The 56,660-nt window shown below is 57.4% G+C and carries 53 protein-coding genes (2 of these 53 cut by a window edge); 35 read left to right on the forward strand and 18 right to left on the reverse strand.

The features are described from left to right. The 4 genes from SIAM614_RS07195 to tenA form a co-directional block, all read left to right on the forward strand. A protein-coding gene (locus SIAM614_RS07195; protein WP_006933231.1) for a cysteine desulfurase crosses the window boundary here: on the forward strand, positions 1-639 show its 3' portion. Its footprint begins 618 nt before the window's first position; the window shows 639 of its 1,257 coding nt (coding positions 619-1,257); its start codon lies off the left edge, out of view; it ends in the stop codon at positions 637-639. 11 nt (positions 640-650) lie between these two features. Beyond that, positions 651-1,046, forward strand: coding sequence for an SUF system Fe-S cluster assembly protein (locus tag SIAM614_RS07200; RefSeq protein WP_006933232.1), 396 nt, complete (start codon positions 651-653; stop codon positions 1,044-1,046). A gap of 73 nt (positions 1,047-1,119) precedes the next feature. After that, positions 1,120-1,497 (forward strand): Fe-S cluster assembly scaffold SufA, encoded by a 378-nt coding sequence (sufA, locus tag SIAM614_RS07205; RefSeq protein ID WP_006933233.1) that lies wholly within the window; start codon positions 1,120-1,122, stop codon positions 1,495-1,497. A gap of 36 nt (positions 1,498-1,533) precedes the next feature. Then, complete coding sequence (tenA, locus tag SIAM614_RS07210) at positions 1,534-2,196, forward strand: thiaminase II (RefSeq protein ID WP_006933234.1); 663 nt, start codon at positions 1,534-1,536, stop codon at positions 2,194-2,196. A gap of 75 nt (positions 2,197-2,271) precedes the next feature. Here the strand turns inward: tenA and SIAM614_RS07215 are convergent, their stop codons facing one another. The 4 genes from SIAM614_RS07215 to parE form a co-directional block, all read right to left on the reverse strand. After that, a complete protein-coding gene (locus tag SIAM614_RS07215) occupies positions 2,272-3,351 on the reverse strand; it encodes a GGDEF domain-containing protein (protein ID WP_208983909.1) in 1,080 nt (359 codons plus the stop codon). Between the two features lie 105 nt (positions 3,352-3,456). Then, the gene (locus SIAM614_RS07220) at positions 3,457-4,902 is read right to left on the reverse strand and encodes a DEAD/DEAH box helicase (RefSeq protein ID WP_040439501.1); all 1,446 of its coding nucleotides are present in this window, start codon (positions 4,900-4,902) and stop codon (positions 3,457-3,459) included. Positions 4,903-5,201: 299 nt separating this feature from the next. Continuing rightward, on the reverse strand, positions 5,202-5,930 hold the full coding sequence (locus SIAM614_RS07225) for a sulfotransferase family 2 domain-containing protein (protein WP_157139723.1): 729 nt from the start codon (positions 5,928-5,930) through the stop codon (positions 5,202-5,204). A gap of 100 nt (positions 5,931-6,030) precedes the next feature. Continuing rightward, complete coding sequence (parE, locus tag SIAM614_RS07230) at positions 6,031-8,076, reverse strand: DNA topoisomerase IV subunit B (protein WP_006933238.1); 2,046 nt, start codon at positions 8,074-8,076, stop codon at positions 6,031-6,033. Positions 8,077-8,662: 586 nt separating this feature from the next. Here parE and SIAM614_RS07235 point away from each other — a divergent pair. Next, positions 8,663-9,520 carry a tetratricopeptide repeat protein gene (locus tag SIAM614_RS07235; protein ID WP_006933239.1) on the forward strand — a complete coding sequence of 286 codons (858 nt, stop codon included), beginning with the start codon at positions 8,663-8,665 and terminating at the stop codon, positions 9,518-9,520. 654 nt (positions 9,521-10,174) lie between these two features. Here SIAM614_RS07235 and xth read toward each other — a convergent pair. Both xth and erpA read right to left on the reverse strand, forming a co-directional pair. Then, positions 10,175-10,957 (reverse strand): exodeoxyribonuclease III, encoded by a 783-nt coding sequence (xth, locus tag SIAM614_RS07240; protein ID WP_006933241.1) that lies wholly within the window; start codon positions 10,955-10,957, stop codon positions 10,175-10,177. A 68-nt stretch (positions 10,958-11,025) separates the two neighbouring features. After that, entirely contained in the window at positions 11,026-11,367 is a 342-nt protein-coding gene (erpA, locus tag SIAM614_RS07245; RefSeq protein ID WP_006933243.1) for an iron-sulfur cluster insertion protein ErpA, read from the reverse strand. A gap of 154 nt (positions 11,368-11,521) precedes the next feature. Here erpA and SIAM614_RS07250 point away from each other — a divergent pair, with 154 nt between their 5' ends. The 3 genes from SIAM614_RS07250 to SIAM614_RS07260 all read left to right on the forward strand — a co-directional run bounded on the left by SIAM614_RS07250 (position 11,522) and on the right by SIAM614_RS07260 (position 17,151). Beyond that, positions 11,522-12,739, forward strand: a complete 1,218-nt coding sequence (locus SIAM614_RS07250) for a deoxyguanosinetriphosphate triphosphohydrolase (RefSeq protein WP_040439592.1) — start codon at positions 11,522-11,524, stop codon at positions 12,737-12,739. Positions 12,740-12,836: 97 nt separating this feature from the next. Next, positions 12,837-14,606: an arginine--tRNA ligase gene (argS, locus tag SIAM614_RS07255; protein ID WP_006933247.1), complete on the forward strand. Its 1,770-nt coding sequence runs from the start codon at positions 12,837-12,839 to the stop codon at positions 14,604-14,606. Between the two features lie 271 nt (positions 14,607-14,877). Next, the gene (locus SIAM614_RS07260; RefSeq protein WP_157139724.1) at positions 14,878-17,151 is read left to right on the forward strand and encodes an SPOR domain-containing protein; all 2,274 of its coding nucleotides are present in this window, start codon (positions 14,878-14,880) and stop codon (positions 17,149-17,151) included. Positions 17,152-17,208: 57 nt separating this feature from the next. Here the strand turns inward: SIAM614_RS07260 and SIAM614_RS07265 are convergent, their stop codons facing one another. Continuing rightward, the gene (locus SIAM614_RS07265; protein ID WP_006933251.1) at positions 17,209-18,126 is read right to left on the reverse strand and encodes a LysR family transcriptional regulator; all 918 of its coding nucleotides are present in this window, start codon (positions 18,124-18,126) and stop codon (positions 17,209-17,211) included. A gap of 132 nt (positions 18,127-18,258) precedes the next feature. On the opposite strand from SIAM614_RS07265, the gene SIAM614_RS07270 reads away from it, so the two are divergent. Next, on the forward strand, positions 18,259-19,182 hold the full coding sequence (locus SIAM614_RS07270; protein ID WP_006933253.1) for a DMT family transporter: 924 nt from the start codon (positions 18,259-18,261) through the stop codon (positions 19,180-19,182). A 23-nt stretch (positions 19,183-19,205) separates the two neighbouring features. On the opposite strand, the gene SIAM614_RS07275 is transcribed toward SIAM614_RS07270, so the two are convergent. Next, positions 19,206-20,219, reverse strand: a complete 1,014-nt coding sequence (locus tag SIAM614_RS07275) for an alpha/beta hydrolase (RefSeq protein WP_006933261.1) — start codon at positions 20,217-20,219, stop codon at positions 19,206-19,208. Between the two features lie 118 nt (positions 20,220-20,337). On the opposite strand from SIAM614_RS07275, the gene nagZ reads away from it, so the two are divergent. The 11 genes from nagZ (at position 20,338) to SIAM614_RS07330 (ending at position 30,275) form a co-directional block, all read left to right on the forward strand. After that, positions 20,338-21,357 carry a beta-N-acetylhexosaminidase gene (nagZ, locus tag SIAM614_RS07280; protein WP_006933263.1) on the forward strand — a complete coding sequence of 340 codons (1,020 nt, stop codon included), beginning with the start codon at positions 20,338-20,340 and terminating at the stop codon, positions 21,355-21,357. Between the two features lie 11 nt (positions 21,358-21,368). Further along, complete coding sequence (locus SIAM614_RS07285) at positions 21,369-22,208, forward strand: segregation and condensation protein A (protein WP_006933265.1); 840 nt, start codon at positions 21,369-21,371, stop codon at positions 22,206-22,208. After that, the gene (gene scpB / locus SIAM614_RS07290; RefSeq protein WP_006933267.1) at positions 22,198-22,905 is read left to right on the forward strand and encodes an SMC-Scp complex subunit ScpB; all 708 of its coding nucleotides are present in this window, start codon (positions 22,198-22,200) and stop codon (positions 22,903-22,905) included. Before SIAM614_RS07285 ends, scpB begins: the two co-directional genes overlap by 11 nt. Then, positions 22,905-24,044 carry an ABC transporter ATP-binding protein gene (locus SIAM614_RS07295; protein ID WP_006933269.1) on the forward strand — a complete coding sequence of 380 codons (1,140 nt, stop codon included), beginning with the start codon at positions 22,905-22,907 and terminating at the stop codon, positions 24,042-24,044. Before scpB ends, SIAM614_RS07295 begins: the two co-directional genes overlap by 1 nt. A 126-nt stretch (positions 24,045-24,170) precedes the next feature. Next, positions 24,171-24,395, forward strand: coding sequence for a twin-arginine translocase TatA/TatE family subunit (locus SIAM614_RS07300; RefSeq protein ID WP_006933271.1), 225 nt, complete (start codon positions 24,171-24,173; stop codon positions 24,393-24,395). A gap of 41 nt (positions 24,396-24,436) precedes the next feature. Beyond that, on the forward strand, positions 24,437-24,865 hold the full coding sequence (tatB, locus tag SIAM614_RS07305; RefSeq protein ID WP_006933273.1) for a Sec-independent protein translocase protein TatB: 429 nt from the start codon (positions 24,437-24,439) through the stop codon (positions 24,863-24,865). After that, positions 24,862-25,662, forward strand: a complete 801-nt coding sequence (gene tatC / locus SIAM614_RS07310) for a twin-arginine translocase subunit TatC (protein WP_006933275.1) — start codon at positions 24,862-24,864, stop codon at positions 25,660-25,662. The genes tatB and tatC overlap by 4 nt, the downstream gene beginning before the upstream one ends. Before the next feature lie 71 nt (positions 25,663-25,733). After that, on the forward strand, positions 25,734-27,014 hold the full coding sequence (gene serS, locus SIAM614_RS07315; protein WP_006933277.1) for a serine--tRNA ligase: 1,281 nt from the start codon (positions 25,734-25,736) through the stop codon (positions 27,012-27,014). A gap of 135 nt (positions 27,015-27,149) precedes the next feature. Further along, positions 27,150-27,908 carry a 5'/3'-nucleotidase SurE gene (gene surE / locus SIAM614_RS07320; protein ID WP_006933278.1) on the forward strand — a complete coding sequence of 253 codons (759 nt, stop codon included), beginning with the start codon at positions 27,150-27,152 and terminating at the stop codon, positions 27,906-27,908. Between the two features lie 19 nt (positions 27,909-27,927). Next, positions 27,928-28,620 (forward strand): protein-L-isoaspartate(D-aspartate) O-methyltransferase, encoded by a 693-nt coding sequence (locus SIAM614_RS07325; RefSeq protein WP_157139725.1) that lies wholly within the window; start codon positions 27,928-27,930, stop codon positions 28,618-28,620. Between the two features lie 239 nt (positions 28,621-28,859). Beyond that, positions 28,860-30,275, forward strand: coding sequence for a peptidoglycan DD-metalloendopeptidase family protein (locus SIAM614_RS07330; protein ID WP_208983911.1), 1,416 nt, complete (start codon positions 28,860-28,862; stop codon positions 30,273-30,275). Between the two features lie 121 nt (positions 30,276-30,396). On the opposite strand, the gene SIAM614_RS07335 is transcribed toward SIAM614_RS07330, so the two are convergent. Continuing rightward, a complete protein-coding gene (locus SIAM614_RS07335; RefSeq protein ID WP_006933284.1) occupies positions 30,397-31,269 on the reverse strand; it encodes an ATP-binding protein in 873 nt (290 codons plus the stop codon). Between the two features lie 243 nt (positions 31,270-31,512). On the opposite strand from SIAM614_RS07335, the gene yajC reads away from it, so the two are divergent. The 5 genes from yajC to SIAM614_RS07360 all read left to right on the forward strand — a co-directional run bounded on the left by yajC (position 31,513) and on the right by SIAM614_RS07360 (position 35,770). Further along, a complete protein-coding gene (gene yajC / locus SIAM614_RS07340; protein ID WP_006933286.1) occupies positions 31,513-31,848 on the forward strand; it encodes a preprotein translocase subunit YajC in 336 nt (111 codons plus the stop codon). 72 nt (positions 31,849-31,920) lie between these two features. Next, entirely contained in the window at positions 31,921-33,531 is a 1,611-nt protein-coding gene (secD, locus tag SIAM614_RS32890) for a protein translocase subunit SecD (RefSeq protein WP_006933287.1), read from the forward strand. A 16-nt stretch (positions 33,532-33,547) separates the two neighbouring features. Beyond that, on the forward strand, positions 33,548-34,498 hold the full coding sequence (gene secF / locus SIAM614_RS32895) for a protein translocase subunit SecF (RefSeq protein WP_006933288.1): 951 nt from the start codon (positions 33,548-33,550) through the stop codon (positions 34,496-34,498). A 10-nt stretch (positions 34,499-34,508) separates the two neighbouring features. Then, on the forward strand, positions 34,509-34,886 hold the full coding sequence (locus SIAM614_RS07355; RefSeq protein WP_006933289.1) for an Mth938-like domain-containing protein: 378 nt from the start codon (positions 34,509-34,511) through the stop codon (positions 34,884-34,886). A gap of 32 nt (positions 34,887-34,918) precedes the next feature. After that, on the forward strand, positions 34,919-35,770 hold the full coding sequence (locus tag SIAM614_RS07360) for a phytoene/squalene synthase family protein (protein WP_006933290.1): 852 nt from the start codon (positions 34,919-34,921) through the stop codon (positions 35,768-35,770). Positions 35,771-35,894: 124 nt separating this feature from the next. Here the strand turns inward: SIAM614_RS07360 and trmFO are convergent, their stop codons facing one another. From trmFO to uvrA, 4 genes are all read right to left on the reverse strand, one after another. Beyond that, positions 35,895-37,313 (reverse strand): methylenetetrahydrofolate--tRNA-(uracil(54)-C(5))-methyltransferase (FADH(2)-oxidizing) TrmFO, encoded by a 1,419-nt coding sequence (gene trmFO / locus SIAM614_RS07365; protein ID WP_006933291.1) that lies wholly within the window; start codon positions 37,311-37,313, stop codon positions 35,895-35,897. Between the two features lie 289 nt (positions 37,314-37,602). After that, positions 37,603-37,752 carry a DUF1127 domain-containing protein gene (locus tag SIAM614_RS31155; RefSeq protein WP_006933293.1) on the reverse strand — a complete coding sequence of 50 codons (150 nt, stop codon included), beginning with the start codon at positions 37,750-37,752 and terminating at the stop codon, positions 37,603-37,605. Between the two features lie 840 nt (positions 37,753-38,592). Further along, the gene (locus SIAM614_RS31160) at positions 38,593-38,742 is read right to left on the reverse strand and encodes a DUF1127 domain-containing protein (RefSeq protein WP_006933294.1); all 150 of its coding nucleotides are present in this window, start codon (positions 38,740-38,742) and stop codon (positions 38,593-38,595) included. A 244-nt stretch (positions 38,743-38,986) separates the two neighbouring features. Further along, the gene (gene uvrA / locus SIAM614_RS07370; protein ID WP_006933295.1) at positions 38,987-41,917 is read right to left on the reverse strand and encodes an excinuclease ABC subunit UvrA; all 2,931 of its coding nucleotides are present in this window, start codon (positions 41,915-41,917) and stop codon (positions 38,987-38,989) included. A gap of 581 nt (positions 41,918-42,498) precedes the next feature. Here uvrA and SIAM614_RS07375 point away from each other — a divergent pair. Further along, positions 42,499-43,047: a single-stranded DNA-binding protein gene (locus tag SIAM614_RS07375; RefSeq protein WP_006933296.1), complete on the forward strand. Its 549-nt coding sequence runs from the start codon at positions 42,499-42,501 to the stop codon at positions 43,045-43,047. 61 nt (positions 43,048-43,108) lie between these two features. Here SIAM614_RS07375 and SIAM614_RS07380 read toward each other — a convergent pair whose 3' ends face one another. After that, positions 43,109-43,585: a hypothetical protein gene (locus SIAM614_RS07380; RefSeq protein ID WP_040439506.1), complete on the reverse strand. Its 477-nt coding sequence runs from the start codon at positions 43,583-43,585 to the stop codon at positions 43,109-43,111. Positions 43,586-44,039: 454 nt separating this feature from the next. Here SIAM614_RS07380 and SIAM614_RS07385 point away from each other — a divergent pair, with 454 nt between their 5' ends. Continuing rightward, positions 44,040-46,010 carry a L,D-transpeptidase family protein gene (locus SIAM614_RS07385; RefSeq protein WP_006933298.1) on the forward strand — a complete coding sequence of 657 codons (1,971 nt, stop codon included), beginning with the start codon at positions 44,040-44,042 and terminating at the stop codon, positions 46,008-46,010. A gap of 73 nt (positions 46,011-46,083) precedes the next feature. On the opposite strand, the gene SIAM614_RS07390 is transcribed toward SIAM614_RS07385, so the two are convergent. After that, positions 46,084-47,181 carry a zinc ABC transporter substrate-binding protein gene (locus SIAM614_RS07390; protein WP_006933299.1) on the reverse strand — a complete coding sequence of 366 codons (1,098 nt, stop codon included), beginning with the start codon at positions 47,179-47,181 and terminating at the stop codon, positions 46,084-46,086. Positions 47,182-47,354: 173 nt separating this feature from the next. On the opposite strand from SIAM614_RS07390, the gene SIAM614_RS07395 reads away from it, so the two are divergent. The 8 genes from SIAM614_RS07395 (at position 47,355) to paaZ (ending at position 54,698) form a co-directional block, all read left to right on the forward strand. After that, the gene (locus SIAM614_RS07395; RefSeq protein ID WP_006933300.1) at positions 47,355-48,212 is read left to right on the forward strand and encodes a PaaX family transcriptional regulator; all 858 of its coding nucleotides are present in this window, start codon (positions 47,355-47,357) and stop codon (positions 48,210-48,212) included. A gap of 130 nt (positions 48,213-48,342) precedes the next feature. Continuing rightward, a complete protein-coding gene (paaA, locus tag SIAM614_RS07400) occupies positions 48,343-49,335 on the forward strand; it encodes a 1,2-phenylacetyl-CoA epoxidase subunit PaaA (RefSeq protein WP_006933301.1) in 993 nt (330 codons plus the stop codon). Between the two features lie 5 nt (positions 49,336-49,340). Then, a complete protein-coding gene (locus tag SIAM614_RS07405) occupies positions 49,341-49,826 on the forward strand; it encodes a DUF3291 domain-containing protein (RefSeq protein ID WP_006933302.1) in 486 nt (161 codons plus the stop codon). Between the two features lie 16 nt (positions 49,827-49,842). After that, positions 49,843-50,127: a 1,2-phenylacetyl-CoA epoxidase subunit PaaB gene (gene paaB / locus SIAM614_RS07410; protein WP_006933303.1), complete on the forward strand. Its 285-nt coding sequence runs from the start codon at positions 49,843-49,845 to the stop codon at positions 50,125-50,127. Beyond that, positions 50,127-50,903 carry a 1,2-phenylacetyl-CoA epoxidase subunit PaaC gene (gene paaC / locus SIAM614_RS07415; RefSeq protein WP_006933305.1) on the forward strand — a complete coding sequence of 259 codons (777 nt, stop codon included), beginning with the start codon at positions 50,127-50,129 and terminating at the stop codon, positions 50,901-50,903. Before paaB ends, paaC begins: the two co-directional genes overlap by 1 nt. Before the next feature lie 4 nt (positions 50,904-50,907). Continuing rightward, on the forward strand, positions 50,908-51,420 hold the full coding sequence (gene paaD, locus SIAM614_RS07420; RefSeq protein WP_006933308.1) for a 1,2-phenylacetyl-CoA epoxidase subunit PaaD: 513 nt from the start codon (positions 50,908-50,910) through the stop codon (positions 51,418-51,420). Positions 51,421-51,545: 125 nt separating this feature from the next. Then, positions 51,546-52,619: a 1,2-phenylacetyl-CoA epoxidase subunit PaaE gene (paaE, locus tag SIAM614_RS07425; protein ID WP_006933313.1), complete on the forward strand. Its 1,074-nt coding sequence runs from the start codon at positions 51,546-51,548 to the stop codon at positions 52,617-52,619. A 30-nt stretch (positions 52,620-52,649) separates the two neighbouring features. Then, complete coding sequence (paaZ, locus tag SIAM614_RS07430) at positions 52,650-54,698, forward strand: phenylacetic acid degradation bifunctional protein PaaZ (protein ID WP_006933314.1); 2,049 nt, start codon at positions 52,650-52,652, stop codon at positions 54,696-54,698. Positions 54,699-54,854: 156 nt separating this feature from the next. Here the strand turns inward: paaZ and paaK are convergent, their stop codons facing one another. The 3 genes in view from paaK to paaG are tightly spaced (at most 38 nt apart) and all read right to left on the reverse strand, a layout consistent with a single transcriptional unit that may run on beyond the window. Beyond that, on the reverse strand, positions 54,855-56,165 hold the full coding sequence (gene paaK / locus SIAM614_RS07435; protein ID WP_006933315.1) for a phenylacetate--CoA ligase PaaK: 1,311 nt from the start codon (positions 56,163-56,165) through the stop codon (positions 54,855-54,857). A gap of 38 nt (positions 56,166-56,203) precedes the next feature. Then, positions 56,204-56,629, reverse strand: a complete 426-nt coding sequence (gene paaI, locus SIAM614_RS07440) for a hydroxyphenylacetyl-CoA thioesterase PaaI (protein ID WP_006933316.1) — start codon at positions 56,627-56,629, stop codon at positions 56,204-56,206. A gap of 12 nt (positions 56,630-56,641) precedes the next feature. Continuing rightward, positions 56,642-56,660: the 3' end of a 2-(1,2-epoxy-1,2-dihydrophenyl)acetyl-CoA isomerase PaaG gene (gene paaG, locus SIAM614_RS07445; RefSeq protein ID WP_040439596.1), read on the reverse strand. It continues 776 nt past the right edge of the window; only the last 19 of its 795 coding nucleotides appear in the window; its start codon lies off the right edge, out of view — the gene reads right to left on this strand; its stop codon occupies positions 56,642-56,644.

Genomic DNA, 56,660 nt, shown 5'->3' on the forward strand with positions numbered 1-56,660 from the left:
ATTCCTGTGCTCGTGGACGGCAGCCAGGCGGCGGTACATCTTCCTGTCGACGTCCAGGATATCGACTGCGACTATTACGTCTTCACCGGGCACAAGGTCTACGGACCGTCGGGCATCGGTGTCCTGTGGGGCAAGCCTGACAGGCTGAAGGCCTTACGCCCGTTCAATGGCGGCGGAGAGATGATTCTCGACGTGACCGAGGACATTGTCACCTATAATGAACCGCCACACCGTTTCGAGGCCGGCACGCCCCCGATCGTGCAGGCAATCGGCCTCGGTGCTGCACTCGACTATATGGATGCTCTCGGCCGTGAAAACATTGCACGCCACGAAGCGGATCTGAAGGACTATGCCCACCAGAAGCTGCGAGAGATCAACTCGCTGCGCATTTTCGGGGATGCGCCGGACAAGGGCGCCATTGTTTCCTTCGAACTGCAGGGCGCTCACGCACATGACGTTGCCACGATCATCGATCGGGCAGGGGTGGCGGTCCGGGCAGGGACCCATTGCGCTCAGCCGCTCTTGGCAAAATATGGTGTGACTTCTACATGTCGGGCTAGTTTCGGGCTTTACAACACGCGCGCGGAAGTGGACGCGCTGTATGAAGCCCTGTTGAAGGCTCAGAGCTTTTTCGGGTAAGGACGGACCCCATGGAAAACGCTACTACAATAGATACCGGCGCGGATGGCGAAGAGCTGCAGACGGAAGTCTCGGCGAAAAGCGCGATTCCCGCGAATGAACTCGACCAGCTGACCACCGACATCATCGGTGCTTTGAAAACGGTCTATGATCCGGAAATCCCCTGCGATATTTACGAGCTTGGCCTCATCTACAAGGTCGACATCGAGGATGACAGGTCGATCAACATCGATATGACGTTGACAGCCCCAGGATGCCCTGTGGCCGGTGAAATGCCGGGTTGGGTGGAAAATGCCGTTTCGGCCGTCGCCGGTGTCGGGCCGGTCAATGTCGATATGGTCTTCGATCCACCCTGGACACCTGACCGGATGTCGGACGAAGCCAAGGTTGCGCTCAACTGGTATTGAGCTTCAAACCTTTAATCGGATAAGCTGACACCCCATATCAGGTTTAGCAATCGCTGCACTGAACGAGGATCATATGGCTTCCGCCGCTAAATTCCAGGTGATGACCCTGACTGACGCCGCCGCCGAGCGCGTGAAGGAACTTGTCGAGAACTCGGACAAGAACGCCATCGGCTTGCGTGTCGGTATCAAGAAGGGGGGCTGCGCCGGCATGGAATACACCATGGAAATGGTGGATGCGGCGAGGCCCGGTGATGACACGGTTGAAGATAAGGGTGCCAAACTCTTCGTGGATCCGTCTGCCGTGCTGTTTCTGCTCGGCACTGAAATGGATTTTGAAGTCACAAAGTTCCGGTCCGGTTTCATCTTCAAGAACCCGAATGAAGTGTCTGCCTGCGGCTGCGGAGAATCTGTCTCGCTTCAGGCCGCCGACTTGAATGCCCTGGCGCGCTGATGCGCGTGCCTTCCTGAACTTTCCGATGAGTGTTTCATGAGCCTTTTCGAGCGGCTGAAAGCCGACGCCGGCCCGCAATGGGCGGATTACACCCGTCACGCCTTTGTTCAGCAGCTTGGCGCTGGAACGCTGCCGCTGCCCTGTTTCAAACACTACCTGGTGCAGGACTATCTCTTTCTCATCCAGTTTGCCCGCGCGTATGCGCTGGGTGTCTACAAAAGCCCTTCGGTTGCTGACATGCGTCAGTCCTTGGAGGGCGTGAAGGCCATTCTGGATGACGAACTCGACCTCCATGTCGAGATGTGTCGCGGTTGGGGAATGGATCGGGAGATGATCGAAACGGCTCCCGAAGATACTCCCACAATGGCCTATACACGCTTTGTGCTGGATGCAGGTATGGCAGGAGATCTCCTGGACCTTCAGGCTGCCCTAGCGCCCTGTGTCGTCGGTTACGCAGAGATCGGTGCGAGACTTGCCTCTGAAGGCTGCGACATCGACAGCAATCCCTATGCCCGCTGGATACGAGAGTATGCCAGCGAAGGCTATCAGGAGCTCGCCAGGGGCTTTGTCGCCTGGCTGGATGGCACCGCGAGCCAGGTGCTGACAGACCCCCGCTATCCGCGTGTCCTGTCGATTTTTGAAAAAGCCTGCCGCCTCGAAAGCGACTTCTGGCAGATGGGCCTGAACGCAAAAGCCTGAGACAGATATCTGTTCAGGCCTGGCTTTTGATCTCACAATTTCGGAAAACCAGCGCCTGAAGAGGCGGTCCTTGCTTCAGGCAACGTCTTCCTGTGCTTGCGTGCCTTCAAGTTCCCGCTCGGTTTTCACAACATTCCGGCCAGCGTTCTTCGCAAGGTAAAGGGCCTCGTCCGCGCGCGAGACGATGGAATGAGCCGTATCCGTGCTTTCAAAAGTCGCGATGCCGACCGAAATGGTCACCCTGCCCAGGTTCTCGCCTGTCGAACGCTTGACCAACTCCTTGGACATGACCGCGTTGCGAATGTTCTCCCCAATGACGGCAGCATCTTCCAGTTCGGCATGTGGCAGAATGATCGCGAATTCTTCGCCGCCATAGCGGCAGGCAATGTCCTGCGCCTTGATGTTCTGTTTCACCGCAAGCGCGACGAGCCTCAGAACCTGATCGCCGGTCTGGTGGCCATAGGTGTCGTTGAACTTCTTGAAATGGTCGATATCGGTCATCAGCAGGGAGAATCCGCGCCCGCTTTCCTTGGAGTGATCGATGACCCGTTCAATCGAATTCTCGAAGTGTTTGCGATTGTTGAGCGTGGTCAGTTCATCCGTCAGGGACTCGTAACGGATCGCCTCCAGAGAGGATTGCAGGTTTTCGATGTGCTTCTTGGACTCCAGAAGCTGGCTTTCCAGCTTCCGGTTGGACGCAACCGCATTCTGAGTCGATTTGACCAGGTGTGTGACGTAGATCTGCAGTTTCTCGGGATCGGAGACCGATTTGATCTTTTCACCGGCCTGCTCAAGCGCGGTGCCATAATCTGACGTCGCATCTGCGCTCAGCTTCAGTGTGTCGACAAGTTCTTCAACTTCTCTGGAGACCTTGGAACCAACCTCATCCAGACGATCACCAAGCCTTGTTGGTGACAGGAAGCGGCCGTACAGCGTCAGCATCTCGTCGGTGCTGATCCTGCCGTTGGACTTGATGGATTCATTAACGGCCCGGTTCAGGCCCTGATTGTAACCAGCCGCATATGTGTACCAAAGCTCGTAAGAACGAGGGTAGGCTGGTAGTACATTTTTCTTGATGTAACTGATCGCGGACTCTCCATATTGGATAGTCCGCTTGTGGTCGTCTTCATCCGCCATCAAGTTTCTCTCACCCATGTCTTGCGAATCCGCCCCACACGGACACAAGAACTAGGTTTTAAACTCCGATGGAAGGTTTAAGGAGCCGTTAAGCTTAAGGCGAAACCTAGAGAGATTTTGTGGTTAGGACGCCTTTTTCGGCCGCGGCTCGCGCAGAAGAAAAGCAGGAATATGTACGCCGGCACCGAAGGCCGGTTCCAGTTTCTCGTTTCTGGACCGCCTGCCGGATTGCCGCTGCGGAAGATTTGAGACCGGAATCGGGTTCAGCATTTCCGGGAGTTCCTCAACCTGCTCTTCCACGACCTCGCGTGGTTTGCTCTGCGACCGGCGACGGCTGGACGGCTTGGCGTCGGTGGCCTCGTTGTCGTTGCTAGAGCGCGCGTTCCGGGAAGGCTTGCCAGCCTTGCGACGTGCCTTGCGCTCCTGAGCCGCAGCTTCGAAGTCGATCGCGTCACCCAACCAGTCGATGTCTTTCTTGATCAATGTCTGAATGGCATCGAGATACTTCTGGTCTTCACCGGTCACAAGCGTGAAGGCAGTGCCCTTGCGACCGGCACGGCCAGTCCGTCCGATCCGGTGCACATAGTCTTCAGCGTTGCTCGGGACATCGAAATTAAAGACGTGGCTCACTTCAGGAATGTCGAGGCCGCGGGCTGCGACATCGCTTGCCACGAGCAGCTTGATCGTTCCCTTGCGGAAATTATCCAGCATCATCATACGTGTGCGCTGGTCCATGTCGCCATGGAGAGCGCCAACGTTGTACTCATGACGCTCCAGTGACCGATAAACGGTCGTCACGTCGCGTTTGCGGTTGCAGAACACGATCGCGTTCTGAAGATCTTCAGCACCTTCAAGCAGATCTCGCAGTGCAGCGCGCTTTTCGTAATCCTTGGAATCGGTCGCTTTCAGAAACTGCGCGACATTTTCAGCCGTCGACGAGGTAGGTGCGACTTCGATACGGGCCGGGTTCTGAAGGAATGTTTCCGTCAGACGCTGGATTTCTGGCGGCATGGTTGCCGAGAAGAACAGGGTCTGGCGGGTGAACGGGATCAGTTTGCAGATCCGTTCGATATCCGGAATGAACCCCATGTCGAGCATGCGGTCGGCTTCGTCGATCACGAGGATTTCGACACCCTGGAGGAGGAGCTTGCCGCGTTCGAAATGGTCGAGCAGACGGCCGGGCGTCGCGATGAGCACATCGGTGCCGCGGTCCAGTTTCTTGTCCTGCTCGGAAAAGGAAACACCACCAATCAGCAGGGCAATGTTGAGCTTGTGATTGGTGCCGTATCTGGAAAAGTTCTCTTCAACCTGTGCTGCGAGTTCGCGCGTCGGTTCGAGAATGAGCGTACGCGGCATCCGTGCCCTGGCGCGACCCTTTTCAAGCAGCGTCAGCATGGGCAGTGTGAAACTCGCGGTCTTGCCGGTACCGGTCTGGGCGATGCCAAGAATGTCGCGGCGCTCAAGCACCTGCGGAATGGCTCCCGACTGGATTGCCGTGGGTTCCTTATAACCCGCTGCTTCAACTGCAGCGAGGACCTTCTCGCTAAGACCGAGAGTATTAAATGCCATGGAGCGTTTTGCCCGAATGTTGTGATTGTTAATCGGCGGCGCCGTGGGAACCGCCGGTGCCAATGTGCGCACACCCTACATTCATGCGCTCAGGTGTCAATGCACTTGAGAGGTAAAATCTCAAGAAAATAGAGTAATTCGGGTTATGATTTGCCATCTCAGTTAATAGTGCAACCAAGTTGGATCATGAAAACGGTTGGTACATCAGTATGCGTTGCCCAAGAAGATGGCGTGACCAAAGGTGTCTGTTTCCGAAAAGTTCGCGTAACCCGGTATTCGATACGTAAAATTGCGCAGCGTCAGGCAGAAAGAGCCGCCGGTTTGTAGAACAGGTCGTAATCCGTCTTGTAGCGGCGTCTTAGCTGCTGCACCAGCCGGTCTTCGGTGAAGGACAGCAGCGTTTCCCGGGAAACAAAATTGCCCACGTGATATGAGACCCGGTCTTTTGAGCGAAGTCTCAACGAGCTCTCGGAAAGAAACTTTGCAAAGGACCGGTCGAAATCTTCAAGCTGCAGAACCAGATCGGCCGTCAGCACGCCCTTGTAGGTCAGCGCGGCAGTCTGGCTACGGAAGAGATTGTCCGCTTCCAGATCCGAAATCGAGGCGACGTGGGCCACGAATTGCTGCGGTGTCATGTCCTGACTGAACTGCCGTTCTTCGTAATAGGCGGGAAGGGTATCGGAACTAAGGATGACCTTCTCATAACAATAGGCAAGCCTGTGCATAGGGTCTTGAACCCATGCGGCAACCTTCATGTCAGGATGGCGGCGCTTGAGTTCCCGTGCCGTCAACAATTCCACATTCCCATGGAACAGCAATCGCTCGGTCGCAGCAGTCTTGAGGTCAATTCCGGACAGAGCCTTGAGCTTGTCGGTGCCAGCGAGGCAATGAAGAACCGGGCGCAACAACTGAAATGCGGGCTCGGCAATACGGGCAAAGGCAATTTTATGCTTCGGAAAAGCCAGAAAGACGTGATTTCGCAATGGGCGAAGCCGTCTGTCCAGTATCGAATACATCCGGTTTAACATACTACTTTTCCGACCGGTCAAACAGGCCATGCGGGCAAAACAAGTTACACCCGATCCGCCCCTTCAAAAAAGATATAGATCAAATTACCCACTGTTGCGGCTAAATATCAAGATCCTCAGCGAATTCAGCGTTGTCCTGAATGAAACGGAAGCGCGCTTCCGGCTTGTTGCCCATGAGGCGCTCTACGGTGTCATTGGTATCCGTCACCGCATCTTCTTCGACAACGACCTTTAACATCGTGCGCTTGGACGGATCCATTGTCGTTTCTTTCAACTGAGCCGGCAACATTTCACCCAAGCCCTTGAAACGGCCGATTTCCACCTTGGATTTTCCCTTGAAGACGGTTTCCATCAACTCATCTTTATGGGCATCGTCGCGTGCATAAAGGGTCTTGCCCCCCTGACTGAGACGATAGAGAGGGGGGACGGCCAGAAAGAGATGACCACCACGGATCAGCTCAGGCATTTCCCGGTAAAAGAAAGTAATCAAAAGTGAAGCAATGTGGGCGCCGTCGACGTCGGCATCCGTCATGATGACGATCTTTTCGTAGCGCAGGTCGCTTTCCCGGTACTGGGAGCGGGTGCCGCAGCCAAGGGCCTGAATGAGATCGGCAAGCTGCTGGTTGGCGACGAGCTTGTCGCGTCCGGCATTGGCAACGTTCAGGATCTTGCCCCGCAACGGCAGAACAGCCTGGTTGGATCGGTTACGCGCCTGTTTGGCGGAGCCACCTGCCGAGTCACCCTCAACGATAAAGAGTTCGGTTCCATCCGACTGGTTCGCCGAACAGTCGGCGAGCTTGCCCGGAAGGCGCAGCTTGCGTACCGCCGTTTTGCGGGCAACGTCCTTTTCCTGGCGGCGGCGCAAACGCTCGTCTGCGCGATCTATAACCCATTCCAGAAGCTTGTTTGCCTGGTTGGGGGAGGCCGTGAGCCAATGGTCGAATGCATCGCGGACAGCCGTCTCCGTAATGCGGGTGGCTTCGTTGGTTGCCAGCTTGTCCTTCGTCTGGCCGACAAACTCTGGCTCACGAATGAAGACTGACAGCATGCCGCCGGCAGATGTCATCACATCGTCGCCGGTGATGATGGATGCCTTCTTGTTGTTTGTCAGTTCGCCATAAGCCTTCAGGCCCCGCAGCAGCGCATAGCGGAAGCCGGCCTCGTGCGTTCCACCTTCCGGCGTCGGCACGGTGTTACAGTAGGAATTGACGAAGCCGTCGCCAGCATACCAGCTAACGGCCCATTCGACGGAGCCGTGTTTGCCGGCATTGTCGGTGCGGCCGAAGAAGACATCGTCGACGACGCGGCGTTCCTTGGACAGTCGCTCGTTGAGGAAGTCACGAAGTCCGCCTGGAAAGTGAAAAACGGCCTCGGACGGTGTTTCGTCCTTTTCCGACAGCAGTTCAGGAGCGCAGTGCCAGCGAATCTCGACACCGCCGAAAAGATAGGCCTTCGACCTGGCCATCTTCAAAAGACGAGCAGGGATGAACTTGGCGCCCTTGCCGAAGATCTGATCGTCAGGCTTGAAGCTGACCTGGGTGCCGCGTCTGTTCTGCGTGTCGCCGACCAGTTCCAGCGGTCCCTGAGCATGGCCACGGCGGAAGATCTGGCGATAGAGCTTTCGGCTGCGTGCGACCTCAACGATCAGTTCTTCAGAAAGGGCATTGACCACTGAGATGCCGACGCCATGCAGGCCGCCGGAGGTCTCATAAACCTTGCTGTCGAATTTTCCGCCTGCGTGAAGCGTCGTCATGATCACTTCGAGAGCGGACTTGTCCTTGAACTTCGGGTGAGGGTCGACAGGTATGCCTCGGCCGTTGTCGGTGATCGTCAGGTAGCCATCAGCCGAAAGAGATACGTCGATCCAGGTGGCATGACCGGCAACCGCTTCGTCCATGGAGTTGTCGATCACCTCGGCAAAGAGATGGTGCAACGCCTTTTCATCCGTGCCGCCTATATACATGCCTGGCCGGCGACGGACTGGCTCGAGCCCTTCAAGAACCTCGATGTCGGCCGCGGAATAGTCGTCGCTGACCGCGACAGGCGCAACGGGACGCGGCTTTTGTGGAGCGGGGGCGGGCTCGTCACGTGTCATTGGGGCAGCGACCGCCGCGTTGCCTGCAAACAGATCGTCTTTTGCGCTCATTCCGTATCGCCTGATGGGTCTTGGGTCACAGTTTTCACTAACTCAGCGCTGTTACCTACACCGAATCATGTCTCAGTTTGAAGGACAAACATAGAACGGCAAAGGCAATTGGCCAAAAGCCCCCGTTTTCAACAGCCCTCGGCGCTGAAAAGACCCTCTGGCAACACATCATCAACCGGCCTGTGCTGAAATGCAGGACTTGAATGGGAGGTGTGGCCACGAAATGTGCCAATTCCGCAACAGTTGCTGACAGAGTCATTAGCCGGGTCCCGGTTTGCCTCAGTTGCCCCTGTTCGGCCATGTTTGCCCGTCACCCGTTGCGCTAATGTTTGAGACACCCCGACCGGAAGCGACTTCCGTTGCGGGACAGCGTCCGGACAAAAGAGTCAGGAAATTGTCTTAATTCGGCGTCGTATGGCCCAACTTAGGACGAAATGATCGGCCAGTTTAGGCCATTCCGAAACAGTGGGTCCTGTGAGCGTGAGCTTCGGGATCGAAGAGACAGCAAATGCGCTTTGCGCGGACAAAAAACAAGAGCGTCCGTCGGGTATCTGTTTCGTTGCCGACGGATAATAGTGTGACTGGGATGCCTAAGAACAGCACAAAGCTTCAACGCATGGGAAAAGCCGGAACCGTGCTCGGTGCGTTGATCCTGATCGGACTGACCGGTCCTGTGGCCGCCTTTGACGGGCAGCCGGCGCCTGCACGTGCGATCGGACCGACAGATCTTTCCCCGTCTGAAGCCCTGCGGGCAGGAGCCCGTCAGTATTATTCCGGCGACAAGGCCGCAGCTCTCGGCTCGTTGCAATATGCGGCCGAAAACGGTCAGCCCATGGCTGCCTGGAAGTTGGGGGAAATGTATGCCTCCGGCGATGGCGTCAAGGAAGACGACCTCAAGGCATTCGAATATTACAGCCAGATCGTCCGTGAACACGGTGAAGATCGTCCGGATGCACCGGACGCCCCCTTTGTTTCAAGCGCCTTTGTCGCCCTTGGGTCTTACTATCTCAACGGCATAGAAGGCGCTGTACCAAAGAACGAATCCCGTGCGCGGCAGATTTTCACGCATGCTGCCTCCTATTTCGGCGATGCCGATGCGCAATATGAGCTTGGCCGCATGTACCAGGAAAACAACGGCCGCATGGCAGTGCGCTGGTACAATCTGGCTGCGCTGAAGGGGCATGTTGGAGCCCAGGCACGGCTTGGTGAAACGCTTTATGCGCTCGGCACGTCCGACAAGAAAAAAGCACGCGGCCTGATGTGGATGACGGTTGCCCGGGAACAGGCAAAAGGAACGGATGCGAATTGGATCCATTCCATGCATGAACAGTATTTCGCGGTTTCGCCCGAGCCTGTCAGGCAGATGGCAAGATCTATGGCTGACGGCTGGCTGAAACAGAACCGTCCGGACATGCTCACCGCACAGCAACTGCCCGCACAATAACCCTTCGATTGGAGCAATCCGGTCTGATCGGAAAAAGGCACGCTTGACCGGCGCTTTTCTCATGCGGGGCATTGCAAAACGAACTACATGCCCTCGGGCTTGCCCGGACCTTCATGAGGCTGGAAACAGGACTTAGAGCGTAGCTCTCGCCCATCGCGTTTGTTGGAAACTTCCGGATTTTTGGGCGTCGAGCCCGTCCGTTGCCGGGCTCTGGTTCTGCGTAAGCGGGCAGGGGGCGTTGCTGATTTGCCAGGACGTGTTGTTCAGCACCATTTCACAGGTTGCCATTCGCAATCCTGTCGGACTTTTCAGGCAAATAGATTCACCGATCCCATATTTTTCGCCCTTGTAGCGACAGGTGCAGGAGACATCCTGAGCCAGTGCGCTAGCGCCGAAACCCAGCGCTCCTGCAAAAAACAAACCGGAAAAAACACAGGTCACGAAGGTCGAGATTAGTCTGCCGGCGACCTTTGTCGTTGCCGGAAGGTGTTGTCCGCATGTCGCCGTCGCGGAAGTTGGTCGGCCGAGCGTTATCCCATGATGGGGAAAAGCTTACCATGACATCGGCCGTCTGCAAGTCTGGTTTTCGCGTTTCGGCAGCATAGGCAGATAAACGCAACCGGCGGCCTTGGAATGCCGTGGTCAAAATCAGTCTCAGGCGGCGAGTTTGACCCACACCGGCACGTGATCCGACGGCTTCTCCCATCCGCGCACGTGCTTGTCGATACCGCAGCCGGAGAAGCGATCCGTTGCCTGTGGCGACATCAATATGTGATCGATGCGAATGCCGTTGTTCTTCTGCCAGGCACCGGCCTGATAGTCCCAGAAGGTGAATGTTTCCGGGGCTTCGGTGCATGACCGGACGGCTTCAGTGAGGCCAAGATGGGTGAGGGCGCGAAAGCGCTGGCGGCTTTCCGGTTGAAAAAGCGCGTCTTCCAGCCAGTTTTGAGGGTTCTTGGCATCAACCGGATCGGGAATGACGTTGTAGTCGCCAAGAAGCAGAAACGGCGTTTCTTCCTCTAGGCGCTTTTGTGCATGCGTAATCAGCCGGTCCATCCACTCGAGCTTGTAGGAAAATTTCTCCGTACCGAGCGGATTGCCGTTCGGAAGATAGAGGCAACCGATTCGAACAGGGCCCTTTTCCGTCGCAAGCCTGGCTTCGATATACCGGGCCTGCTCGTCCGCGTCGTTCCCCGGCAAACCGCGCTGAATATCGTCAAGCGGGGTCTTGGACAGAAGCGCAACACCGTTGAAACCCTTCTGGCCGTGCGTCTCGACAGCGTAGCCGAGGTCTTCGAACGGCTGACGCGGAAAGTTCTCGTCGACGGATTTGATTTCCTGAAGGCAGGCAACGTCCGGCGAGGCTTCCTTCAGCCACTCGAGGACAGTGTCGATACGCGCCTTGACGCCGTTGATGTTCCAGGTCGCAATTTTCATGAGCGCGGTTGCCTCACCTGTTTGAAACGGCCGGGGCAACCGGCTGAAAAGACAAATCTTAGCAGAATTCAGATCGTAAAACTGGTGCCGCAGCCGCATCCGGCAACAGCATTTGGATTGTTTATCTGAAAAGACTGGCCGATGAGATCATCAACGAAATCGATTTCCGATCCGCCCATATATTGCAGGGAAATGGAATCGATCAGAACCGTCGCTCCGTTTTTTTCGATCACGAGATCGTCGTCCTCGCGGCTGTCGACCACGTCATATTTATATTGCAGTCCGGAACAGCCGCCCCCTTCCACGCTGACGCGCAGCATGCTGCAGTCCGGTTCCTTCGACAAAATCGCAGCAATGCGCTTGGCAGCGCGGTCGCTGACTGTTACGCCAATTTCAAGTGTTTCGGTCATGTTTCACCGACTCGCTTTGTTCCGGCCATGTGCGGGAACGTTAAACCTGATTTGTTCAGATAAGTATGTTTTGCGGCCGCTCGCGTCAATGTATTGCCAGCGGACGAAGGATCGGCAAACACGGACGGGGTCTGTGAAGGATGGCTGGAAACAGATGAAGGCGGATATCGGATTTGGGGGACAGTCACGCGCGATCTACGCGCAAAACCCTCTGGAAAGCCGGGGCAGGCTCTTCCCCGAGCCTGACAGCCCGACGCGGACACCCTTCCAGCGAGATCGGGACAGGATTATTCATTCTTCCGCCTTTCGCCGGCTGAAGCATAAGACGCAGGTGTTTGTCTATCATGAAGGCGACCATTTCCGCACACGGCTGACACATACCATCGAGGTATCGCAGATCGCGCGCTCACTGGCGCGCGCCCTTCGGCTCGACGAGGATCTGGCGGAATGCCTGGCTTTGTCGCACGATCTTGGACACACTCCGTTTGGCCACGAGGGGGAAGATGTCATGCATGAGTGCATGGCGCCCTATGGTGGGTTCGATCACAATGCCCAATCGCTCAGGGTCGTGACGCATCTGGAACAGCGCTACGCGGAATTCGATGGCCTGAACCTGGCCTGGGAAACGCTGGAAGGGCTGGTCAAGCACAATGGGCCCTTGATTGATGCCAACGGCGCTCCGCTTGGAAAGTTCAAGGGCGGCCAGTTGCCCTTTGCGATCCGCGACTACGCCAAACAACAGGATTTGCTGTTGCACACATGGCCGGGCGCTGAAGCACAGGCAGCCGCGATTGCGGACGATATTGCCTATGACGCCCATGATCTGGACGACGGATTGAGGGCGGGCCTGTTCGCGATCGAAGACATGCGCGACGTGCCTTTCCTGGCCAATATCCTGGAAGAGGTGGACGGCAAGTATCCTGGCCTCGAGGAAAGCCGCCGCATCCATGAGATCGTCAGGCGGTCGATTACACGCATGGTCGAGGATGTCATTCGCGAGGCCGTGCGCAATCTGAACGAGGTCGCTCCGCAAAGCGTGCAGGAGATTCGCATGGCTGGCCGCTGCCTTGTCGGCTTCTCTCAGGATATGACGGCTGCGGAAAAGGAAGTGAAGCGCTTCCTGTTTGCCAGGGTCTACAGGCATGAAGATGTTCTGGCAGTTCGAAAACTGGTCGCAAGGGTCGTTCGGGACCTGTTCGCGCGGTTCCTTGCCGAACCGGATCTGATGCCGAAACCCTGGAACAGCGGCCTTGGTAACCTGAGCGAAACGGAGACCGCGCGGCTGGTTTGTGACTATATCGCTGGCATGACGGACCGCTATGCCATTGAGGAGCATCGCAGACTGTTTGACGACACCCCCGATTTGGGGTAGGCGCAGAGGCGACTTTACAGCCCTGTGGCGCCGAAGGCCTCGCCCTCGCAGCGCGCGGGGGCTTTGTGTTTTAAAACCAAAACCTGACCGGTGTTCTATGAATATCTTCGCGGACTTCACGCAACGCGTCAAAGACGCTCTCCAAGACCTTGATCTAAAAGATTCAAACGGAGAGTCTCCAGATCTTTCGCGAGTGGTTGTGGAAGCGCCCCGCGATCCGGCACATGGCGATCTTGCGACGAACGCAGCAATGGTGCTCGCAAAGCCGCTCGGCATGAAGCCGCGCGACGTTGCAGAGCAGCTTGTTGCCCGGCTCAACGCCGACCCGGAAATCACCGAAACGTCCATTGCCGGACCCGGCTTTATCAATCTTCGCGTGGCCCAGACGGTCTGGCACAGGGTTCTGGCCAGCGTTCTTGCCGAGGGTATCCGGTTCGGGGCTCAGGAGCGGTCACCGGCTCCGAAGGTCAACGTTGAATATGTTTCCGCCAATCCGACAGGCCCCATGCATGTCGGTCACATCCGCGGTGCGGTCGTCGGCGACGCCTTGGCGAACATACTGGCGTTTGCCGGAAATGAAGTGGTCAAGGAATATTACATCAACGATGCCGGCTCGCAGATCGACACGCTGGCGCGCAGTGCCTTCCTGCGGTACCGCGAGGCGCTTGGCGAGGACATTGGCGAGATCCCTGCTGGACTTTATCCAGGGGACTACCTGAAACCAGTCGGCGAGAAGCTGAAGGCCGAATTTGGATCTTCGCTTGCCGACATGGAGGAACGCGAATGGTTGCCGCTGGTGAAGGAGCGGGCGATTGCCGCGATGCTCGAACTGATCCGGCAGGACCTTGCAGCACTCGGTGTCGAGCACGAAGTGTTCTATTCCGAAAGAACCCTGCATGACCGGGGCGAGGGTAACGGTTCCAAGATCGATCACATGCTCGAAACGCTCCGGAACAAGGGGCTGATCTACGAAGGAACGCTGCCGCCGCCGAAGGGGCAGGTGCCAGACGATTGGGAAGACCGTGAGCAGACGCTGTTTCGCGCAAGCGATTTCGGCGATGACACCGACCGGGCCCTGAAGAAATCCGACGGCTCCTACACCTATTTCGCTGCCGATGTTGCCTACTTCCAGGACAAGTTCGAGCGCGGTTTTACCGAAACGATCTACGTGCTGGGCGCCGATCACGGCGGTTATGCCAAACGCCTGCAGGCTGTGGGCAAGGCAATCTCGGACGGCAAGACGGAAGTTGTCGTGAGGTTCTGTCAGCTTGTTAAGCTGATGCGTGATGGCGAGCCCGTGAAGATGTCGAAGCGCTCCGGCGATTTCATCACGCTGCGCGACGTCGTTGACGAAGTCGGGCCAGACCCGGTTCGCTTCATGATGTTGTTCCGCAAGAATGACGCCCCACTGGACTTCGACTTTAAAAAGGTCACGGAACAGTCGAAAGACAATCCGGTTTTCTATGTTCAATACGGTCATGCGCGCTGCTGTTCGGTGCTGAGGCAGGCGGCTGATGAACTCAAGGAAGCCGGGTTTGCGGTCGAAGATCTCGCCCGAGCCGATTTCTCACTGCTGGACGACGTGGGCGAGCAGGAGCTGTTTGCCAAGATGGCTGAGTGGCCGAAAGTGGTAGAAGCAGCCGCAGAAACACATGAGCCGCACAGAATTGCGTTTTATCTACATGAACTCGCCAGTTCTTTGCACGGCCATTGGAATAAAGGCTACGAATTGCCTCATTTACGTTTTATTCAGGCCGGTAACTTGAAATTAACCCTAGCGCGTCTTGCTTTGGTTCGTGCAGTATCTTTGGTGCTCGCTTCAGGTCTAACGATTCTCGGCGTGAATGCTCCTGAAGAAATGCGCTAGTTTTAATGGCCGCTGGGGACGAAATAACCGTTCACCAGCGACTTGAAGTGGACCGGTTTTCGTAAAGCTCATGTCACAAGACTACGAAACAAAGCGATCAGATTTGCGCGCCTCGCAAAACGAGGCGGGCGGCGAACGGCCGGCCGCGGAGGATCCGCTGGTAGAATTGGCGCGGATTGTCCACAAGAACAAGCAATCGGGGGCAAATGTGAGCAGCGGCCGCGTTGGTAGTACTGATTATTTTGCGGGGCTGGACGATGTTGAGGGTGATGTGCCCGAACAATCCACCGCAGCGCCGTCGCGCATCGAACCATCCTTTTCAAGCCTGCGGCCGGTGTCGAATACGCCTGCTTCCGACACCGCTGGAACAGCCACTGAAGAGCCGCGTGTAACACCTGGCGTTTCAACGAACGACTTTTACGGGACAACGCCACCCACCAGCTATGAGCAGTCTTTCGAGACGGATGAACAGGCTCAAGTGCCGCCGGTCACGCAGTCCTCGCATGTTTCGTCTCTGTGGCCGAGCCAGCCGGAGCAGGTGCAGCCGGTGGAAAGCGCTCAACCTGATCCTGTTGATCATGTCGTCCAGTTCCGCACGGCGCAGGCACCTTCTGTGCAGGCCGGGCCTGAAGCTGCCAATGACAGATCTTATCTTGCTCCTTCAGTCGCTCTGGACCTCGAGCAGAACCTGACCGCTGAGCTGGAAGACGAACTGATCGGCGCATTGCGCCAGTCTGTTGACGAGACACAGCCGGCGAGTCAGCCGAATGTTGGCTTCGAAGACGAAGCGAAAGACGCTGCGACTGTCGAACCGCAGACGCGTTTTAAGGGGCGTGAGACATCGGAATTTGCAGTTTCTGACAGCCTTTCCCGGGCAGGTCAGATGCCGGAAGCCCCGAGCTTGTCTTCCGGCTCCGGATTTGCCGCTTCAACAGCATCGGCGCCTGCTGAACCGGTTCTGCCGGCCGAAGATTACCGTATTGGCGGGGTCCGGCATGAAGAACCTGCTTCTCCTTCCTCACGAGAGGAAACGCGTTTCGATGCACAGAGCTATCAGCAGCCGGTGACCAGCCAGCGCCCGCAGATTGACGAGAATGATTTTTTCGCAGCGCTGAACCCTGTCCAGTCAGAACCTGTTTCGCAAGATGCAGAACCCGAAACGGAGAAGACAGGGGATCCTGCGGGTATAGACGCTCTGTTTGCCGATCTTGATTTTCCGGCTCCTACGACCCGAAAGCCCGTCGGCACGTCAGTCGATTCCCCTGTCCAGAACGCTCCCGAAGAAGAAGCTGATCTGGATGACATGACGTGGCCCGCTGCTGCCGCTGCCGTTCCCCAGGCCGAAGACGACGAAACGCCGCCGCCGCCGGAAGGCTACGACCTGGATGCCGTTGCGCGGGCGATGCAGGAAAGCGATCCGAGCCTGACAGGGGCTGGCGTTCTGCCGCCTCATTCGGCCGCGGAACGAAACGCAGTTCCGCAGGGTGGAGAAAAATCGCGCAAGGGCTTGTTCGTTGCAGCCGGTGTTCTCGGCGTTGCGGTTCTGGGTGGCGCCGGCTTCTTTCTGTTCGACAGCGATGCCGTTCCGGTTCCTAGTGGCCCCCCGCCGATCATCAGCGGTCTGCAGGAGCCTCTCAAGGTCTATCCGGAGCAGAGCCAGGACACGGCGAACGATCAGGCCGGCAAGCTTATTTATGACCGGGTTGATGGTGCTGGTGTTGCCGGCCCCGACAGGCTTATCCCGACAGAGTCTCCGCAGCTTGCGGAGTTGCCGCCGGCGCCCGTAGGCACGAACGCCGACGCCGATCTTGTTCCCGGGACACCGAAACGGGTGAGAACTGTTGTCGTGCGTCCGGACGGAACCATTATTCCAGAAGGTGAAGAACCCGCAGTTGCAACCCCTGCACAGCCGGAACCGGCTGCTCCCACGCAACCTGATGCGGCTTCCGCCGATGATGGATCCCAGGTGGTTACAACGTCGCCAGTCGTTACCGGTGCTGATGTTGCGCCCGCAGATCCTTCGGATGCAACGCCAGCTCTGCCTGATACGCCCGCAATCGTGACCGGTGCCGACGTGGCACCGGAGCCGACTGCAAGTGAACCTGCCGCGCCAGTGCCTTCGGTTGTTCCGCGCAAAAAGCCGGATGCACCCGTCCAGGTTGCCAGTGCGCCACCGGCTGCAACAGCCCCGCAAAATGATCGTCCGCTCAACCTGACGCAACCTGCACCGGCTCCGGCCACCTCTGCTCCGGCAACGCCGACACCTGTTGCCAGCAACTCCGGTGGCATTCCGTCCGGTACCTACATCGTACAGGTGACTTCCCAGCGTTCGGAAGCGGCCGCCAAAGATGCCTACTCGGGACTTCAGCGACGCTTCCCGGGTGTTCTGGGGAACCGCACCGCGGTAATCGTTGCTGCAACTGTCGATGACAGGGGTGTATTCTACCGCGCACGGATCCCGACCGGTACACGTGATGAGGCGATAAGCCTGTGCGAAAGCCTTCAGGCTGCCGGTGGTGATTGCTTCGTGCGCAGACAGCCCTGACGGTGAGCAGCTAACAGCAGTAGCTATTTCAGAAACGGCCGGGATTTCCCGGCCGTTTCATTCTGCGGCGGCGACAGGTTTGTCCAGCTGCGCGCCACGCAATTGCGGTCCCATCTGGTGGAAGACTTCAGCTATGGCATCCATCGCCTTGCGGACGGCAGGTTCCCTGCGCAAGTCCCGATGGACGATGATGTGTTCGACGTTTGTTAGCTCCGGGAGCGGCTCGGTCAGTCTGACCAGGTCGCGATTGTTGTCGCCCATGAAAACCGGCAGAAGACACAGTCCGGCACCGGATGCCGTCATGTTCATGAGCGTGGTCATAGTGTTAGAGCGCAATGTCGGCATTTGCGGCAACCGGGTTTCCAGCCAGCGCATCTGAGACGGGTACCATAGGTCGTCGGGTGCAAAGCCGAGCCAGGCGCACAGCTTGTAGCGGTCAACGGTTCTGGCGGCCGGATGGTTTGCAACATAATCGGCTGACCCATAGACCGCATAGGCCAGCTCACCGATTTTCCGGGCAATCAGCGTGTCGGTTTCCGGCAGGCAGTTGCGGATCTGAAGCTCAATACTGCGTGACTGATGATTGACATGCTGATGGCTGGAGATCAGTTCCAGTTCCACACCGTCGAGCAGACGGGTCAACAGGTCGAACCGGTCAGTCAGGACGCGCGCACGCACTTCGTCTACGGCAACCCGGACAACCTTCAATGCCGACCCCGATAGATCTGGCAGGATCCGTGCCGCCGCCTCGGCTTTCTTGCGCATGTCCTCCGCAAGAGGGATCAGGCGTAGACCGGCATCTGTCGGTTTCAGCCCGGTTGGCGTCCGGTCGAACAGCCGCGCACCTATGCGGTCTTCGAAGCTCTTCAGGCGGCGGCTCAGTTGCGGTTGGCTGATGTCCAGCGCCTTGGCCGCTCCCGAGAGCGAGCGCATGCGCGCAGCGGCATCGACAAGTTTCAGATCGTCCCAGTTCATGGGCAAGTTATACCAATCTACAGACCTGGCGGCAATGCGATGCGTTTTCGCATACCCGTTATTGGAAATTCAGGACTGATCCTGGCGCGTAACCGGTGATAAGAACTGCCCGCACTTACCTGGACCCGAACTATGTCTCAGAACTCAATCTATCACCGCCCGGAAAATGCGTTGCTCGCCCTCGCGCTGGCACTCGCAGGCATGACTGCGTTCACACCGATATTTTCCGCAGGCAAGCTGTCAGGGGGATTGCTGCCGGTTGCGGTGTTGGTCTGGCTTCGGTTCGTGGGGGGCGCTGCAACAATCGTGAGTGTTGCGGCCGTCAAACGGGTTCCGGTTTTCACGCGTTTAAGCCCTCTCTGGAAACTCCATCTCATGCGATCCTTTTGCGGCGTTGGCGGGCTTGCCTGCTCGATCTACGCTGCAAGCGTGCTACCACTGGCAGATGCGACGGCGATCGGTTTGACAAAGGGCATAATCGCAATCGTATTGGCTGGTCTGATCCTCAAGGAAGTGATCACGGGCCGTCACTGGATGGCAGTTGTCTTCTGCGCCGCTGGCGCGTATCTCGTGGTCCGGTCGGCGGAAACGGGCGCAGGTTATGACGATCTCGCGCTTGCAGGTGTCGTTGCCGCTCTTCTGGGAGCGGTCTTCATGGCCTGTGAAGCCTTGATCATGCGCTATATCGCCCAACGTGAAGATACCGTCACCATCCTGGCCTATGTCAATGTTTTCGCAGCCACTCTGCTGAGCGGACCTGTGCTTTGGCTGATCGTCAAGGACGGCATTGCCTGGCAGAACCTGCTGTTGTTCGCGTGGATGGGGCCACTGGCAATCGTCGGCCAGTCCTTGAACATCTCCGCTTACAGGCGAGCTGGAGCGGCCACGCTGGCACCGGTGTATTACGGCACGGTGCTTTTGTCCGCCGCGTTCGGCTTTGCGGTCTGGGGAGAAATACCAACGCGAATCGCGGTTCTGGGCGCTGTGTTGATCGTCGCCGGTGGGGCGGTTCTCACCTTACCGAACCCGTTCCGCAAATTTCGCCAGGCCTCCTGAGAAGCCCGGCAGCGTCCGTTCACTCAGCTACTGAGTTTTTCCGCGAGAAACGGCAGGCTTTCATCCAGCCGATAGTCCACGGACGAATGATTGTCGCTGAACTCCTGATAGACGTGGTCAACGCCTGCGTCGGTCAGTTTCCGGTGCAGACGGCGCGCGCCATAAACAAGGTTGTATTGATCCACATCACCGCATTCGATCCAGAGACCTTTCAGTGACTTTAGCGCATCGATATGGTCACCGACGATCTGCACAGGGTCCCATTTCAGCCAGGCATTCCAGCGCTCTTCGACCAGTTCACAGGTTTCCGGGTCGACCGGCAGCCGGATGCCACAAAAGACCTCCGGGTCAGGATCTGGATCATAGGTTGCCGCCATGGCAAAGGTCATCAGGTCGTGGAGCGAATTGCCCGGGTATTTCGGTCCCTTTTCGAATTCCCTGACGAAGGCTTCGATTGAGCCGGCTTTGGCAATCGCTCTCAACGCGCTCGGCATTTCGGGCAGGTAACAAAGTTCGAACGCCATGTCCCCGGAATGGCACGCCGCGGCGGACCAGACGTCGGAATGTTTCATGGCGTGAATAATCGCACCGTAACCACCGGATGACTTGCCGAAGATGCCGCGCTTGCCGGCGCCGCCACACTTGAAGCGCCCTTCGATATCCTCAAGCATTTCGGTTGTCAGCCAGGTTGCCCAGGGCCCCATGGCGTCACTGTCGATATACTGATTTCCGCCAAGGCGGGTGAAACAGTCGGGAAAGGCGACTGCGACAGGCGGCATCTGACCGTCATGGATGAGCCTGTCGAGCCGTTCGGGAACATTCTCACCGAAATTCTTCCAGTTGGTGTGCGCCGGACCACCGGCGGTAAAGCCGACGATATCCACCAAAAGCGGCAAGCCGCTGCCGTCGTGTCCATGCGGGGTATAGACGTGGATCTCACGCGTCGCCGTATCGCCCAGCCGGTTTCGTCCAAGGATTTCAGATCTATGGGAAAAACGGTGCAGTGTGCCGGCCGGTATGTCGAGACGCGCGCGCATGGGGGCTCCAATCAGATCTGGGGACGATGGCCGTCTAGATTGCAAGATCGTGACAAGGGTGCAAGAGGCGGTGCTTGCATTTCTTGACGGGTCCAGGCGCTGCGGCTAAGCCGGATCAATGACCAAAGCGTTCGTATCCGGATGTGCCGGACTGTCCCTGACGAGATCCGAAATCGATTTTTTCCGGCAGGAAGACCCCTGGGGGCTGATCCTGTTCGCACGTAACATTGAAGCGCCGGAGCAGATCAGGGAGCTAACCGCAGCGTTCCGGGAGGCCGTCGGCCGCGAGGATGCTCCTGTTCTCGTGGATCAGGAAGGAGGCCGGGTGCAGCGGTTGAAACCACCCCACTGGCCGAAGTATCCCGCACCCAAAACTTATGGCGATCTGTACGCCCGTGACGCAGCAACAGGAGAAAGAGCTGCCTGGCTTGCCGGGCGTCTGATCGCCGATGATCTCTACCAGGTCGGCATCTCAGTTGATTGCCTGCCGTGTCTTGATGTCCGGTTTCCTGATACTGTCGATGCCATCGGAGACAGGGCGTTTTCGCAAGACCCCGAAGTGGTGGCAACCCTGGGCAAGGCGATGGCGGAAGGTGCTCTGGCAGGGGGCGTATTGCCGGTGATCAAGCACATTCCGGGTCATGGCCGGGCACGTGTCGACAGCCATCTGGAGCTTCCGCGTGTGGAAGCGGCCATTTCTTCTTTGGAAAGCGTGGATTTCCGCCCGTTCAAGGCGCTTTCTCACGTGTCATTGGGGATGACAGCCCATATTGTGTACGAAGGGATCGATCCAGACATGGCAGGGACGCAGAGCGCGAAAGTCATTCAGGACATCATCAGGGGTGCGATCGGGTTCGACGGCTGCCTTATGAGCGACGATATCTCCATGAAGGCGCTCGGAGGTAGTTTTGAGGATCGGTCCGGCAAGATCATCGAAGCGGGGTGTGACATCGTTTTGCACTGCAATGGTGATATGGAAGAAATGATCGCAGTCGCGAAGGTTGTTCCCGAGCTTGCGGGTGAAGCCAGGCGGCGATGCGACAAGGCTTTGAGCGGTTTCCAGGTTCCCGATCCGGAATTTGACAGGCTTGCAGCCTTTGAAGAATTTCACGCCTTGACCGGTTGGCAGGGCGTTTGACCGGAGCGGCAATGGCGGAAATGGAAAACAGCACGACGAGACAGGAGGACAGCTCCTACGATCTCCTCAGTTCTGTCAGCACTCCGGAAGAACGGGCCAGTTCCGATCCGCAGCTTGTTGTCGATGTGGAAGGGTTTGAAGGCCCGCTCGACCTTTTGCTCGGCCTGGCACGAACACAAAAGGTCGATCTTGCGCGTATTTCCATTCTCGAACTCGTCGAACAATATCTGTCATTCGTGGCCGAAGCCCGCAGGATGAGGCTGGAGCTGGCCGCGGACTATCTGGTCATGGCCGCATGGCTTGCCTTCCTGAAGTCCAAACTGTTGCTGCCTGAGCAGAAGAACGATGATGAACCGACCGGCGAGGAACTTGCCGCGGCCCTCGCTTTCCGTCTGCGGCGCTTGGAGGCGATGCGCGAGGTTTCAGAGAAGCTCCTGATGCGCAACAGGCAAGGCAGGGATGTGTTCCATCGCGGCGAACCTGAAACCATGTCGGTACAGCACAAGAGCATCTGGGACGCTTCCATCTATGACCTCTTGTCCGCCTATGCCACGCAGCGCCAGCGGCAATCCGTGACCTCTGTCCGCGTCTTGCGCAGAACTGTCTGGTCGTTGCAGGAGGCACGCGAGCTGCTCACCAAGCTGGTTGGCCGGATCGGTGAATGGGCACCGATGAACGCGTATCTGCGCGACTATCTTTATGACAACAAGGATTGGGCGACGATTGTCGCAAGCACATTCAGCGCCAGTCTGGAGATGGTGCGGGAAGGACAGGTCGAAATCCGCCAGGGCGAGCCTTTCTCGCCGGTCTATATCCGCGCCGTCATAAAGGAGCCGGATCATGGCGTCTGAATTCGATCTTTTGCAGGAGGAAGATCAAGAGCCTGATGCCCGCCCGAAGCGGCTGGATCCGTCCGGCATGCGCATGGTCGAAGCGTTGCTGTTTGCCTCGTCCGAACCGCTTTCTCTTGAGGAACTGACTTTGCGTCTGCCGGAAGGCACCGATGTGCTGACCCTGCTGGAACAATTGCAGGTCACCTATGCGTCAAGAGGCGTCAATCTGGTGAAGGTTGCCGGCAAATGGTGTTTTCGAACGGCTGAGGACCTCGCATATCTGATGCACCGGAACGTCGAGGAGCAGCGCAAATTGTCGCGCGCAGCTCTCGAAACGCTGGCGATCATTGCGTATCATCAGCCGGTCACACGCGCCGAGATTGAAGAGATCCGTGGCGTTTCCACGTCCAAGGGAACGCTTGACGTTTTGCTTGAAACGACGTGGATCCGAATGCGCGGGCGCCGCAGAACGCCGGGTCGTCCCGTCACTTACGGGACGACAGACCAGTTTCTGATCCATTTTGGACTGGAGAACGTGAGAGACCTGCCGGGTCTTGAGGAACTGAAGGGCGCAGGACTGCTGGACAGCGCCGTGCCGGCCTCTTTCCTCGTGCCGACGCCGAATGACGATACCGCATTGACGGAAGACGAAGATCCTCTAGAAGACGGGTCTCTGTTTGATGATGATGAAGCGGACGAGACCGCCGGATCCTGATGCCTGATCGCAAGAAGCCGACTTCAACCAACGGCAGCGGCCATCCGCTGAGCTGGGGTGCGCCCGGAACCGCCGGTGCAACAATTGCGGCCGGCCTCGTCTTTGAGAACGTGTCTCACGACTACGATGGCGTCACGTCTGTTCAGGACCTCAGCCTGTCCATTGCGCCGGGCGAGATCCTTTGTCTTCTCGGACATTCCGGCTGTGGCAAGACCACCTTGATGCGCATTGCGGCAGGTGTTGAGCGTCAGAGCAAGGGCAGGGTGCTGATCAACGGCCGCGAAATCGCCGGAGACACGCTGTTCCTGCCACCTGAAAAACGTGGCGTTGGCCTGATGTTCCAGGATTATGCGCTCTTTCCGCACATGAGCATCCTGGCAAATGTCATGTTCGGCCTCACCAACATGCCGAAGCGCGAAGCCCAGACTGCAGCCCTGAGCGCGCTCGGTCGCGTCGGTCTGGCGGATTATGCGTCTGACTATCCTCATGCACTTTCCGGCGGCGAGCAGCAACGTGTCGCGCTGGCGCGAGCACTTGTTCCCCGGCCGGGAATTCTCTTGATGGACGAGCCGTTCTCGGGCCTCGACAAACGGCTGCGTGACAATGTGCGTGATGAAACGCTGGCGGTTATTCGCGAAACGCGTGCGACATGCATTATCGTGACCCACGATCCGGAAGAAGCCATGCGCATGGGTGACAGGATCGCCCTGATGCGGCAGGGGCGTCTGGTGCAACACGGAACGGCAGCGGATCTGTACAAAGCGCCTGTTGACCTTTTTGCAGCCCGGTTCTTTTCCGAATTGAACCAGCTCGAAGGTGTCGTGACGTCGGCAGGGGTTGAAACACCGGTTGGCGTTCTGGCGTCGGAGGGCTTATCCACCGGTCAAAAGGTGGACGTTTGTGTCCGCCCGCAGGGCATTGTTCTGAATAATGCTGGTTTATGCGGCGTTCCGGGCAGAATTCGTTCGAAACGATTCGTCGGCGAGGTCGATTTGTTGTCTATTGCAATAGACGGGCTCAATCATCCCCTTCAGGCAAGGGTTCGTGCGGGGAGCCCCTGGGAGCGCGGAATGGACGTTGCCGTCACGACTGATCCGAAAGACGTGCTTGTTTTTCCGCGTGTACAGTCCCAAGTCTAGTGGGAGGGCAACTTAACCTTCTGTCTAGGTGATCGAAAACAAATAGACTGGCATGTTGCAGGGAGTGGGCCGTTTTTGTAAGAAGGGCCCTATGGCTTTTAAAGCCGATTATCAGGAGTTTGGCGTATGGGCATTAGTATTTGGCAGATATTGATCATTGCAGTGGTCGTTGTTCTGCTGTTCGGACGTGGCAAGATTTCCGATCTCATGGGTGATGTCGCGAAGGGAATCAAAAGCTTCAAAAAAGGCATGGCCGAAGACGACGTAGCCGACGCTCCGAAGACAATCGACCACAAGAACAGCGAAACGGCATCGTCCGTGAAAGCTGAAGATCAGACCAAAGCGAGCTGATCTTAATCTGCATCGCGTCTCCTTAAGGGACGATACATCTCATGTTCGATATCGGGTGGACCGAACTTTTGGTGATCGCCTGTGTGGCGATCATCGTCGTGGGGCCGAAGGATTTGCCGCGCATGCTGCGCACACTTGGCCAGACGATTGGTAAAATGCGAAAGCTTTCGCGTGAGTTCCAGTCGACCTTCAACGACGCTCTGCGCGAGGCCGAGCAACAGGCAGATATTGCGGACATGAAGAAACAGGTCGAATCGGCGGCCAACTTCAATCCGCTGGGTGATCTGAAGAAATCCATCGAAGAAGACGCGACAAAAAAAGCCGACAAGCCGAAAGAGGCTGCCAGCGAACCGGCGTCGCCGCCGGCAGATAGCGCAAATGCGGACAAGGCATCCTCAACCGAGTCAGCCAAGGCTGAACCCGAGGCCACGCCGAAAACCGCGCCGGTGACGGAAGATGTAAAGGCATGAGCCAGGACGAAATTGACGCCTCGAAGGCGCCACTGATCGAACACCTGATCGAATTACGCCAACGGCTGATGTGGTCGATCGGCGCGATTCTCGTGATGTTCGTTATCTGCTTCTACTTCGCGACGGATATCTACAACATCCTGACCGTGCCCTACCTGCAGGCGGCAGGTGACGGACATCCGGTGGAGATGATCTTCACCGCGCCGCAGGAATGGTTCTTCACCCAGTTGAAGCTGGCTCTGTTCGGCGCGCTTTTCCTGGCGTTTCCGGTGGTGGCCAGCCAGATCTACATGTTCGTGGCTCCCGGGCTCTACAAGCACGAACGCGGCGCGTTCCTTCCGTTCCTGGTCGCAACGCCGGTGCTGTTCCTGATCGGCGCCTGTCTCGTCTATTTTCTTGTCATGCCAATGGCCATGGGCTTTTTCCTGTCTCAGGAACAGGCTGCCGGCACGGGCAAGGTTGCCATTCAGCACCTGGCCAAGGTGAGTGAGTACCTTGGCCTGATCATGATCCTGATTTTCGCCTTCGGCCTGGTGTTCCAGCTTCCGGTGGTACTGACCTTGCTTGGCAGGGCTGGTCTGGTCAGCTCTGAAACGCTTCGGCATAAACGCAAATACGCCATTGTCGGCGCATTTGCCGCTGCTGCAATTTTGACACCACCCGACCCGATCTCGCAGATCGGTCTTGCGCTACCAACGCTGCTTCTCTACGAAGTCTCAATTCTGTCCGTCAAACTGGTGGAGCGCCAGCGTGCCGAAAGGGAGGCTCAACGCGAAGCCGAGGATGCGGCTGCCTGACGCCCTGGCCGCCATGCTTCCCCGATTGACCGACGGAATGGATTGAAACGACCGTCGTTCGGGAAGCGAAGATGTTTGATATTAGATGGATACGGGAAAACGCAGCCGCCTTTGACCAGGCCCTGGCCAAACGGGGTTATGAGGCCTCCGCGGCCAAACTGATCGCGCTGGACGATTCCCGCCGTTCTCATATCACCAAGCTTCAGGAAGCCCAGGAACGGCGCAACGCCGCCTCCAAGGAAATCGGCAAGGCCAAGGGCTCGGGCGATGATGCCCGCGCGCAGGAGCTGATTGACGAAGTTGCACAGATCAAGGCTTTCATTCAGTCGGGCGAGGAAGAAGAGCGCAAGCTCATCGCCGATCTGGAAGCAGCCATGGCCGTCATCCCGAACTTGCCGCATGACGATGTGCCGGTGGGCGAGGATGAAACCGACAATGTGCTGTTGAAGACGCACGGTGAAAAGCCGGTCTTCACCTTCAATGAAGCACCGAAGGAACATTACGAGCTGGGCGAAGACCTGGGCGGCATGGACTTTGCCAAGGCTGCGAAACTGTCCGGCTCGCGTTTCGTGATTCTCAAGGGACAGATTGCCCGGCTCGAACGTGCGCTTGGCCAGTTCATGATTGACCTGCACACCCAGGAAAACGGCTACACCGAGGTTTCGCCGCCGCTTCTGGTTCATAGCGAGCCACTCTACGGCACCGGGCAGTTGCCGAAATTCGAGGAAGACCTCTTCAAGACCACGACGGATCACTACCTGATCCCGACGGCCGAGATACCGCTGACCAACCTGGTTGCAGGTGAAATCCTCCCTGAGGATCAACTGCCGCTTCGCGTGACAGCACTGACCTATTGTTTCCGTTCCGAAGCCGGGTCTGCCGGGCGCGACACACGTGGAATGCTTCGCCAGCACCAGTTCCAGAAGTGCGAACTCGTTTCCGTGACCAAACCGGAAGAATCGCTCGACGAACTGGAGCGTATGTTGGGCTGCGCGGAGAAAGTTCTGCAGAAGCTCGGTCTCCACTACCGTGTGATGACCTTGTGCAGCGGCGACATGGGCTTCGGTGCACGTAAGACCTATGACATTGAGGTCTGGCTGCCGGGACAGGACACCTATCGTGAGATTTCGTCCTGCTCCGTTTGCGGAGACTTTCAGGCACGTCGCATGAATGCCAGGTTCCGTCCGGCAGATTCCAAACAGCCGGTCCACGTGCACACGCTCAACGGATCCGGCATCGCTGTTGGCCGTGCCCTGATTGCGGTTCTGGAAAATTATCAGAATGGCGACGGGACGATCACCGTTCCTGAAGTTCTGCGGCCGTACATGGGCGGGCTGGAAAAGATCGGCTGATTAGGCGGGAAGGGGAATTCCGCCAACTTTTTTGGTATGGACGGCAACCGCACAAGATTGCCGTCCATCTTCATTTGGGGCGTCTCTTCTTGTCTTCCGACGGGAGAGCGTATGGGAAAACGGAGCAAGATCTAGATGCGTATCCTCATCACCAATGACGACGGCATTCAGTCAGCAGGATTGACCGTTCTGGAAAATATTGCCAGGACGCTTTCTGACGATGTCTGGGTCATCGCTCCCGAAACCGACCAGAGCGGTGTCGCTCACTCCTTGACGCTCAGCGACCCTCTGCGCCTTCGAAAGATAGATGATCGGCACTACGCCCTCAAAGGCACGCCGACCGACTGTGTGATCATGGGCGTGCGCAAGGTGCTGCCCGCTCTGCCGGACCTTGTGCTGTCAGGCATCAACCGCGGCCAGAACCTTGCTGAAGATGTCACCTATTCGGGAACAGTGGCGGGCGCTATCGAAGGAGCGATTCTCGGGATCAGGTCCATTGCCGTGTCCCAGGCCTACAACTGGGATGTTCGTGCAGAACCTGACTATTCGACGGCCGAAGCGCACGCGCCGGATCTTTTCCGAAAGTTGATCGACTTCAAGCTCCCGCAATACTCGCTTCTCAACGTCAATTTCCCGGCCTGCGCTGCCGAGGATGTAAAGGGCGTCAAGGTCACCGTGCAGGGCCATCATGAGCAGAGCGGCCTTTCCATCGATGAACGCAAGGACGGTCGTGGCTATCCCTATTACTGGCTGCGTTTTCAGGATCGTGGCAAATCCGTGCTTGATAATTCCGATTTGCATGCGATTGCGGATGGATATGTTTCCGTTTCGCCGCTACGCATAGATTTGACAGCCCACGATCTGGTGACACACCTGGCGGAGGCGTTGGGGTAAACCCAAGGGGGAACGGTTCATGGCCGGTCATTTGCCCGGCAAGGATAACAGGGCGATGGCGTCCGCTTTGCCGGATGAGGCGGAAGCCCGCGCAGCGTTGGTTCTGGCATTGCGGCAGCGTGGTGTCGGGGCGAGGGATGTTCTGGCTGCCATAGAGCGCGTACCCCGTCGGCTTTTCCTGTCCGCACGCCATCACAGTCTTGCATATGAAGACGCGATGCTGCCGATCGAATGCGGGCAGATTGTTTCAGCGCCATCCATCGTTGCCTTCACTGTTCAGGCACTCGCGCTGACCTCCAGTCACATCGTTCTGGAAATCGGGACCGGGTCAGGCTATCAGGCTGCCGTCATGTCGCATCTCGCAGCCCAGGTCGAAACGCTGGACAGATTCGTGACCTTGACCGACCTGGCGAACCGCAGGTTTGAAGCCCTGAAACTGACAAATGTAAAAGTTCGCCAGGCGGATGGTTTGAGCAAATTTCGTCAGAACGGACCGTATGACCGGATTGTCGTCAATGCAGCCGTGGAAGAAATTCCTGACGCATGGCTGCAGCAATTAAAGCCGGGGGGTATTCTGGTCGCTCCGGTTGGCAAGGCCAGGCAGGTGCAAGCGCTCATCAAGTTCCAGAAGACCGAGAGTGTTCTGACTGCGGAAACGCTGATGATGGTTCGGACGGTCATGTTGCAGCCGGGAATCGCCAAGAAGCTCTAGGCCTGTGCTTTTCACCGATTCTTGGCGTCATACAGGCGTTGAGCTTGCTCACCCATTTTCCTGTTCAAATTTACTATAAACGGCGCAATTGCTGGTTTTCTAGCGGTCCTTAATACTGAGAAATCTCGACTTTTCACCAGAAGTCCAGCCGGTCTTTAGCCTTTATAAACCTTACTGCCGTCTACTCTTAACCATAACAGCCATAGTCAGCGGTTAGAGTTAAGGCGATGATGAAGCGGATGCGTACCCTCCGCAGGGATCTGATGGGCAAGGTGGCGACAGTGTCGCTGGTTGCAGTTGCTCTCGCAGGATGTTCCGGCGCGGTCGAGCGATTTGGTGAACCACCCTACTACACGGGCAACACCCAGAATCAGCGGGATATTCTCAATGGCGGCCAGAAACAGCCGACCTATCAGGACATCGTGAATGGTCCTGGAGGGACCGTTGCCGGTCTCCCACAGGGATCGTCTCAACCGGTAACAACCGGTTCTATTCCCAGTAGAGCGCCTACGGTTCAGTCCGCGCCGTTGCCGTCCCCCGTGACGACAGCGCAGCGCACTGCGCCTGTGCGAACCGCTCCGGTTGCGACACAGCCGGCACCTGAAATCGTAGCAGCGTCAAGCACTGCAAGGAGCTGGAAGGGGTGGACGTCTGCGGGTGGAACGCGGGTTCAGATGCGCCAGGGCGACTCCATAAATTCGATGGCACGCCGGTATGGCGTCCCGATCCAGGCGATCGTTGCGGTCAACGGCATTGAAGATCCGGCAAAGGTACAACCGGGTCAGAGCGTTATCATCCCGACTTACGTTTACGCCGAGCGCAATGGCTCAACGAGCACGACTGAAGGTGAAAACGGCAGGGTAAAACTGCCGACGGCCGGGCGAAACGATAACGTTGTCACCGGATCGGTGCCGACGTCTGTCGCAAACATGCCCCGGCCCGACCGGAATAACGGTCAGCAGCCGACCTTTGCCGACATCAGTCAAGGCAAGGTGGATGTCATTCACGTCAGCACGTTGCCGAAGCGCAAGCCTGGCGGCTCCGATCAGTCGCTGACCACGGCTTCCATTTCCTCCGGCGCTTCTTCCAGCGTGCCGACACCGCGCCGTCAGCCGGCAACAGCTTCGTCCGCTACGCAGGCAGTTGCTGCCGCTCCATCCGGAACCGTTGACAAGACCAAGCTGCCGCAGCCTGCCCTTACCCAGGAAGCCAAGCCGACGGCGCCGATCAAGACGCCGACTGTCGTCGCTAACGTTCAGGACGACGATGGCGCCGACGCCAAGTTCCGGTGGCCTGTCCGCGGCCGCATCATCTCGGACTTCGGTGCGAAACCGGGTGGTGGCAAGAACGAAGGTGTGAATCTTGCTGTTCCGGAAGGAACGCCCGTGCACGCTGCCGACGATGGATCCGTGATCTATTCCGGTAACGAATTGAAGGGTTACGGCAATCTGATCCTCGTTCGTCACGATGACGGCTGGGTGTCTGCCTACGCGCATAACAGCGAACTGAAGGTCAAACGGGGCGATACCATTCGCCGTGGCGATGTGGTTGCGCTCGCCGGGGCCACTGGATCGGTAAACCAGCCGCAGCTCCATTTTGAACTGCGTCAGGGCAACAAGCCGGTCGATCCGCTGAAATACCTGCCGCGACGGTGACGCTCTTCAAGTTCAAATCCGGTCGGACCTTTCGTTCCGCCGGATGAGATCTGAGGCGCAGCAAAGTAAATGACCTGAAGCAACGTCAATCAGCCCGGCCCTTGTGCCGGGCTTTGCTGTATCAGGAAATCGCCTTGCCGAGCCGGCCTGCAAGATCCTGTATGAATTGGAACGCGACACGGCCGGACCGGCTGCCCCGCGTCGTCGCCCATTCGAGCGCCTTTGCCTTTAGCTCATCTGCTTCGATTTTGAGGTCGAAGTGTGCGGCATAGCCACGCACCATATCGAGGTAATCGTCCTGACTGCACTTGTGGAAGCCGAGCCAGAGACCAAAGCGGTCTGACAGGGAGACCTTTTCTTCAACGGCTTCGGCAGGGTTGATTGCGGTAGAGCGCTCGTTCTCGATCATGTCTCGGGGCAGAAGATGACGGCGGTTCGATGTGGCGTAGAAGATGACGTTGTCGGGCCGGCCCTCGATCCCTCCCTCAAGCACCGCTTTGAGCGACTTATAGGAGGTGTCGTCATTGTCGAAGCTCAGGTCGTCGCAGAAGACGATAAACCTGCAGGAGGCATTGCGGATCAGGTTCATGAGCTTGGGCAGGGACTCGATATCTTCGCGATGAATTTCAACAAGTTTCAGGCCAGCGGATACATTTTCGGCAGCGATGGCCGCATGCGCTGCCTTGACCAAGGACGATTTGCCCATGCCTCTGGCGCCCCACAGCAACGCATTGTTGGCAGGAAGGCCCTTGGCAAATCGGCGGGTGTTGTCGAGCAGAAGATCGCGAACGTGGGAAACCGCACACAGCAGAGTGATATCGACGCGGTTGACCTTTTGCACCGGAACCAGTTCTCCAGGATCCGGCGACCAGACAAAGGCGTCGGCGGCCGAAAAATCAGGTTTGCCGGGAAGGGCTGGCACCGCACGTGCAATCAGGTCGATCAGGGAATCGAGTTTGGCATTTAATGCGGAGAGGTCGTTTTCAGCGTTCATTCTTCTTGCAAGCCCTATCAAAAAGGCCCATGTGAGGCCCTGAATTAAGTGGTGGCAGGATTAACATGGTGCGGGAAACACGAAAACGTCAGTTATTCCCATACCGGTACGCTGGAAACTGCTTGCAAAGCTTGAAATGAGGCGCGCCACAGTTATAGTCCGCGCCACCAGAATGAGAGCGTTTTTGCCGAAGACCGGCCAACAGGGTCGGTGGTCATCAAAAACGCCACCTAGGAGAAGTGAATGTTTATCACCCCAGCCTATGCGCAGGCAGCCGGTCCGGCAGGCGCCTCCGGTTTCTTGATCCAGATTCTGCCTTTCGTGGCAATCTTCGCAATCATGTATTTCCTGATCATCCGCCCGCAGCGCCAGCGTATGAAGAAGCATCAGGAAATGGTCTCCAACCTTCGCCGCGGCGACACTGTCGTGACCACCGGCGGCCTGATCGGCAAGGTGTCCAAGGTCGTTGACGACGGTGAAGTGCAGGTCGAACTTTCTGAGGGCGTCAAGGTTCGCCTTGTCCGCTCCATGGTGCAGGAAGTGCGCTCCAAAACCGAACCGGCCAAGGACAACGCGTAACGCGATCCCCGCCGCTTCGATAATACCGCCGGGCCGGTTTCAGATCGGCCTGGCTGCATTTAAGGCTTGACCATGCTCTATTTCGCACGCTGGAAAATCGGGCTTATCGTGCTTGTGGTTGCCGCTGGCATCCTGACCACGCTGCCGAATTTCTTCTCCCAAAAACAACTTGAAAGCTGGCCGGACTTCCTGCCGAAGAACCAGATGGTTCTCGGTCTCGACCTTCAGGGCGGTGCTTATCTGCTCTATGAAATCGACAAGCAGGACTACATCCAGAAGCGCATGAGAGCGCTTGTCGGCGACATCCGGACAACCCTGCGCGAAGATCCGCGCATCGGGTATACCGGGCTTGGAGTTCAGGGAGACGCCGCGCAAGTTCGCATTCGCGATCTGACCCGGCTGGCGGATGCGCAGGAACGTCTGCAGCCTCTCGTCAACCCGCTGGTCTCCAGCGTCTTTGGCGGGCAGGCGGTCAATGAGTTCGATATGACCGCCACGGAAGACGGTCTGATCCGGTTTTCCTATTCTGAGCAGGGCTTGGAAGACCGCATGACGAACATCGTCCAGCAGTCCATCGAGGTAATCCGGCGCCGTGTCGACGAAATTGGCACCACCGAACCCAGCATTCAGCGCCAGGGCGCCGACCGTATCCTCGTCGAGGCACCAGGCGAAGACGACCCGGAACGCCTGAAGGATCTCGTCGGCCAGACCGCGCAGCTGACCTTCCACATGGTCGATACGTCCATGTCCGGCGAACAGGCCCTACAGAACCGTCCCCCTGCAGGCACGGTTATCATGATGTCGGTGGACGACCCGCCCATTCCTTACCTGCTTGAAGAAGCGCCGCTTCTGTCTGGCGAAGATCTTGTCGATGCTCAGGTCAGCTTCGATCAGCGGACCAACGAACCGGTCGTGAACTTCCGCTTCAACCAGTCCGGTGCACGCAAGTTCGCTCAGATCACGCAGCAGAACGTCAACCGTCCGTTCGCAATCGTACTCGATGAGGAAGTCATTTCCGCGCCGGTCATTCGTGAACCTATCACAGGTGGTTCCGGCCAGATTTCCGGGAACTTCACGGTGGACGGCGCCAACGATCTTGCCGTTCTCCTGCGTGCAGGCGCGCTGCCGGCCAAGCTGACGGTTATCGAAGAACGTTCCATCGGTCCGGGCCTGGGTGCGGACTCCATCGAGGCAGGCAAGCTGGCGTCGGTGATCGGCGGCGGTCTGGTGATCATCTTCATGATCCTCGCCTATGGCCGCTTCGGCATCATCGCCGACATTGCCTTGATGGCGAACATCTTCCTGATTTTCGGAGCGCTGACGCTGCTTCAGGCAACACTGACCTTGCCCGGCATCGCGGGTATCGTTCTGACGATCGGTATGGCGGTGGATGCGAACGTGCTGATCTTTGAGCGCATTCGCGAAGAAGCAAGGGCAGGGAGGTCTGCTATCTCGGCCGTCGATGCCGGCTTCAGCCGTGCTCTCGGCACCATCCTGGATGCCAACATCACGACCCTGATCGCAGCCGTGATCCTGTTCCAGCTCGGTTCGGGGCCGGTCAAGGGCTTCGCCGTGACATTGGCCATCGGTATCTTCACCACTGTGTTCTCGGCTTTCACGTTCAGCCGGTTGCTGGTTGCCCTTTGGCTCCGCCGCCGCCGTCCGTCGAAATTGCCGATTTGATCCGGGAGACTTTCAAATGTTGCTGAGAATTGTTCCGGACAACACGAAAATCAAATTCATGTGGCTGCGGAAAGTCAGCTTTCCACTGTCCATCGTCCTGGTTATCGCCTCGATTACTGCGTTCTTCACCGTCGGGCTGAACTACGGCATCGACTTCAAGGGCGGTACCATCATAGAGATCAAGACCGACGGTCCGGCCGATGTCGCCTCGATCCGCTCCGATCTGTCGTCCCTGAACCTGGGGGATGTCCAGGTGCAGGAATTCGGCGGGTCGGACGACATCCTGATCCGCGTCGAAGAACAGCCCGGCGGCGAACTTGCGCAGCAGGCTGTCGTCGGCAAGGTGCGGACCATCTTCGAAGGGCAGGAGGTGGATTTCCGCCGCGTCGAGGTTGTGGGCCCACGTGTTTCAGGTGAGCTTGCCCAGGCGGGTGCAATCGCGGTTGCCGCCTCCTTGCTGGCGATCCTGTTTTACATCTGGTTCCGGTTCGAGTGGCAGTTCGCGGTCGGGGCCATCCTGACGACGGCAAACGACGTGGTCATCACCATTGGCCTGTTCGTGTTGCTGCAGCTCGATTTCTCGTTGTCGAGTATCGCTGCCGTTTTGACCATCATCGGGTATTCCCTCAACGACACCGTGGTCGTCTATGACCGTATTCGCGAGAACCTGCGCAAATACAAGAAACGCCCGCTGACGGAAGTGCTCGACATGTCGATCAACGAGACCCTGTCTCGTACGACCATGACATCCCTGACGACGCTGCTTGCGCTTTTTGCGCTCTACATCTTCGGGGGGGAAGTTATCCAGTCGTTCACGCTTGCGATGATCTTCGGTATCGTGATCGGCACCTATTCGTCGATCTTCCTGGCCGCTCCGTTCCTGATCCTGTTCAATCTCCGTGCGGAGGCCATGTCTCCCAACGACGACGATGGCGAGAAGGATCCAAACGCGAAAGCGTCGGCGTAAGGACGGTACGATGGAAATCCGCGATGCGCACTTTCCCGGCCGGGCGCCGCTTGAAGCCTATGGCAATGGCGGCTTCCGGTTTGCCGGTATGTCTCATCGCGGATCGCTGATGTGTGTACCAAGCGGCATTTACGGCTGGGACGTGAATGATGCGTCGGCCTTTTCTCCTGAAGCCTTTCAGAAGGTTCTGGACGAACAGGCAGATATCGAAGTGCTTCTGGTTGGAACCGGCAAGGAACTGCAGCCCTTGCCGGCAGACCTGAAAACCCTGTTTCGCGAGGCGGGCATATTGTCCGACCCCATGTCGACCGGAGCGGCATTGCGCACGTTCAATGTGCTCCTGTCGGAAGACCGGGCTGTCGCCGCCGCACTCATTGCCGTGGACTGACGACTGTCGCTCCACAAAGGCTGGTAGGCTCCATGACAACCGATTTTGATCATGCCGCCGATGTGGTTCGTCAATTCGACAAGGACCGCTATCTCACCGCGTTGCTTGCTCCTGAAACGCATCGCGACGGTCTGATGGCGCTTTATGCGTACAGCGCCGAGATTGCCCGCATTCGCGAACTGGTGTCAGAACCACTTCCGGGTGAAGTGCGGCTCCAATGGTGGCGGGACTTGCTGGAAGGCACGGAACATGGCGCTGTTGCCTCCAATCCGGTTGCCAACGCCTTGCTTCAGACAATCGAACGTTACGCTTTGCCCAAACAAAGCCTTGTGGCCATGGCGGATGCGCGGGTCTTCGATCTTTACAACGACCAGATGCCAACCCTCAACGATCTGGAAGGATACGCCGGGGAGACCGTTTCCGGTCTGATCCAGCTTGCCTGCCTTGTTCTGAACGATGGCAGGGACCCCGGCACGGCAACGGCTGCGGGGCACGCGGGTGTGGCTTATGCCTTGACCGGACTGATGCGCGCACTGCCCTGGCACGCCTCCAGACAACAGATGTATCTGCCGAAGGACGTTTGCGAACGGCATAATCTTGACACCGAGAGCGTCTTCCGCGGCGAGACCACGCCGGAACTCCGTGCGGTTCTTGCCGAAATGCGGGGTCATGTTCGCCATCATCTCGGCCGCGTTCGCCAGGTGGCCGAGGAAGTACCAACCGCGTGCCAGTCCGCGTTTCTGCCGCTTGTTCTTGTGGAGCCATTCCTGAAAAAGCTGGAACAGGACAGCCTGGACCCGTTGAAGCAGGTCGCGGAGCTGTCTCAGCTCAGGCGGCAATGGATACTCTGGCGTGCCTCCGGCAACGTCCTGAAGGCCATCTGATCCGGGTGAAGTGATATTCAGAAATGTGAACAGGCGCTTCTCCAGCAGAAAAACGCCTGTCACTGGATGGTCCGAAGCAGATGCCGTCAGGCACCGCCTTTTTGCAGGTCAATCCATCTCCGTCTTATTCTGCCGCCTGTTTTACAAAGCCAAGGGTTGTCTGCCAGTTGGTGAAATCGGCCTTGGCCCGGTTGGTCATGGCCAGCTTCTTGGCTCGGCTCTTGTCCTTGCCTTTCAACCGTTTGCCGCTTTCATCCTTGCTTGGCGCATCGACCTCAGGAAACAGGCCGAAATTGACGTTCATCGGCTGGAAGGATCCCGGTTTGCCGGCACCCTCGTCCCGCGTGATGTGTCCGCCAGTAATATGACCGAGCAGCGCGCCCATGGCAGTCGTCGCCGGTGGGGGAACGATGTCCTGACCACGCGCTTCCAGGACGGCAAAAAGACCGGCAAGGCAACCGACGCTTGCCGATTCCACATACCCTTCACAGCCAGTAATCTGACCGGCAAACCGCAGTCGAGGGTCGGCTTTTAGGCGAAGTGTTCCGTCGAGCACCTTCGGCGAGTTCAGGAAGGTATTGCGGTGTAACCCGCCAAGGCGGGCAAATTGCGCATTCTCCAGGCCGGGAATCATGCGGAAGATGTCAGCCTGGGCACCATATTTGAGTTTCGTCTGGAACCCGACCATGTTGTAGAGCGTGCCGAGCGCATTGTCCTGGCGTAGCTGCACCACGGCATAGGCTTTCACGTGCGGATTATGCGCGTTGGTCAGCCCCATGGGTTTCATCGGCCCGTGACGAAGTGTTTCCCGGCCGCGTGCAGCCATGACTTCAATCGGAAGACAGCCGTCAAAGTAGGGCGTGTTTTCTTCCCACTCCTTGAAATCGGCAGTTTCGCCTGCAAGAAGCGCATCAATAAAGGCTTCGTATTGATCCCTGTCCAACGGGCAATTCAGATAGTCCTTGCCGTTTCCGCCAGGACCTACCTTGTCGTAGCGGGATTGAAACCACGCTTTGGAAAGGTCGACGCTGTCGAAATGGACAATCGGTGCAATGGCATCAAAAAATGCGAGAGCGTCTTCACCGCTTTTCTCCAGGATGGCCTCAGAAAGCGCAGGGGATGTCAGCGGACCTGTTGCGATGATCACCTTGTCCCAGTCTTCCGGCGGCAAACCGGCAACTTCCTCGCGCGAGATCGTCACATTCGGATGGGTCTCCAGGGCTGATGTGACCGCATTCGAAAACCCGTCACGATCCACGGCAAGGGCACTGCCTGCCGGCACCTGGTGGGCATCTGCACATGACATTATGAGCGAACCGAGCTGTCGCAGTTCGTGATGTATCAGACCGACTGCGTTTTGTTCTGAGTCATCCGAGCGGAAGGAATTTGAGCAGACAAGTTCTGCCAGTCCATCGGTCTGATGGGCATCCGTTTTACGGACGGGGCGCATTTCGTGAAGAACGACCGGCGAGCCTGCCTGTGCAATCTGCCAGGCGGCCTCTGAACCGGCAAGGCCGCCGCCTATGATATGAATGGGGGTCATTTTGTGTCCCTGGGACTTGATCCGGTCACCTATCGTCGCCGTCTTGCAGCATGGCGGCCCGGACAATTTCTCTGCCGACCTGATTACAGGCAAAGCCCGGCAACCGCAATCTCTGCAAGGTCACCATAAGCTGGTGTTCCCTTGACCAGAGGGAAAGCCTGGTCTGGAAACAAAAAAACGCCCGCCGGTGGGAGGAGGTACCGGCAGGCGCTTTTGGAGTTCCACGCATGAGGCGTGGAGATGCGGTCATCAGGTTGGGAGGAGGATACCTTCTGACCGCGAAGCTTTATTATTTTGCAGACATACGCGCGTAGCGAGCGATGTCAGAGCGGGCAATGCCCAGGTCGTCCAGTTCGCGGTTGGACAGGTTGGACAGCTCGTCATAGGTCTGACGAAAGCGTTTCCAGTTATTGAATTTGCGAACAACAGTATCGATCATGGTTTAGGCCTTTCGCTATCTCATGGCCATGGCACCGCGGATCGGCGTCTGGCCCGTTCATCTCTTACAGGCTGGAAAATAGGTGCTTTGTGCAGTGCGAGGTAGAGGGAAAATCGCGAAGCAGGTATGCAGAAAAAGCAGATTAAAAAAGTCTTAAAAGGGTTGAAATGCCTTAAATGCCCGCGCTAGTCGCATAGCTGTCATGATTTCTCGTGTTCGCACATGCGAGAAGAGTTCAGTTGGGTCAAAGGTACTCGAACGGTGGAGCGGGCGCGCGAACCACTGCCCTCGCTCTGGCAGGGAAAAGTAATTTTGGGTGGAGACACTGGAGACCGCACTTGCGGAATTGAGGTGTTGGCAGCGATGAAAATCGGTGCGACTCGACAAGCGCATCCACCAAAACAAACGACACAGTTCTTTTCGAAACTGTTTCAGACGACCGCGTTGCGCGAACAGGGCACAGAGGGAATTGCAATCCCATTTTCCGTAAAGCACTACAGTTGATGTGAAGCCTTACGCTCTCGCGTTGGTCATGCAAACGTCTGCCTAGAAAAAAGTGATGTAAATGGAGGAGACAGTTTCGCCTTGCTTCAACCCGAAACGGACAAGAGAAGCCGACCAGGAGTTTGACGACCGAGAAGTGGATATTTTTGAATTGCAGGCATGCCCGGCTAATTTCGGGGCCAAAACCGGTACCCCAGAAAAACGAACGCCCGCCAGCGGGAGGAGGTGCTGGCGGGCGACGTTTCGACGTGACAGGGCTGGGAGGAGGATGCCCTGCGTGTCACACGCCCGTCGGCTGGGAGGAGGATGCCTAGGGACGCGATCTCTTTATTTCATTCAGCCAATCTGGCGACGGGCGACAAACTTGATGTCGCTGCGGCAGATGCCGAGGTCGGCAAGCTCACGGGCCGAAAGACGGGACAATTCGTCAACCGCACGGCGGTAGCTTACCCAGTTGCTGTACTTTTGGCGCACGGTGTCAAACATCTTCTTATTCCTTAATTATCGAAACGCGTGTGCGTTCCGCGCCGTTGTTGAGAAATGATATATTTCACCACACGAAATAAAAGAAGTGCCATCTCTGCATGCCTGACATGCGTTTGATGCAATGCAGCAAAGCTTGCGCAATCCAAACCCGGGCGATTCGGGCAACATTCAGAAAAACATATGAAAAAGGCCTGTGTGCATCGCACACAGGCTCAACGTTGCGTAACCCAAGAGTGGTTAAGGCTTATTCGGCGGCGTCGTGAGCCCTTTGAGGCCGTCTTTGCAGCAGTTCCTGCAGGAATTGGCCTGTGTAGCTTTCGGACACCTCGGCCACATCTTCCGGGCGTCCGGTCGCAACCACCGTACCGCCGCCGTCACCACCTTCCGGCCCGAGGTCGATGATCCAGTCTGCCGTCTTGATGACTTCCAGATTGTGCTCAATCACCAGCACCGTGTTTCCCTGGTCGACAAGCTCATGCAGCACTTCCAGAAGTTTGGCGACGTCATGGAAGTGAAGACCCGTCGTCGGCTCGTCCAGTATGTACAGCGTCCGGCCTGTCGAACGCTTCGAGAGCTCCTTGGCAAGCTTTACCCGCTGTGCTTCCCCACCTGAAAGCGTAGTCGCCTGCTGACCAACCTTGATGTAGCCTAGACCCACACGTGCCAGGGTCTCCATCTTGTCGCGCACGGCTGGAACCGCGGAAAAGAAGACTGCAGCTTCGTCCACTGTCATATCGAGCACATCAGCAATCGACTTGCCCTTGAACTCGACCTCGAGCGTTTCCCGATTGTAGCGCTTGCCTTTGCAGACGTCGCAGGTGACGTAGACATCCGGCAGGAAGTGCATCTCGATCTTGATGACACCATCGCCCTGACAGGCTTCGCAGCGGCCGCCTTTCACGTTGAAAGAGAACCGGCCGGGCTGATAGCCTCTTGCCTTGGCCTCCGGCATGCCTGCGAACCACTCGCGGATCGGGGTAAAGGCTCCGGTGTACGTTGCCGGGTTCGACCGTGGCGTCCGTCCGATCGGAGACTGGTCAATGTCGATGACCTTGTCGAGAACCTCCAGGCCTTCAATGCGATCATGTGGGGCAGGGTTGTCCCTTGCGCCGTTGAGGCGGCGGGCGGCAGCCTTATAGAGCGTGTCGATCAGGAACGTGGACTTGCCACCTCCGGAAACGCCGGTGACACAGGTGAAGGTGCCGAGCGGCACATCGACATCGATGTGCTTGAGGTTATTGCCGCGTGCGCCGCGAACGGAGATCTTCCGTTTCTTGTTGATTTTCCGGCGCTCGTCGTTGCACGACACCATTTTTGCTCCGGACAGATACTGGCCTGTCAGCGAGTTCGGGTTGGCCATGATTTCGGAAGGGGTGCCCTTGGCGACGATCTGGCCGCCATGAACACCGGCCCCCGGTCCCACATCGACCACATAATCAGCCGTCAGAACGGCATCTTCGTCGTGTTCAACGACAATCACCGTGTTGCCGAGATCGCGCAGATGTTTGAGCGTTTCCAAGAGCCGGGCGTTGTCGCGCTGATGAAGACCGATGGATGGTTCATCCAGTACGTAAAGAACGCCTGTCAGACCCGAACCGATCTGCGATGCGAGGCGGATGCGCTGGCTCTCACCGCCTGAAAGGGTACCGGAAGACCGTGAAAGCGTCAGATACTCAAGTCCGACATCGTTCAGGAACTTCAGCCTCTCGCGGATTTCCTTCAGAATGCGGCCGGCGATTTCTGTCTGTTTGTCGTTCAGTTGCGCGGGAAGAGCTTCGAACCACTTGCTGGCTTCGCGGATGGAATGTTCGGTGATCTGACCGATATGCTTGCCGGCAATCTTCACGGCCAGCGCTTCGGGCTTCAGGCGGAAGCCGTTGCAGGCAGGGCAGGCGTGATCTGACTGGAACCTGGCAAGCTCTTCGCGAACCCAGGTGGATTCCGTCTCGCGCCAGCGCCGTTCGATATTGCCGATGACACCTTCGAAGGTCTTTTCGGTCCGATAGCTGCGGACACCGTCGTCATAAACGAATTCGATCTTCGCATTGCCGGTGCCGTGCAGGATTGCGTCGCGCACCTCGGAGGGAAGATCTTTCCACGGGGTCGCCATGGAAACCTTGAAGTGGCTGCACAACGCTTCAAGCGTCTGCGCATAATAAGGAGACGTAGACCCGGTCTTCGCCCACGGCAGCACTGCTCCTTCGCGCAGGGACAGTGAGTGGTCGGGCACCACCAGATCTTCCTCGAACGCAAGCGTCGTTCCAAGGCCGTCACAGGTGGGGCAGGCCCCAAAAGGATTGTTGAACGAGAATAGCCGCGGTTCGATTTCTGAAATCGTGAAACCGGAGACGGGGCAGGCGAATTTTTCGGAAAAGATTATCCGCTCCGTATTGCCGTTCTCGTCCGTCTTGTCGGCGAATTCTGCAATCGCGATACCGTCGGCAAGCTTCAGCGCAGTTTCCAGGGAATCCGCAAGTCTGCCGGAAATATCGTCCCGAACCACAATACGGTCCACGACAACGTCGATGTCGTGCTTGAACTTCTTGTCGAGGGCAGGGGCTTCGGAAATTTCATGGAAGGTGCCGTCGATCTTGACGCGCTGGAAGCCCTTCTTCATCAGCTCGGCAAGTTCCTTGCGGTATTCTCCCTTGCGACCGCGAACCATTGGGGCCAGCAGATAGAGGCGCGCGCCTTCTTCGAGTTCCAGAATGCGGTCGACCATCTGGCTGACGGTCTGGCTTTCGATCGGCAGGCCCGTCGCGGGCGAATAGGGGATCCCGACCCGCGCAAACAGAAGGCGCATGTAGTCGTAGATCTCCGTAACCGTTCCAACCGTCGAGCGCGGGTTACGAGATGTGGTCTTCTGTTCAATGGAGATTGCCGGCGACAGGCCATCGATCTGGTCGACATCCGGCTTCTGCATCATTTCCAGGAACTGACGTGCGTAGGCCGACAGACTTTCCACATACCGGCGCTGACCCTCGGCATAGATGGTGTCGAAGGCCAGTGACGATTTTCCGGACCCTGACAAGCCGGTCATCACAATAAGCTTGTCGCGAGGCAGATCCAGGTCGACACCCTTGAGGTTATGCTCCCGCGCGCCGCGGATGCTGATGACCCGGGTAGGGTCTGCCTTCAAGGCTTCTTCCGACTGCGATCCCTTGCCTGTCTTCATCGTCGTTCTTCCTGACCGCACGCGGCGCCTGATGCCGTTTGATGCCTGCGCATGCGCTAGAGATGTTCCATTAAAGATGGTCTGTTGCCCCGATATAGCAGTTTCGGGCGGAGCTTCCAGTGAGGCATATCCGATATCTTGGCCAAAGCCGTTTCGGTTACGATGCCTGATTGAATCGCTTTTACAGAAATGATAAGAACAAAACAAGTACATTGACGGGCGTCCCGTCAGGAGAACGACCTGATAGGGAGGGCAGGCCGGCACAAAGCGCGAGGTTATGTCCTGACATACAGTCCTGGAAGGGTTGGAACAAAAACGGGGCAAATTGTAACGAGCCGCAATTCATGGTGGTATCTTTGGGAGCTGCTCGAATTTTGGGCGCACGATGCAGGTGGCAAATTTCGTGCTGCCTTGTGGAAAATGGTTGAAGGCAGGCGAAAATAGCGGCGAAGCTGTTGGCGGGCCGCTAGGGTTCTGGTTTCTAGCAGCAAAGCTTGCAGCGCGGGCTGATTGCCGGAACGTGCCGGAGAAGCACGTGGAAATCGGCGGTCTGGTCAGCGAAAAACAAACAGGAGTTCAGTATGGCGGGCAGCGTCAACAAAGTAATTTTGGTCGGCAATCTGGGAGCAGACCCGGAAATCCGCCGCACGCAGGATGGCCGCCCGATCGCCAATCTCCGGATTGCGACGTCGGAATCCTGGCGTGATCGCAACACCGGCGAGCGCCGTGAGAAGACGGAATGGCACCGGGTGGTGATCTTCAACGACGGTTTGTGCAAAGTCGCCGAGCAGTATCTGCGCAAAGGCTCGAAGGTCTATCTCGAAGGTCAGCTTCAGACCCGCAAATGGCAGGACCAGTCAGGCCAGGATCGGTATTCGACGGAAATCGTATTGCAGGGCTTCAACTCCAACCTGACCATGCTTGACGGCCGCGGCGAAGGCGGCGGGGCATCAGGTGGTCTCCCCGATTACGGCAACGAGCCGCAGGGCGGCGGGGGCGGCTTTGGCGGTGGCGGTTCCGGAGGGAATTTCGGCGGCGGCTACGGTGGTGGTTCCAGCAGCGGTGGCGGTTACGGCGGCCCGTCCGGTGGCGGCGGCAGCGGCCCTATGGACGACGAGATCCCGTTCTGATCCGGACTTTTTGTTCCATGTGCGGCCCCTGCCATTGGGGCCGCGCATCATGGAATGTTGATCAGCCGCCCACGTGTGGGTCGTAAGGCGTGCTTGGATCATCAACACCGTCATAATATTCCTTCGCAGTGCCAAGGCCGCAATGGTAGACGGCTTCTTCCGCACGCGTATCGCCACCGGTGATCGGTGCGCCATTGTGGTGTGCGAACTCGTGGATGATAGTCGCCAACACCATCCATCTGCCCATATTGAAAGCTCTGTCGCCTATCGCGATTTCGCCCGAAGGAACATGAATTTCCCCGTGCAGCGGTGATATCGTCGGGCCGTAATTCACCCAGATCGTGCTGTCATTGATCATGTCCGACAGGCTGCGTCCTTTGGGCAGTGTGCGGAAATAGGCATTACAGGACGGGTTGTTCTTGACCATCTTGAACAATTTGTTCCGGGCCCACTTCAGCTTTGAATACTGGGATGAATCGAAACTGGTGTATTTCCACATCGGTGACGAATGGTCACCGACATTGAATTGAAACGGCATGTTGCACTCCGGCTTTTTCACTAATTCGTGATGCCGTGATACGTCGTCGCAGCGAACGGTGAAGTGACGACAGTCACTTTGAAGCGCTTTTAAAAATACCCGCGATTTGGCAGTGAGCAAACGTTCGGAAGGCCAATCCGAGCAAAGCGGGTACGAGGCATTATCGCCACACTTGTCTGATTTCAAACCTGTGTATAACCGCGCCCCTTAACCATCTGATGAACCCTGTTATAGTATCAAGCGTTTACAGACGCAGTTTCAGGGAGTCGGAGGGCGGCTCCGGTTATATGGAAACTGCAAAGCCCGCACCATGCGCGTTAAACCGAGATCGGTCGCGCATGTGCTGGAACGTCTTCGATCCTGGCAGGGAATGATAAAATCTGGAAGACTTGGGCAAGGCTTCGGGTTCTAACAGACATAAAACAAACGGGCTTAAACAATGCGAGCGAATGAAATGGCACTGGGCGAAGGTTCCAGGAAAAACCGGACACGCTCTGTGCTTGGCGCGTCCCTCAGAGCCGGCCTGATGGCGACGGTTCTCTTTTCCGGTTTCAATCTTGCGACTGTCGAAACGGCAACCGCGCAAGGCCTGTTTCAGCGCCTGTTCAACCCTGAAGCGCATCGGCGCCAGCAGGAGCGGGAACGGCAGCAGCAACAGCAGGATCTGCGCAAGAAGGTTGTTAGCGCCAGGGTCTCAGCTCCGCGTTACCTCAATTACACGCCCGACAGCTGGAAAACGGTCTCTCTTGCAGAACTGTCGGAGATGAAAACCGCCGAGGTACAGCCGGACGTGCAGTCTGGTGAAGTTGCCGAAACACCGGCCGTTGAGAGCGATAGCTTGCCTCAGGCTCCTGTCGTGCCGACTGCGTTCGACGCTGCGCGCCCGGCGTTGAAGAAGGTGTCTCTGACGGTTCTGCCGGAAGTTGGCGAAGCGGTTATCTCCTATTATCGCGAACATCCCGATTTCGTGTGGGTCAAGGACGGTAAGCCGACCGACAAGGCAATGGCCATGCGCCGCGGCCTGGGGGACACCGCCAAATATGCGCTTAACCCGGATGACTACCTTGTAGATCTTCCCGCGACCGCCGGACTGGAAGGCGAGGCGCTTGAAGCCGCGATGATGCGGTTCGAAATGGAAATGAGCGCAGCGGTTCTGACGTATGTTCTGGATTCCAGACGCGGCCGTGTCGATCCGAACCGCATCTCAGAGTATCACGACCTGCCTCGGCACGCGGTCGATCTTGTCAGCGCTCTGGAAGGCTTCAAGAATGCATCGGACGTCGAAGCTGAAGTCGCGAATGTGCAGCCGCAAAGCGACCACTTCCGCAAACTGACGGAAGAGCTTGCCCGCCTGAAAGCTGAAGACGAGGACGCCGACCAGATCGTTATCGCGCCGGATACTTTTCTCAAGGCGGGCAAGTCCAGCCCTGAAATGAAGAATATCGTTGCCGCGATCAACAAGAACGGTTCAGAGGAACTCAAGACGGCTCATGCAGAAACGCTGACCGCCTACGACGGCGCAGAACTCTATTCTCCGGAACTTGTCGAGCTGGTGAAGGCTTTCCAGAAGGAAGCCAAACTCACCCCGGATGGCATCATCGGCAAGAACACCATCAATGCGATGGTGGGGGAAACAAACGCGGCAAAGATCGCCAAGGTCGAACTGGCCATGGAGCGGAGCCGCTGGTTGCCCGAGCAACTTGGCGAACGCAAGGTCTTCATCAATCAGGCAGCCTTCACGGCAACCTATACGGCACCAGGCGAAGACCCGCTGAGCATGCGTGTCGTTGTCGGCAAGAAGTCCAATCAGACCAACTTCTTTTACGACAAGATCCAGATCGTTGAATACAATCCCTATTGGGGCGTGCCGTATTCGATCATCGTCAATGAAATGCTGCCGAAACTCGCCAAGGATCCCAGCTATCTCGACCGTGCCGGCTACGAAGTCACGACACCGGGCGGCCGCCAGATCTCCTCGTCTGCAGTCGATTGGTACGCGGTTGCCTCCAAACAGCAATCCGTCAATGTTCGCCAGTATCCGGGCAGCTCAAATGCGCTTGGGGAGGTCAAGATCCTCTTCCCCAACAAGCATCACATCTACATGCATGACACGCCGGCAAAGAGCCTCTTCAAGAAGGACATGCGCGCTTACAGCCACGGCTGTATCCGCCTTCAAGACCCCAAGGCCATGGCCGCTGCTGTTCTCGGGAAGTCGAAGGACTATGTGAGTTCCCGTATCTCGGGTGGCCAGAACGAACAGGAACGGGTGACGGGTGATATTCCGGTCTATGTGTCCTACTTCACAGCATGGCCGGAGCAGGACGGGACTATCGGCTTCTATACCGATGTCTACGACAGGGACATGCACCTGTTGGAGGCAATCGAGAAAACAGAAGCTGCTCGCGAAAAAGTCAGAACGTCCTGAGTAAGGACTGCAATCAAAAACCGCCGAAGGGAAACCTCCGGCGGTTTTTTGTTTCTTGTTCGAACGGTCAGTCTCAGGATGCTCCGCCAAGACATCCCTTCAAGGCGTCTGCAAGCCCCTTCAGGAGTTGCGGATAAAGGTCCGGTCCGTTTTCCAACCCGGTTCCCAGCGGGTCGAGCGCGGCTGACTTTGCGTTACTGCCTTCCAGAACAACGGAAACCAGCTTGGCGTCGAATTGCGGTTCCTGAAAGACGCAACTGACATTGAGCTCGCTGATCTTCTTCTGAATCTCCTTGATCCTGTCCGCGCTGGACAAGGCTTCAGGAGAAACGGTAACCGAGCCGCTCGCCTCGATATCGTAGTGATGTTCGAAGTGGTGGTAGGCGTCGTGGAACACGATGAACTTGCGGTCCGTCAACGGGGCAAGTTCGGCGGAAATTTCCTCGTCTAGTTCACTGATCCGTTTGGCAAAGGCGGCTGCGTTCTTTTTGTAAACATCGGCATTGGCAGGATCCCGTTCTGCAAGAGTATCTGCCATGATCTTTGCGATCTCGATGCCGTTTTCCGGATTGAGCCAGATATGCGGATCAACAGCACCATGCTCCGCGTGATCATGCTCTGCCTCGTTGGCGTGATCATCGTGATCGGAGGCGCCTTGAGCCTTCTCATGTTCCTCAGCGTGGTCATGTTCATCGGCTGAATGGTCGTGGTCGTCTCCGGCATGCTCGCCTTCCACATCACCATCTTCATGGTCGTGGTCATGCGCGTCGAAGCTGGCACCTTCCCGGATGTCGAGCTGACGGATTCCCGAAGCCTCTATCAGCTCGACCGATACGGCATTTTTCGCCATGGTTTCGATGGGCTTCTGGAGGGAGGGCGCCAACTCCGGCCCGACCCAGAACACCACATCGGCCCCTTGAAGCAGAAAAGCCTGGGACGGTTTTAACGCATACCCATGGGGAGAAGATGCTCCGTCGATGAGCACATACGGGGTCCCGACACCTTCCATAACGGCGGCAGCGATGGAGTGGAGCGGTTTGATCGAGGTAACGACCGAAGGGGCTTCGGCATGTGCGTTCACAGCCAGGGTCAGAAGCGCAGCGGTAGCAGGAGCCGTCAGCCGAAGCGAGCGGTAGACGCCGGCTTGGATCGCGGTAAAGGAGAGGGGCATCGGATGTGACTTCCACAGGGATGTAATTATGTAACGTGTAATTTTATAACGTTCAGGATTTTGTTTTTCAAGTCCAATTGTGCTGGTTTGTTGCCAGGAGCGTTTTCGAACGTCTTGGTTTGCCGGCTGCCAGCGGGTAGACTTTAGAAAAATGCCGATGGATCAAAAGCTTCATGCACACTGATACTGAAAGTCTGACGGAGGGTTTTCTGCAGCCGTTTCCGCCCAAAGCTGCACAACTGATCGTTACGATCTACGGCGATATCGTCGAACCGCGCGGCGGCGTGTTGTGGATGGGAGATCTCATCAGCCTGTGCGCCAGTTTCGGGGTCAATGAATCCCTGGTCAGAACGGCCGTTTCTCGTCTGGTGTCGAAAGGCCAACTGACGGGTGAGAGGGAAGGCCGGCGCAGCTTCTATGCTTTGACGCCGGACGCGCGAGAAGAGTACCACCTCGCGGCCGATTTGTTCTATGGGCCCGAAGATACCGATTGCGGCTGGCTGTTGACCCATTGCACTGAGGCCGCAGATCAGGCGATTCTGATGCGGTTCGGTTTTGCCTCCCTGGAAGGCAATGTTTTTATCGGTGCTGACAGGCCGGGGCGCCCGCTTCTTGGCACAACTTTTCGCGCAACGGACGTTCCCAACCGGGGCGACCTGAAAGACATCGCCAGTTCCGCGTTTGGTCTTGGTTCTCTTGCCTGTGACTACGCGGAGTTTGTGTCGCGCTTCGGGCCGATGCAGGACCTTGTGGCAAGAGGGCTTTTGCCCCGGTCCGCGCTGCTGTTTCGTCTCGCGCTCGTGCATGCCTACCGCGGCATTCGCTTGCGAGACCCGCGGCTGCCACGCTCGGTTTTGCCGAAAGACTGGAGCGGTTATGAGGCAAGATCTCTATTTGCGGCCCTCTACCGAAACCTGTCTCCAGGTGCTGACGGTTATATCGCCCAAAACCTGATGAACCAGGACGGCCTGTTGGCCGAAGAACCAGATGCTGTGCTGAAACGGATGCAGGCCCTGTCATCAAGTATCTGAAATAATTACCAAAATAAGATTATGGGAGTGATCAAACCAAAAACATCACAGAAATAATTAAATTCACGCTTTTTCTGTGATGCTTTGTGAGGTATCCTTTCGGAAATTCAACATGACGAAAGGAGGCGTCATGTATGCCCAGATGGTAAAAACCGACGCGACCAAAGTGCGTTCTCTTTCCGAAATGACGGAACAGGAGCGTGCGTTCCAGGAACGCATCGACCGTGGCGAGAAGATCGAGCCAACGGACTGGATGCCGGAAGGCTATCGCAAGACCCTGATCCGCCAGATTGGCCAGCATGCCCATTCGGAGATTGTCGGCCAGCTTCCGGAAGGCAACTGGATCACGCGTGCGCCGACGCTCGAGCGCAAGGCCATCCTGCTTGCCAAAGTGCAGGACGAAGCCGGTCATGGGCTTTACCTCTACTGTGCGGCAGAAACCCTCGGCGTCAGCCGGGATGAGCTGATTGAGCTACTGCACGCCGGCAAGATGAAATACTCCTCGATCTTCAATTATCCGACGCTCACGTGGGCCGATATAGGCGCGGTCGGCTGGCTGGTGGATGGTGCGGCCATCATGAACCAGGTGCCGCTGCAGAGAACATCTTTCGGACCGTATTCCCGGGCGATGATCCGCATCTGCAAGGAAGAGAGTTTCCACCAGCGCCAAGGCTACGACATCATGATGAAGATGGCCAAGGGCTCGCCGGCGCAGCGCCGGATGGCGCAGGATGCCTTGAACAGGTTCTGGTATCCGTCGCTGATGATGTTCGGTCCGTCGGACAAGGATTCGGTCCATTCAGCTCAGTCGATGGCGTGGAAAATCAAGATCAACACAAACGATGAGCTCCGTCAGAAGTTTGTCGACCAGACCGTTCCCCAGGCTGAATACCTCGGACTGACGGTTCCCGATGAGAACCTCAAATGGAATGAGGAAAAGGGTGGTTACGACTTTTCAGAACCGGACTGGAGCGAATTCTTCGAAGTGTTGAAGGGTAACGGCCCTTGCAACAGAGAGCGCATGGAAGCGCGGGTCAGGGCCTGGGAAGATGGTGCCTGGGTGCGGGATGGGTTGATGGCGCATGCTGACAAGCGGGTCGCTGCACGAACCGCCGCAGAGTAAGATACATGATCAGGAAACAACACCTGGCCGAGTTGAATGTGGCGCGCCTGCGATATGAAATCACCGATCCCCGGATCGCAGATTTCGTCAACAATCTGGACCGCGTCAATGCAGCCGCCGAACGCAGCAGCGGGTTTGTCTGGCGCTTGAAGGACGAGGCCGGGAACGCGACGTCCATGACCAGCGAAAATGATCCGCTGGTGATCCCGAACCTGTCGGTTTGGACTGACGTGACGTCTTTGGAAAACTTCGTCTTCAAGACCGTCCACAAACGTATCTACGACCGCAGGGCCGAATGGTTCGAGGTCATGGAACGGATGCATTTCGTCATGTGGCCGGTCGACGTTGGCCATGAACCGACGCTCGTGGAAGCCTTGCAAAAACTCGATTATCTGAACACCCATGGATCAACGGATCTAGCCTTCGGCTGGGACCATGTGAAGGACGCCAATCTCTGGCGATCGGCACGTTGTTCCAGTACCGCAGCCTGACATTTCGGAGGAAATCATGAAAAAGGAATGGCCCCTCTGGGAGGTCTTTATTCGTGGTCAGCACGGTCTCAATCATCGTCATGTCGGTTCCCTTCATGCTCCGGACGCTGAAATGGCGATCAAGAACGCACGCGACGTTTACACACGCCGCAAGGAAGGCGTTTCCATCTGGGTGGTGCCGTCGGCGCAGATCACCGCGTCAGATCCTGGAGCCAAGGATGCCCTGTTCGAGCCGTCCATGGACAAGATCTACAGGCACCCGAGTTTTTACGACATTCCCGATGAAGTCGGAAAAATGTAATGGCAAGTGCAACCGATCTTATCGCAAACGATATTCAGTTTGAGTGGCTGCTGCGCCGGGGCGATACCGCGCTGGTGCTCGGACACCGCGTTTCCGAGTGGTGCGGCCATTCGCCGGTCCTGGAAGAAGACATCGCGCTCGCGAATGTCGCACTCGATCTAATCGGGCAGGCACGCATGTGGCTGAGCCTTGCCGGCGAAATCGAGGGTCAGGGGCGCGGCGAAAATGAGCTGGCTTATCTCCGTGACGCGTGGGACTTCCGCAACTTTCTGCTCGCCGAACAGCCGAACGGAGATTTCGGTCAGACGCTGATGAGGCAGTTCCTGATAGACGCCTATCAGGTGCCGATGCTTGAGGCTCTGAAGGGATCGAAAGACGAGAGGATCGCTGCCATTGCCGCCAAGGCCGGCAAGGAAGTTGCCTATCATCTTGATCGTTCCGCCGACCTTGTCATCCGGCTTGGTGACGGCACCGCGGAAAGTCATCGTCGCATGCAGCAAGCGCTCGATGCCCTGTGGTCATACACCGGAGAAATGTTCGTCAGCGATGCCGTCGACACCGCAATGGCGGATGCCGGTCTCGCCCCGGATCCCGCTTCGTTGAAAGCGGCATGGCAGGAAACCGTTGATGCGGTTTTGGACCAAGCGACACTCACTGCACCGGAAGACGAATTTGCCCATACCGGTGGCTTGACGGGCCGTCATTCGGAACATCTGGGACACCTGCTTGCGGAAATGCAGTTCCTGCAGCGTGCCTATCCCGGCGCAACCTGGTGACGCCATGCCTGTTTCCGAGGACATCGTCTGGCAATGGTTGTCGGAGATACCCGATCCGGAAATTCCGGTTCTTTCTCTGACGGATCTGGGTGTCATCCGTGATGTCACCTGGCAGGACGATACTCTTGTTGTAACGGTCACGCCGACCTACAGCGGCTGTCCGGCAACCGCGGTGATCAATCTGGATATTGAAACCAAGTTGCTGGAATGCGGTGTTTCCAAGGTGCGTCTTGAGCAGCAGCTTAGCCCGCCGTGGACGACCGACTGGCTGTCGGAAGCGGGCCGGGAAAAACTGCGCGCATACGGCATTGCGCCGCCAGTTGACGGAACCCGTTCAGATGGTTCGTCTGCCGGTCGGCTGGCGCGAATGACAGGTCAGGGCGATTTTCAGGTCGCATGTCCGCGCTGCGGTTCGGAAAACACGGAAAAGATCAGTCAGTTTGGCTCCACACCCTGCAAGGCTGCTTATCGCTGCCGGTCCTGCCTGGAGCCATTCGATTACTTCAAGTGCCACTGAGAAGGCACGGTTTCTAGTCTGGTCGCCCAGGGAAGCTTGAGGCTTCCGTTGTCCGGCCAGGGATATTCGAGCGCCGCGAAGCCGGAACCGGCGGGTGCTCCAGATCATGTTTCGGGAGGACATGCATGTCGCGGTTTCATGCGCTGACAGTGACTGAGGTGACGCCGGATACGAGAGATTCCGTCGTCGTAACCTTGCAACCGAAGCCGGAGGAGCAGGATCTGTTCCGCTTCGAGCAGGGACAGTATCTGACGTTCCGGCGCGATTTCGATGGCCATGAAGTGCGCCGTTGCTATTCCATTTGCGCCGGCACAGAGGACGGAACGCTGAAAGTCGGGATAAAGCGCGTCGATGGCGGTGCTTTTTCCTGCTGGGCTCATGAAAGCATGCGGCCTGGAGACATGCTTGAGGCTATGCCGCCCCTCGGCAGCTTCAATGCCCCGATCAATCCGGATCTTGCGCGCTTCTATGTCGGTTTTGCCGGCGGCTCGGGCATAACTCCCATCCTGTCTATCCTGAAAACGGTGCTGGCACGCGAACCGAATTCTCAATTCACACTGGTTTATGCCAACCGGCAGATCTCCTCGATCATGTTCCGCGAGGAACTGGAGGATTTGAAGAACCGCTATCTCGGCCGCCTGCAGGTGATCCATATTCTCAAAAGCGATGCGCAGGACACCGAACTGTTTTCCGGACGTGTCGATGCAGAGAAATTGAACGATCTGTTTGAAACGCTGATCGACCCTCAGGACATCGATGTTGCTTTCCTGTGTGGTCCCCACGGAATGATGGAGACCGTTCGCACAAGCCTGGAAGCGCGGGGCGTCGAAGCGGACAAGATCCGCCAGGAACTCTTCAAGTCCGACCAGCCGGGGCGCTTGCCGGCAAAGCTTCGTCCGGAAGTCATCGATGGCTCTGCGAAAGAAGCCGATCTTCGCCTGACCATCGACGGCACCACGCGGGAAATCCACATGGAGCCGGGCGAGACCATTCTGGAAGCTGCACATCGCCATAACATCGATGCCCCATATTCCTGTTGCGCCGGAGTTTGCTCCACTTGCCGTGGCAAGGTGCTGGAAGGAGAGGTCGAAATGGCCGCCAACCATGCTCTGGAAGATGATGAAATACGTGACGGTTACGTTCTGACCTGCCAGTCGCGTCCGCTCAGCAAACGCCTTGTCGTCACCTACGACGCCTGAGCCTGTCCCGCTTCAAGAACTGGATTTAAAATGACCGCTCACCCGCACAAAGTCCGCGTTTTGGAAAGCTACCTTGCCGGTAGCTGGCGGCAAGGAAAGGCAGAAGGCAAACCTTTGCTGGATGCTGCAACCGGCGCTCCCGTTGCAACAATTGACGCCTCCGGTCTGGATCTCGCCGAAGCGCTTGCCTGGGGCCGCGACACAGGCGGCAAGGCCCTGCGCAAGATGACCTATCACGAGCGCGCCCTGATGCTGAAAACCCTGGCCCAGGCGCTGACGGAGCAGAAGGAAATCTTCTACCAGGAAAGCTTTGCGACCGGTGCCACGCGCAAGGATAGCTGGATCGATATCGAAGGCGGTATCGGCACCATGTACGCCTATTCTTCCAAGGCGCGGCGCGAAATGCCGAACACCAGGGTTTTTGTCGAGGGCGCGGTGGAGCCGTTGTCTCGGGACAACACCTTTTCCGGCCAACATGTGTTGACGCCTTTGCAGGGCATTGCCGTTCATATCAACGCGTTCAACTTCCCGTGCTGGGGAATGCTGGAAAAGATTGCTCCGGCCCTGATTGCAGGGGTGCCGTGTCTGGTCAAGCCTGCGAGCCAGACCGCCTATCTGACCGAGCTGATGGTGCGCCATATTCTGGCAACCGGTATTCTTCCGGAAGGTTCGCTTCAGCTCCTGTGCGGATCGGCGGGAGATCTGATCGACCACGTCACCGGACAAGACGTTGTCACCTTTACCGGATCAGCGGCAACGGGTCAGATGCTGCGTCAAACGCCAGCCATCGTGCAGAATTCCGTGCGCTTCTCGATGGAAGCCGACAGTCTCAACGCTGCCGTTCTGGGGCCGGATGTCCGCGCGGAAGATCCCGAATTCGATCTCTTCATCAAGGAAGTTGCACGGGAAATGACGGTGAAGGCTGGGCAGAAGTGCACGGCCATTCGCCGGGTTATCGTCCCTCGCAAGCTCTCTGCGGCAGTTGCGGATGCGCTTTGTAAGCGGCTCGGCAAGACGGTGATCGGCGATCCGCGTGACGAAGCCGTGTCAATGGGGCCGCTTGCTTCAGCCGGACAGCGTGAAGAAGTTCTCGCACGTGTCGCCGATCTGAAAACGGAGGCCGAAATCGTGCCTGGCCTCGACCAAAAAGGTCCGGCGAAGGGAGCGTTTGCTGGACCGGTTCTGTTGCATTGTGACAATCCCTTGAGCGCTGAAGCGGTCCATTCGGTAGAGGCATTCGGTCCGGTTGCGACATTGATGCCCTACGACGAGTTGGAAGAGGCTGTTGAACTGACCCACAAGGGAAAGGGCTCTCTGGTAGCGTCTCTTTTCACGAATGATCCGTCCGTTGCGGAAGAGGCGGTTCTCGGTATGGCGCCGTTCCACGGCCGTGTCATGATCGGCAACCGTCAAAGCGCTAAGTCCTCGACCGGTCACGGGTCTCCTTTGCCGATGCTGGTCCATGGCGGGCCGGGCCGGGCAGGGGGCGGCGAAGAGCTTGGCGGCCTGCGCTCGGTCAAACATTACATGCAGAGGACGGCCGTGCAGGGAACGCCTGCCTTGCTCGGAGCCGTCACCGGCAGGTGGATTTCAGGTGCCCCGGGGCGGGAAGACAGCCGGCATCCGTTCAGAAAATCGCTTTCGGATCTCAAGATCGGTGATCAGCTCCACACCAAGGCACGGGAAGTCTCACTGGAAGACATCGAGCATTTCGCGACCTTCACCGGCGATACGTTCTATGCCCACATGGATGAAGACGCAGCGAAACGGAACCCGTTCTTTGAAGGCCGGGTGGCACACGGCTATCTGATCGTCTCCTTTGCCGCCGGCCTGTTCGTTGATCCGGACGAAGGACCGGTGCTGGCAAATTACGGCGTCGACAACCTGCGTTTCATGACGCCGGTCAATGCGGGCGACGCGCTCAAGGTCCAGCTAACCGCCAAGGAAATTTCGCCAAGAATTTCTGCTGACTACGGCGAAGTGCGGTGGGACTGCCTTGTGACCAACCAGAACGATGAACCGGTCGCCCAGTATGACGTGCTGACACTTGTCGCCAAGGAATGGCCAGCCTCCGCCTGAGGCACCAGCAGCTCGAAACGAAGAAGGCCACCTGATCGGGTGGCCTTTTTTTGTCGAAGGGTTCTGGCAAAGTTGCCGAGGGCGTCCAGCTTCCTGTCCGTGCCCCGATCCCGGCTCGTGCTAACCACGGCCGGGCGCGATACTGAACTGGATTGCTTACTCCTTTGGACGGTTATCAACCACCCTTTTCGCCTTACCGGCGGAACGCTCCACCTTGCCGGGTTCGGTGACGTCGATCCTTGCCGACACGCCGACCACGCTCTTGATGTGATACGAAAGTTCTTTAGCCGAGGCCTGACGCGCATCATCCGCTGCCGCATTCGGCAGGGCTTCCACATGCACCGTCATGACGTCGAGCCGATCGGACCGGGTCAACTCGATCTGGAAATGCGGAGACAGCCCTACGCATTTCAGGATCTGTTCCTCGATTTGCGTCGGGAACACATTGACGCCGCGCAGAATGATCATGTCGTCGGAACGGCCGGTGATCTTTTCCATCCGCCGCATGGAACGGGCCGTACCGGGCAATAACCGGGTCAGGTCGCGGGTGCGGTAGCGGACCATTGGCAGGCCTTCCTTGGTGAGCGTGGTAAAGACCAGCTCGCCGATCTCACCGTCCGGCAGAACATCGCCAGTCACGGGGTCGATGATTTCAGGATAGAAATGATCTTCCCAGATATGCAGGCCGTCCTTGGTCTCAACGCATTCGTTTGCGACACCCGGCCCGAGTACTTCCGACAGGCCGTAAATGTCGACGGCATGCATGTCGAACGCGTCTTCTATCTCCGAGCGCATTGCGTTGGTCCAGGGTTCGGCGCCGAAGATCCCGGTGGCAAGTGACGTTTCGCGGGGATCAATACCCTGCCTGCGGAACTCGTCCAGGATCGACAAGAGGTAGGACGGCGTCACCATGATGATGCGCGGCTTGAAATCCTGGATAAGTGTCACCTGGCGTTCCGTCATGCCGCCGGAGACCGGAACAACGGTGCAGCCGAGCTTTTCAGCGCCGTAGTGAGCTCCAAGCCCGCCGGTGAAAAGCCCATAACCATAGGCGACGTGAATGATATCGCCCGGTCGCCCGCCGGATGCACGAATGGATCGCGCGACAAGTCCGGCCCACATGTCGATGTCATTGGCCGTGTATCCGACCACCGTCGGTTTTCCCGTGGTCCCGGAAGACGCATGCACGCGCACGATCTTGTCGCGTGGAACGGCGAAGAGGCCGAACGGATAATTGTCCCTCAGGTCGCTCTTGGTCGTGAACGGAAATTTCGACAGGTCGGCAAGGGTCTTCAAGTCTGAAGGATGGACGCCTTTTTCGTCGAAGCGTTTCTTGAAAAGCGGGACGTTTTCGTAGGAATGATTGAGAGACCATTGCAGTCTCTGCAATTGCAGGGCCGACAATTCGTCCCGGCTGGCTGTTTCAATAGGCTCAAGATCTCCCGGTCGCGGAGCCAGATTTTCCATGTTTTCCTCCCTTGAGCAGCCCTGTGGGCTACCCGCCGTCAGTCCGGCAAGATTGTACCTTTAGTCGTTCTGGAATTGCCTCGGAATTCAGCAATGACGGTTCCCATCTGGTTGGCCACTGTGACGTCGTAAAGTCCCGACCGGCCGGTGCGCGATTTCTCGCTGGCCGTAGCCGTCAAACGGTCACCCAGATGGGCTGGGGCCAGAAACGTGACGTCACAATGCTGGGCGACCGTAACCTGGTTGTAGGTATTGCAGGCAAAGGCGAAGGCGCTGTCGGCAAGCGTGAAGATATAGCCGCCATGGCAGATCCCGTGGCCATTGGTCATGGCTTTTGTAACCGTCATCGACATTGTCGAATGGCCGGCGCGCACGGCCTCGAGTTTCATATCGAGGTGCTGTGTCGCTGTATCCTGCGACCACATGCGGTCAGCGCAGGCGCGAGCTAGTTCGTCCGGTGTCATGGAGTGCCTCATTCAAACGCCGGTAAACCGG

It is taken from the genome of Roseibium aggregatum IAM 12614, from assembly GCF_000168975.1.
GTDB lineage: Bacteria > Pseudomonadota > Alphaproteobacteria > Rhizobiales > Stappiaceae > Roseibium > Roseibium aggregatum.

Excerpts from the sequence above, each read along its gene's own strand:
- SIAM614_RS07200 (WP_006933232.1), top strand. The coding sequence starts at position 651 with ATGGAAAACGCTACTACAATAGATACCGGCGCGGATGGCGAAGAGCTG.
- sufA (WP_006933233.1), top strand. The coding sequence starts at position 1,120 with ATGGCTTCCGCCGCTAAATTCCAGGTGATGACCCTGACTGACGCCGCC.
- tenA (WP_006933234.1), top strand. The coding sequence starts at position 1,534 with ATGAGCCTTTTCGAGCGGCTGAAAGCCGACGCCGGCCCGCAATGGGCG.
- SIAM614_RS07215 (WP_208983909.1), bottom strand. The coding sequence starts at position 3,351 with ATGGGTGAGAGAAACTTGATGGCGGATGAAGACGACCACAAGCGGACT.
- SIAM614_RS07220 (WP_040439501.1), bottom strand. The coding sequence starts at position 4,902 with ATGGCATTTAATACTCTCGGTCTTAGCGAGAAGGTCCTCGCTGCAGTT.
- SIAM614_RS07225 (WP_157139723.1), bottom strand. The coding sequence starts at position 5,930 with ATGTTAAACCGGATGTATTCGATACTGGACAGACGGCTTCGCCCATTG.
- parE (WP_006933238.1), bottom strand. The coding sequence starts at position 8,076 with ATGAGCGCAAAAGACGATCTGTTTGCAGGCAACGCGGCGGTCGCTGCC.
- SIAM614_RS07235 (WP_006933239.1), top strand. The coding sequence starts at position 8,663 with ATGCCTAAGAACAGCACAAAGCTTCAACGCATGGGAAAAGCCGGAACC.
- xth (WP_006933241.1), bottom strand. The coding sequence starts at position 10,957 with ATGAAAATTGCGACCTGGAACATCAACGGCGTCAAGGCGCGTATCGAC.
- erpA (WP_006933243.1), bottom strand. The coding sequence starts at position 11,367 with ATGACCGAAACACTTGAAATTGGCGTAACAGTCAGCGACCGCGCTGCC.
- SIAM614_RS07250 (WP_040439592.1), top strand. The coding sequence starts at position 11,522 with ATGAAGGCGGATATCGGATTTGGGGGACAGTCACGCGCGATCTACGCG.
- argS (WP_006933247.1), top strand. The coding sequence starts at position 12,837 with ATGAATATCTTCGCGGACTTCACGCAACGCGTCAAAGACGCTCTCCAA.
- SIAM614_RS07265 (WP_006933251.1), bottom strand. The coding sequence starts at position 18,126 with ATGAACTGGGACGATCTGAAACTTGTCGATGCCGCTGCGCGCATGCGC.
- SIAM614_RS07270 (WP_006933253.1), top strand. The coding sequence starts at position 18,259 with ATGTCTCAGAACTCAATCTATCACCGCCCGGAAAATGCGTTGCTCGCC.
- SIAM614_RS07275 (WP_006933261.1), bottom strand. The coding sequence starts at position 20,219 with ATGCGCGCGCGTCTCGACATACCGGCCGGCACACTGCACCGTTTTTCC.
- nagZ (WP_006933263.1), top strand. The coding sequence starts at position 20,338 with ATGACCAAAGCGTTCGTATCCGGATGTGCCGGACTGTCCCTGACGAGA.
- SIAM614_RS07285 (WP_006933265.1), top strand. The coding sequence starts at position 21,369 with ATGGCGGAAATGGAAAACAGCACGACGAGACAGGAGGACAGCTCCTAC.
- scpB (WP_006933267.1), top strand. The coding sequence starts at position 22,198 with ATGGCGTCTGAATTCGATCTTTTGCAGGAGGAAGATCAAGAGCCTGAT.
- SIAM614_RS07295 (WP_006933269.1), top strand. The coding sequence starts at position 22,905 with ATGCCTGATCGCAAGAAGCCGACTTCAACCAACGGCAGCGGCCATCCG.
- SIAM614_RS07300 (WP_006933271.1), top strand. The coding sequence starts at position 24,171 with ATGGGCATTAGTATTTGGCAGATATTGATCATTGCAGTGGTCGTTGTT.
- tatB (WP_006933273.1), top strand. The coding sequence starts at position 24,437 with ATGTTCGATATCGGGTGGACCGAACTTTTGGTGATCGCCTGTGTGGCG.
- tatC (WP_006933275.1), top strand. The coding sequence starts at position 24,862 with ATGAGCCAGGACGAAATTGACGCCTCGAAGGCGCCACTGATCGAACAC.
- serS (WP_006933277.1), top strand. The coding sequence starts at position 25,734 with ATGTTTGATATTAGATGGATACGGGAAAACGCAGCCGCCTTTGACCAG.
- surE (WP_006933278.1), top strand. The coding sequence starts at position 27,150 with ATGCGTATCCTCATCACCAATGACGACGGCATTCAGTCAGCAGGATTG.
- SIAM614_RS07325 (WP_157139725.1), top strand. The coding sequence starts at position 27,928 with ATGGCCGGTCATTTGCCCGGCAAGGATAACAGGGCGATGGCGTCCGCT.
- SIAM614_RS07330 (WP_208983911.1), top strand. The coding sequence starts at position 28,860 with ATGCGTACCCTCCGCAGGGATCTGATGGGCAAGGTGGCGACAGTGTCG.
- SIAM614_RS07335 (WP_006933284.1), bottom strand. The coding sequence starts at position 31,269 with ATGAACGCTGAAAACGACCTCTCCGCATTAAATGCCAAACTCGATTCC.
- yajC (WP_006933286.1), top strand. The coding sequence starts at position 31,513 with ATGTTTATCACCCCAGCCTATGCGCAGGCAGCCGGTCCGGCAGGCGCC.
- secD (WP_006933287.1), top strand. The coding sequence starts at position 31,921 with ATGCTCTATTTCGCACGCTGGAAAATCGGGCTTATCGTGCTTGTGGTT.
- secF (WP_006933288.1), top strand. The coding sequence starts at position 33,548 with ATGTTGCTGAGAATTGTTCCGGACAACACGAAAATCAAATTCATGTGG.
- SIAM614_RS07355 (WP_006933289.1), top strand. The coding sequence starts at position 34,509 with ATGGAAATCCGCGATGCGCACTTTCCCGGCCGGGCGCCGCTTGAAGCC.
- SIAM614_RS07360 (WP_006933290.1), top strand. The coding sequence starts at position 34,919 with ATGACAACCGATTTTGATCATGCCGCCGATGTGGTTCGTCAATTCGAC.
- trmFO (WP_006933291.1), bottom strand. The coding sequence starts at position 37,313 with ATGACCCCCATTCATATCATAGGCGGCGGCCTTGCCGGTTCAGAGGCC.
- SIAM614_RS31155 (WP_006933293.1), bottom strand. The coding sequence starts at position 37,752 with ATGATCGATACTGTTGTTCGCAAATTCAATAACTGGAAACGCTTTCGT.
- SIAM614_RS31160 (WP_006933294.1), bottom strand. The coding sequence starts at position 38,742 with ATGTTTGACACCGTGCGCCAAAAGTACAGCAACTGGGTAAGCTACCGC.
- uvrA (WP_006933295.1), bottom strand. The coding sequence starts at position 41,917 with ATGAAGACAGGCAAGGGATCGCAGTCGGAAGAAGCCTTGAAGGCAGAC.
- SIAM614_RS07375 (WP_006933296.1), top strand. The coding sequence starts at position 42,499 with ATGGCGGGCAGCGTCAACAAAGTAATTTTGGTCGGCAATCTGGGAGCA.
- SIAM614_RS07380 (WP_040439506.1), bottom strand. The coding sequence starts at position 43,585 with ATGCCGTTTCAATTCAATGTCGGTGACCATTCGTCACCGATGTGGAAA.
- SIAM614_RS07385 (WP_006933298.1), top strand. The coding sequence starts at position 44,040 with ATGGCACTGGGCGAAGGTTCCAGGAAAAACCGGACACGCTCTGTGCTT.
- SIAM614_RS07390 (WP_006933299.1), bottom strand. The coding sequence starts at position 47,181 with ATGCCCCTCTCCTTTACCGCGATCCAAGCCGGCGTCTACCGCTCGCTT.
- SIAM614_RS07395 (WP_006933300.1), top strand. The coding sequence starts at position 47,355 with ATGCACACTGATACTGAAAGTCTGACGGAGGGTTTTCTGCAGCCGTTT.
- paaA (WP_006933301.1), top strand. The coding sequence starts at position 48,343 with ATGTATGCCCAGATGGTAAAAACCGACGCGACCAAAGTGCGTTCTCTT.
- SIAM614_RS07405 (WP_006933302.1), top strand. The coding sequence starts at position 49,341 with ATGATCAGGAAACAACACCTGGCCGAGTTGAATGTGGCGCGCCTGCGA.
- paaB (WP_006933303.1), top strand. The coding sequence starts at position 49,843 with ATGAAAAAGGAATGGCCCCTCTGGGAGGTCTTTATTCGTGGTCAGCAC.
- paaC (WP_006933305.1), top strand. The coding sequence starts at position 50,127 with ATGGCAAGTGCAACCGATCTTATCGCAAACGATATTCAGTTTGAGTGG.
- paaD (WP_006933308.1), top strand. The coding sequence starts at position 50,908 with ATGCCTGTTTCCGAGGACATCGTCTGGCAATGGTTGTCGGAGATACCC.
- paaE (WP_006933313.1), top strand. The coding sequence starts at position 51,546 with ATGTCGCGGTTTCATGCGCTGACAGTGACTGAGGTGACGCCGGATACG.
- paaZ (WP_006933314.1), top strand. The coding sequence starts at position 52,650 with ATGACCGCTCACCCGCACAAAGTCCGCGTTTTGGAAAGCTACCTTGCC.
- paaK (WP_006933315.1), bottom strand. The coding sequence starts at position 56,165 with ATGGAAAATCTGGCTCCGCGACCGGGAGATCTTGAGCCTATTGAAACA.
- paaI (WP_006933316.1), bottom strand. The coding sequence starts at position 56,629 with ATGACACCGGACGAACTAGCTCGCGCCTGCGCTGACCGCATGTGGTCG.